This is a genomic window from Occultella aeris (genome assembly GCF_902703175.1).
In the GTDB taxonomy this organism is placed as follows: domain Bacteria; phylum Actinomycetota; class Actinomycetes; order Actinomycetales; family Beutenbergiaceae; genus Occultella; species Occultella aeris.
The window spans coordinates 1-55,768 of sequence record NZ_CACRYJ010000058.1 but is presented as its reverse complement, the minus strand read 5'-3'; the positions used below and the strand labels follow the sequence as shown (position 1 = coordinate 55,768).

Annotated in this window: 55 protein-coding genes (1 of these 55 cut by a window edge); 31 read left to right on the top strand and 24 right to left on the bottom strand. The window is 71.0% G+C overall.

From position 1 onward, the window contains the following. Positions 1-730: the 5' portion of a hypothetical protein gene (locus tag HALOF300_RS19435; protein ID WP_156742563.1), read on the bottom strand. The gene continues 512 nt to the left of window position 1, outside the view; the window shows 730 of its 1,242 coding nt (coding positions 1-730); its start codon is at positions 728-730; its stop codon lies beyond the left edge, outside the window. Then, a complete protein-coding gene (locus tag HALOF300_RS19430) occupies positions 730-1,059 on the bottom strand; it encodes a PadR family transcriptional regulator (protein WP_156742562.1) in 330 nt (109 codons plus the stop codon). The genes HALOF300_RS19435 and HALOF300_RS19430 overlap by 1 nt, the downstream gene beginning before the upstream one ends. A gap of 534 nt (positions 1,060-1,593) precedes the next feature. Between HALOF300_RS19430 and HALOF300_RS19425 the strand changes: the two genes are divergently transcribed. Both HALOF300_RS19425 and HALOF300_RS19420 read left to right on the top strand, forming a co-directional pair. Beyond that, complete coding sequence (locus HALOF300_RS19425) at positions 1,594-1,773, top strand: biotin/lipoyl-containing protein (protein ID WP_231955624.1); 180 nt, start codon at positions 1,594-1,596, stop codon at positions 1,771-1,773. 166 nt (positions 1,774-1,939) lie between these two features. Then, on the top strand, positions 1,940-2,497 hold the full coding sequence (locus HALOF300_RS19420; protein ID WP_197522688.1) for a GNAT family N-acetyltransferase: 558 nt from the start codon (positions 1,940-1,942) through the stop codon (positions 2,495-2,497). 6 nt (positions 2,498-2,503) lie between these two features. Here the strand turns inward: HALOF300_RS19420 and HALOF300_RS19415 are convergent, their stop codons facing one another. From HALOF300_RS19415 to HALOF300_RS19395, 5 genes are all read right to left on the bottom strand, one after another. Next, positions 2,504-4,540: a GMC family oxidoreductase gene (locus tag HALOF300_RS19415; RefSeq protein ID WP_156742561.1), complete on the bottom strand. Its 2,037-nt coding sequence runs from the start codon at positions 4,538-4,540 to the stop codon at positions 2,504-2,506. After that, on the bottom strand, positions 4,527-5,402 hold the full coding sequence (locus tag HALOF300_RS19410) for a carbohydrate ABC transporter permease (protein WP_156742560.1): 876 nt from the start codon (positions 5,400-5,402) through the stop codon (positions 4,527-4,529). Before HALOF300_RS19410 ends, HALOF300_RS19415 begins: the two co-directional genes overlap by 14 nt. Continuing rightward, positions 5,399-6,361, bottom strand: coding sequence for a carbohydrate ABC transporter permease (locus HALOF300_RS19405; protein WP_156742559.1), 963 nt, complete (start codon positions 6,359-6,361; stop codon positions 5,399-5,401). Before HALOF300_RS19405 ends, HALOF300_RS19410 begins: the two co-directional genes overlap by 4 nt. A gap of 76 nt (positions 6,362-6,437) precedes the next feature. After that, the gene (locus HALOF300_RS19400) at positions 6,438-7,751 is read right to left on the bottom strand and encodes an ABC transporter substrate-binding protein (protein ID WP_231955622.1); all 1,314 of its coding nucleotides are present in this window, start codon (positions 7,749-7,751) and stop codon (positions 6,438-6,440) included. A 91-nt stretch (positions 7,752-7,842) separates the two neighbouring features. Next, positions 7,843-8,904: a LacI family DNA-binding transcriptional regulator gene (locus HALOF300_RS19395; protein ID WP_197522687.1), complete on the bottom strand. Its 1,062-nt coding sequence runs from the start codon at positions 8,902-8,904 to the stop codon at positions 7,843-7,845. Positions 8,905-9,068: 164 nt separating this feature from the next. On the opposite strand from HALOF300_RS19395, the gene HALOF300_RS19390 reads away from it, so the two are divergent. The 5 genes from HALOF300_RS19390 (at position 9,069) to HALOF300_RS19370 (ending at position 13,021) form a co-directional block, all read left to right on the top strand. After that, complete coding sequence (locus HALOF300_RS19390) at positions 9,069-9,767, top strand: ThuA domain-containing protein (protein WP_156742557.1); 699 nt, start codon at positions 9,069-9,071, stop codon at positions 9,765-9,767. Then, positions 9,752-10,849 carry a Gfo/Idh/MocA family protein gene (locus HALOF300_RS19385; protein WP_156742556.1) on the top strand — a complete coding sequence of 366 codons (1,098 nt, stop codon included), beginning with the start codon at positions 9,752-9,754 and terminating at the stop codon, positions 10,847-10,849. Before HALOF300_RS19390 ends, HALOF300_RS19385 begins: the two co-directional genes overlap by 16 nt. A gap of 287 nt (positions 10,850-11,136) precedes the next feature. Beyond that, complete coding sequence (gene recA / locus HALOF300_RS19380; RefSeq protein ID WP_156742555.1) at positions 11,137-12,189, top strand: recombinase RecA; 1,053 nt, start codon at positions 11,137-11,139, stop codon at positions 12,187-12,189. A gap of 97 nt (positions 12,190-12,286) precedes the next feature. After that, a complete protein-coding gene (locus HALOF300_RS19375) occupies positions 12,287-12,826 on the top strand; it encodes a regulatory protein RecX (protein ID WP_231955621.1) in 540 nt (179 codons plus the stop codon). Positions 12,827-12,853: 27 nt separating this feature from the next. Next, the gene (locus HALOF300_RS19370; RefSeq protein WP_156742553.1) at positions 12,854-13,021 is read left to right on the top strand and encodes a hypothetical protein; all 168 of its coding nucleotides are present in this window, start codon (positions 12,854-12,856) and stop codon (positions 13,019-13,021) included. Positions 13,022-13,109: 88 nt separating this feature from the next. On the opposite strand, the gene HALOF300_RS19365 is transcribed toward HALOF300_RS19370, so the two are convergent. The 4 genes from HALOF300_RS19365 to HALOF300_RS19350 form a co-directional block, all read right to left on the bottom strand. After that, positions 13,110-14,000: an amino acid ABC transporter permease gene (locus HALOF300_RS19365; protein ID WP_156742552.1), complete on the bottom strand. Its 891-nt coding sequence runs from the start codon at positions 13,998-14,000 to the stop codon at positions 13,110-13,112. Further along, positions 13,997-14,671 (bottom strand): amino acid ABC transporter permease, encoded by a 675-nt coding sequence (locus HALOF300_RS19360; protein WP_156742551.1) that lies wholly within the window; start codon positions 14,669-14,671, stop codon positions 13,997-13,999. The genes HALOF300_RS19365 and HALOF300_RS19360 overlap by 4 nt, the downstream gene beginning before the upstream one ends. An 88-nt stretch (positions 14,672-14,759) precedes the next feature. Further along, positions 14,760-15,641, bottom strand: coding sequence for a glutamate ABC transporter substrate-binding protein (locus tag HALOF300_RS19355; protein WP_156742550.1), 882 nt, complete (start codon positions 15,639-15,641; stop codon positions 14,760-14,762). A 53-nt stretch (positions 15,642-15,694) separates the two neighbouring features. Beyond that, positions 15,695-16,447, bottom strand: coding sequence for an amino acid ABC transporter ATP-binding protein (locus tag HALOF300_RS19350; protein WP_154796635.1), 753 nt, complete (start codon positions 16,445-16,447; stop codon positions 15,695-15,697). Between the two features lie 245 nt (positions 16,448-16,692). On the opposite strand from HALOF300_RS19350, the gene miaB reads away from it, so the two are divergent. Continuing rightward, a complete protein-coding gene (gene miaB, locus HALOF300_RS19345) occupies positions 16,693-18,192 on the top strand; it encodes a tRNA (N6-isopentenyl adenosine(37)-C2)-methylthiotransferase MiaB (RefSeq protein WP_231955643.1) in 1,500 nt (499 codons plus the stop codon). A 34-nt stretch (positions 18,193-18,226) separates the two neighbouring features. On the opposite strand, the gene HALOF300_RS19340 is transcribed toward miaB, so the two are convergent. Together HALOF300_RS19340 and HALOF300_RS19335 are read right to left on the bottom strand one after the other, a co-directional pair. Next, on the bottom strand, positions 18,227-18,673 hold the full coding sequence (locus HALOF300_RS19340; protein WP_156742548.1) for a YbjN domain-containing protein: 447 nt from the start codon (positions 18,671-18,673) through the stop codon (positions 18,227-18,229). After that, complete coding sequence (locus HALOF300_RS19335) at positions 18,670-19,182, bottom strand: type III secretion system chaperone family protein (protein WP_197522686.1); 513 nt, start codon at positions 19,180-19,182, stop codon at positions 18,670-18,672. The genes HALOF300_RS19340 and HALOF300_RS19335 overlap by 4 nt, the downstream gene beginning before the upstream one ends. A gap of 82 nt (positions 19,183-19,264) precedes the next feature. Here HALOF300_RS19335 and miaA point away from each other — a divergent pair, with 82 nt between their 5' ends. The 3 genes from miaA to HALOF300_RS19320 all read left to right on the top strand — a co-directional run bounded on the left by miaA (position 19,265) and on the right by HALOF300_RS19320 (position 21,792). Then, positions 19,265-20,170 (top strand): tRNA (adenosine(37)-N6)-dimethylallyltransferase MiaA, encoded by a 906-nt coding sequence (miaA, locus tag HALOF300_RS19330; RefSeq protein ID WP_408636969.1) that lies wholly within the window; start codon positions 19,265-19,267, stop codon positions 20,168-20,170. Beyond that, entirely contained in the window at positions 20,167-21,111 is a 945-nt protein-coding gene (locus HALOF300_RS19325) for a diaminopimelate epimerase (RefSeq protein WP_156742545.1), read from the top strand. Before miaA ends, HALOF300_RS19325 begins: the two co-directional genes overlap by 4 nt. Before the next feature lie 138 nt (positions 21,112-21,249). Then, positions 21,250-21,792, top strand: a complete 543-nt coding sequence (locus HALOF300_RS19320; RefSeq protein ID WP_156742544.1) for a dihydrofolate reductase family protein — start codon at positions 21,250-21,252, stop codon at positions 21,790-21,792. 9 nt (positions 21,793-21,801) lie between these two features. Here the strand turns inward: HALOF300_RS19320 and HALOF300_RS19315 are convergent, their stop codons facing one another. Further along, the gene (locus tag HALOF300_RS19315) at positions 21,802-22,401 is read right to left on the bottom strand and encodes a class I SAM-dependent methyltransferase (protein WP_231955620.1); all 600 of its coding nucleotides are present in this window, start codon (positions 22,399-22,401) and stop codon (positions 21,802-21,804) included. Positions 22,402-22,525: 124 nt separating this feature from the next. Between HALOF300_RS19315 and hflX the strand changes: the two genes are divergently transcribed. Both hflX and HALOF300_RS19305 read left to right on the top strand, forming a co-directional pair. Next, entirely contained in the window at positions 22,526-24,040 is a 1,515-nt protein-coding gene (gene hflX, locus HALOF300_RS19310) for a GTPase HflX (RefSeq protein WP_156742542.1), read from the top strand. A gap of 328 nt (positions 24,041-24,368) precedes the next feature. Further along, positions 24,369-26,303 (top strand): ATP-dependent DNA helicase, encoded by a 1,935-nt coding sequence (locus tag HALOF300_RS19305; RefSeq protein ID WP_231955641.1) that lies wholly within the window; start codon positions 24,369-24,371, stop codon positions 26,301-26,303. Between the two features lie 13 nt (positions 26,304-26,316). On the opposite strand, the gene HALOF300_RS19300 is transcribed toward HALOF300_RS19305, so the two are convergent. Next, positions 26,317-26,721, bottom strand: coding sequence for a hypothetical protein (locus HALOF300_RS19300; RefSeq protein WP_156742541.1), 405 nt, complete (start codon positions 26,719-26,721; stop codon positions 26,317-26,319). A gap of 652 nt (positions 26,722-27,373) precedes the next feature. Between HALOF300_RS19300 and HALOF300_RS19295 the strand changes: the two genes are divergently transcribed. Further along, the gene (locus HALOF300_RS19295) at positions 27,374-28,348 is read left to right on the top strand and encodes an L-lactate dehydrogenase (protein ID WP_156742540.1); all 975 of its coding nucleotides are present in this window, start codon (positions 27,374-27,376) and stop codon (positions 28,346-28,348) included. A 32-nt stretch (positions 28,349-28,380) separates the two neighbouring features. Here HALOF300_RS19295 and lexA read toward each other — a convergent pair whose 3' ends face one another. Continuing rightward, complete coding sequence (lexA, locus tag HALOF300_RS19290; RefSeq protein ID WP_235939649.1) at positions 28,381-29,004, bottom strand: transcriptional repressor LexA; 624 nt, start codon at positions 29,002-29,004, stop codon at positions 28,381-28,383. Positions 29,005-29,303: 299 nt separating this feature from the next. Here lexA and HALOF300_RS19285 point away from each other — a divergent pair, with 299 nt between their 5' ends. Continuing rightward, positions 29,304-30,002 (top strand): LysM peptidoglycan-binding domain-containing protein, encoded by a 699-nt coding sequence (locus HALOF300_RS19285; protein WP_156742538.1) that lies wholly within the window; start codon positions 29,304-29,306, stop codon positions 30,000-30,002. A 166-nt stretch (positions 30,003-30,168) separates the two neighbouring features. Continuing rightward, positions 30,169-30,642: a transcriptional regulator NrdR gene (gene nrdR, locus HALOF300_RS19280; RefSeq protein ID WP_156742537.1), complete on the top strand. Its 474-nt coding sequence runs from the start codon at positions 30,169-30,171 to the stop codon at positions 30,640-30,642. Between the two features lie 134 nt (positions 30,643-30,776). On the opposite strand, the gene HALOF300_RS19275 is transcribed toward nrdR, so the two are convergent. Then, on the bottom strand, positions 30,777-31,826 hold the full coding sequence (locus HALOF300_RS19275; protein ID WP_156742536.1) for an aldo/keto reductase: 1,050 nt from the start codon (positions 31,824-31,826) through the stop codon (positions 30,777-30,779). A 48-nt stretch (positions 31,827-31,874) separates the two neighbouring features. On the opposite strand from HALOF300_RS19275, the gene HALOF300_RS19270 reads away from it, so the two are divergent. Further along, positions 31,875-32,384, top strand: coding sequence for an AAA family ATPase (locus tag HALOF300_RS19270; RefSeq protein WP_156742535.1), 510 nt, complete (start codon positions 31,875-31,877; stop codon positions 32,382-32,384). A gap of 6 nt (positions 32,385-32,390) precedes the next feature. On the opposite strand, the gene HALOF300_RS19265 is transcribed toward HALOF300_RS19270, so the two are convergent. Then, positions 32,391-32,960 carry a GNAT family N-acetyltransferase gene (locus HALOF300_RS19265; protein ID WP_156742534.1) on the bottom strand — a complete coding sequence of 190 codons (570 nt, stop codon included), beginning with the start codon at positions 32,958-32,960 and terminating at the stop codon, positions 32,391-32,393. A gap of 126 nt (positions 32,961-33,086) precedes the next feature. On the opposite strand from HALOF300_RS19265, the gene HALOF300_RS19260 reads away from it, so the two are divergent. Next, the gene (locus tag HALOF300_RS19260; RefSeq protein ID WP_156742533.1) at positions 33,087-33,281 is read left to right on the top strand and encodes a DUF5302 domain-containing protein; all 195 of its coding nucleotides are present in this window, start codon (positions 33,087-33,089) and stop codon (positions 33,279-33,281) included. A gap of 75 nt (positions 33,282-33,356) precedes the next feature. Here the strand turns inward: HALOF300_RS19260 and serA are convergent, their stop codons facing one another. Further along, positions 33,357-34,574, bottom strand: a complete 1,218-nt coding sequence (gene serA, locus HALOF300_RS19255) for a phosphoglycerate dehydrogenase (RefSeq protein ID WP_156742532.1) — start codon at positions 34,572-34,574, stop codon at positions 33,357-33,359. Between the two features lie 46 nt (positions 34,575-34,620). Further along, positions 34,621-36,834, bottom strand: coding sequence for a HelD family protein (locus tag HALOF300_RS19250; RefSeq protein WP_231955618.1), 2,214 nt, complete (start codon positions 36,832-36,834; stop codon positions 34,621-34,623). Between the two features lie 182 nt (positions 36,835-37,016). On the opposite strand from HALOF300_RS19250, the gene HALOF300_RS19245 reads away from it, so the two are divergent. After that, positions 37,017-37,943, top strand: coding sequence for a PAC2 family protein (locus tag HALOF300_RS19245; protein ID WP_156742531.1), 927 nt, complete (start codon positions 37,017-37,019; stop codon positions 37,941-37,943). 251 nt (positions 37,944-38,194) lie between these two features. Continuing rightward, positions 38,195-38,398, top strand: a complete 204-nt coding sequence (locus tag HALOF300_RS19240) for a cold-shock protein (protein ID WP_133108871.1) — start codon at positions 38,195-38,197, stop codon at positions 38,396-38,398. A gap of 76 nt (positions 38,399-38,474) precedes the next feature. Here HALOF300_RS19240 and HALOF300_RS19235 read toward each other — a convergent pair whose 3' ends face one another. Beyond that, positions 38,475-39,416: a spermidine synthase gene (locus HALOF300_RS19235; RefSeq protein WP_197522685.1), complete on the bottom strand. Its 942-nt coding sequence runs from the start codon at positions 39,414-39,416 to the stop codon at positions 38,475-38,477. Positions 39,417-39,535: 119 nt separating this feature from the next. Here HALOF300_RS19235 and HALOF300_RS19230 point away from each other — a divergent pair, with 119 nt between their 5' ends. Genes HALOF300_RS19230 through HALOF300_RS19220 form a run of 3 tightly spaced genes read left to right on the top strand, consistent with a single transcriptional unit; the run spans position 39,536 to position 41,651 of the window. After that, positions 39,536-39,961 (top strand): SAV_6107 family HEPN domain-containing protein, encoded by a 426-nt coding sequence (locus HALOF300_RS19230; protein WP_156742530.1) that lies wholly within the window; start codon positions 39,536-39,538, stop codon positions 39,959-39,961. Positions 39,962-39,968: 7 nt separating this feature from the next. Continuing rightward, the gene (dinB, locus tag HALOF300_RS19225) at positions 39,969-41,216 is read left to right on the top strand and encodes a DNA polymerase IV (protein WP_156742529.1); all 1,248 of its coding nucleotides are present in this window, start codon (positions 39,969-39,971) and stop codon (positions 41,214-41,216) included. A 51-nt stretch (positions 41,217-41,267) separates the two neighbouring features. Next, the gene (locus tag HALOF300_RS19220; RefSeq protein WP_156742528.1) at positions 41,268-41,651 is read left to right on the top strand and encodes a DUF3040 domain-containing protein; all 384 of its coding nucleotides are present in this window, start codon (positions 41,268-41,270) and stop codon (positions 41,649-41,651) included. Between the two features lie 159 nt (positions 41,652-41,810). Here HALOF300_RS19220 and HALOF300_RS19215 read toward each other — a convergent pair whose 3' ends face one another. From HALOF300_RS19215 to HALOF300_RS19205, 3 genes are read right to left on the bottom strand one after another with little or no spacing between them, the layout of a single operon-like run. Beyond that, the gene (locus HALOF300_RS19215; protein ID WP_156742527.1) at positions 41,811-43,967 is read right to left on the bottom strand and encodes a transglutaminase TgpA family protein; all 2,157 of its coding nucleotides are present in this window, start codon (positions 43,965-43,967) and stop codon (positions 41,811-41,813) included. Further along, positions 43,967-45,133, bottom strand: a complete 1,167-nt coding sequence (locus HALOF300_RS19210) for a DUF58 domain-containing protein (RefSeq protein WP_156742526.1) — start codon at positions 45,131-45,133, stop codon at positions 43,967-43,969. Before HALOF300_RS19210 ends, HALOF300_RS19215 begins: the two co-directional genes overlap by 1 nt. Positions 45,134-45,143: 10 nt before the next feature. Further along, positions 45,144-46,106: an AAA family ATPase gene (locus HALOF300_RS19205; protein ID WP_156742525.1), complete on the bottom strand. Its 963-nt coding sequence runs from the start codon at positions 46,104-46,106 to the stop codon at positions 45,144-45,146. Between the two features lie 205 nt (positions 46,107-46,311). Between HALOF300_RS19205 and mraZ the strand changes: the two genes are divergently transcribed. From mraZ to murD, 8 genes are all read left to right on the top strand, one after another. Further along, a complete protein-coding gene (gene mraZ, locus HALOF300_RS19200) occupies positions 46,312-46,740 on the top strand; it encodes a division/cell wall cluster transcriptional repressor MraZ (protein WP_154793657.1) in 429 nt (142 codons plus the stop codon). Between the two features lie 176 nt (positions 46,741-46,916). After that, entirely contained in the window at positions 46,917-47,906 is a 990-nt protein-coding gene (gene rsmH, locus HALOF300_RS19195; protein WP_156742524.1) for a 16S rRNA (cytosine(1402)-N(4))-methyltransferase RsmH, read from the top strand. Positions 47,907-48,031: 125 nt separating this feature from the next. Then, positions 48,032-48,310 (top strand): hypothetical protein, encoded by a 279-nt coding sequence (locus tag HALOF300_RS19190; protein WP_231955617.1) that lies wholly within the window; start codon positions 48,032-48,034, stop codon positions 48,308-48,310. Between the two features lie 5 nt (positions 48,311-48,315). Continuing rightward, positions 48,316-50,100, top strand: coding sequence for a peptidoglycan D,D-transpeptidase FtsI family protein (locus HALOF300_RS19185; protein ID WP_156742523.1), 1,785 nt, complete (start codon positions 48,316-48,318; stop codon positions 50,098-50,100). Positions 50,101-50,119: 19 nt separating this feature from the next. Beyond that, the gene (locus HALOF300_RS19180) at positions 50,120-51,694 is read left to right on the top strand and encodes a UDP-N-acetylmuramoyl-L-alanyl-D-glutamate--2,6-diaminopimelate ligase (protein WP_156742522.1); all 1,575 of its coding nucleotides are present in this window, start codon (positions 50,120-50,122) and stop codon (positions 51,692-51,694) included. Continuing rightward, positions 51,691-53,136, top strand: coding sequence for a UDP-N-acetylmuramoyl-tripeptide--D-alanyl-D-alanine ligase (locus tag HALOF300_RS19175; RefSeq protein ID WP_156742521.1), 1,446 nt, complete (start codon positions 51,691-51,693; stop codon positions 53,134-53,136). The genes HALOF300_RS19180 and HALOF300_RS19175 overlap by 4 nt, the downstream gene beginning before the upstream one ends. Further along, positions 53,133-54,215 carry a phospho-N-acetylmuramoyl-pentapeptide-transferase gene (gene mraY, locus HALOF300_RS19170; protein ID WP_156742520.1) on the top strand — a complete coding sequence of 361 codons (1,083 nt, stop codon included), beginning with the start codon at positions 53,133-53,135 and terminating at the stop codon, positions 54,213-54,215. Before HALOF300_RS19175 ends, mraY begins: the two co-directional genes overlap by 4 nt. Continuing rightward, the gene (murD, locus tag HALOF300_RS19165; RefSeq protein WP_156742519.1) at positions 54,212-55,675 is read left to right on the top strand and encodes a UDP-N-acetylmuramoyl-L-alanine--D-glutamate ligase; all 1,464 of its coding nucleotides are present in this window, start codon (positions 54,212-54,214) and stop codon (positions 55,673-55,675) included. The genes mraY and murD overlap by 4 nt, the downstream gene beginning before the upstream one ends. Positions 55,676-55,768: the final 93 nt, after the last annotated feature.

The window sequence follows — 55,768 nt, the reverse complement described above, 5'->3', positions numbered from 1 at the left end:
CCTCGACCCGCACACCGTCGTTCGTGGCCTCCGCGACGCCACTGCTGAAGCCGCTCTGCCAGCCTGACTCGTAGCCGCCGTCGCCGCCCTGGGCGATGTACGAGGCGGAGAGCACGAAGACCGGCAGGGCGGCGATGGCGCAGATGGTGCTGCCTGTCAGTACGAGCGCATGGACCCGGCGACCCTGCCCGAAGCTGCCCCGGCCCCACTGCACGCTCGCCACCACGAGCGCGATCAGGAACAGCCAGGCCCCGAGCGCATGGGGCACCGGTCCCGCGCCCGTCATGGCCCGAAGGATCACGAAGACCACCCAGGCGCGCAGCAGCCACCAGACCGGTCGCAGTGCCGCGACGAACTCGGCGACGGCCCGTACCCAGCGGTTCTCCTCGACCAGGCGCCGCCAGTCGGTCGCCAGCTCCGTGCCCGCGTCGGCGAACACCCGGCCCAGTGTGCGGCGTGGGCGTGGCCCGGCGGGCGGCAACTCGATCCCGGCGGCCTCCCGCAGCTCCTCGGCATAGGTGCCCGGATCCCCGAACCGGGCGGTCAGGGCCGTGGCATCGAGCCCGGCCAGCGCCGTTGGGTCCGCGATCTCGTCGAGGAGGGCGTCGGTGAGGTCCGCCTCGAGTCCGCCGGTGAGCTCGTCCAGGGTCTCCGCGTCGAGCGCGGCCAGGTGGTCCCGGACGGCGGCGGCGTAGGCGGCCACCGCGTCCGATTGCGTCAGGGTGGACATCAGTGTGCCTCCGCCAGGTCGAGAAGATCGGTCATGGTGTGTGCGAACTCGTGCCACTGCTTGGTCTGCAGGTCCAGGGAGGCCCGGCCCTGCGGGGTGATGCCGTAGTACTTGCGGTGCGGTCCCTCGTCCGAAGGCACCACATAGCTGGTGAGGGCACCGGCGGCGTACAGGCGCCGCAGGGTGCCGTACACCGAGGCGTCCCCAACGTCGGTCAGTCCGGCGCCGCGCAGCCGCCGCACCACGTCGTAGCCGTAGCCGTCCTCGGCCCGGACCACGGCGAGCACGGCCAGGTCGAGCACGCCCTTGAGCATCTGAGTCGTGTCCATCGCCACTCCTTGATCGGGCGGGCGACCATCGGCCACCCATGCACTGCACGCTACTGCGCGATGCGCGGTACTGCGCGGTGCACCGTCGGCGTGTCGTCGCCCTCGACGGGCGTCGCCGAGAGTGCGATCGTGCGGCCGATCCAGTCGTTGGGCCGCAGAACCGCGCGTTCGCTGGAGGGTGGTCCGGACGAACGTGTCATCGTGCGGCCGAACCAGTCGTTGGGCCGGACAACCACACCTTCGCTGGCGGGCGGTCGAGCGTGTCATCGTGCGGCCGAACCAGTCCTCGGGCCGCAGAACCGCACGTTCGCTGGAGGGTGGTCTGGACGAACGTGTCATCGTGCGGCCGATCCAGTCCTTGGGCCGCAGAACCGTTCGGCGGGTGGCCGTCCCGGACGTACCCATCCCGCACGCCCGATCTCTCGAGTACGCCGTCCTGCCCCGCCACGACCGGATCGAGGCGGCCATCCGGAGCGTGCTCCCATGAGACGTCGTCCTTCCCGTCCTGGACCAGACCAAACCCGAGACCGAGGGGTGCTGGCCACCTGGTTCGTCGCCGACGGCGACACCGTGGCCTCCGGTCAACTGCTCGGCGGGGTCCAGGTGGACAAGGTCGACGCCGAGGTGACCGCCCCCGTCGCGGGCACCGTCCGCCTGCTCGTGTCCGAGGACGAGGCCGTCGTCCAGGGCGCGCCCATCGCGCGTATCGAGTAGGAACAGGCCACGGGGCGTCGGGAATCCGTCCGAAGGACCCGGCGCCCCGTGCTCCATCGCCGGAGCCCGACGGCGGAGGTGCTTCGGGTGCGCCCCTGACCGTGGCCGGCGTCCCGCGGGAAAAACGTCTTGTCCCCGCGCTCCGTGGGCACCTAACGTGCCGCGGGTGGAACCGAACGCAGCGACCGAGATCCGCCGCGAGCGACTGGACGAGCGGGACGCCGTCGGGCAGGTCATCCGGGCCGCCTTCGGAGGCGAGGGCGAGCGGGTCGCCGCCCTCGAGAGCGCATTGCGTTCGAGGAGGTGTGGGCGTGACGGTCTCGCGCTCGTCGCGGAGGCCGCCGGCGTCGTCGTCGGGCAGGTGCTGATCACCCGGTCCTGGCTGGACGCACCACGAGAGCTCGTGGAGGTCGGCGTGCTGAGCCCGCTCTCGGTGGCGCCGACCCATCAGCGGCGAGGGGTCGGGACGGCTCTGGTGCGGGCGGCGCTGGCGGCGGCAGCCGACCTCGCTCTGCCGGCGGTATTCCTCGAGGGCGATCCCGGGTACTACCCGCGGCTCGGGTTCGTTCCCGCTGCCACCCGGGGCTTCACCGCGCCCTCGGTGCGGATCCCGGCACCCGCGTTCCAGGTGGTGACCCTGCCGGCACACCGGGACTGGATGACCGGGGCGCTCGTGTACGCGGACGTGTTCTGGGAGCACGACTGCGTCGGCCTGCGCGGCTGACGAAGCTCAGCCCGGCCAGTGCGCCACGAGGTGCTCGGCCACCCGGAACGCGTTCGCCATGATCGTCAGCGTCGGGTTCACGGAGCCGTTCGTGGGGTGCAGCGAGGAGTCGCAGACGACCACCCGACGCGCCCCGTGCAGGCGACCGTAGGGATCGGTCGCGGAGGTATGCGGCGAGGTGCCCATCCGCGCGGTGCCGCACGAGTGCTCGCCCGCCGCCGACGCCGTCGCGGTCCCGACCAGCCGGCGCACGTCCGTCGCACCGGCCGCGCTCAGCCACGTCGCACCCTCGCGGGCCATGCCGTCGTCGATCTCCAGCGAGGCCGGGTGGACGTCCTTGCGCAGGATCGCGCCCGGGCGTCCCCACCGGTCGCGGACCCGGGGGCTCAGGCCGACCCGGGACGTGGCGACCGGGATCTCCTGGCCCATCCCGAACACCCCGAACACGTGCGCCCGGCCGGTCCGCATCCACTCCTTGTGAGCGGCACCCCAGTCGGGCACGCCGGGCGCGGGCGAACCGGCGGAGGTCAGCGGCAGCAGGCTCATCAGGTCCACGAGGACGCCGCCACCCCATGGGACGGTGCCGGCGTGCACGTGGTCGAGGGTGGCGATGCTGTGGCCGGGGCCGACGTACGGCTTGACCGGCTCGTCGACGGTGCCGAGGATGCTCACGAACCGGTGGTCGTGCAGGTGCCGCCCGAGCTGGTCATTGCCCAGGCCGGAGGCGAGCAGCAGCCGGGGCGTCTCCACCGCGCCCGCGGAGACGACCACCACGTCCGCGGCAACGTCCAGCGCGACCGGCGTCGGTCCTGACGCGCCGACCATGAGGGTGACCCCGGCGGCGCCGTGGCCGTCGCGGACCTCGACGACCTCGGCGTCCTGGAGCAGGTCGCACCGTCCGGTGGCCAGCGCGAGCGGGATGACCGTGTTGTGCGCCCCGTTCTTCGCGTCGACGGGACAGGCGTGGCCCACGCACTGTGCGCACCGTACGCAGGCCGGGCGGCCGGCGTGCGGGACGCTGTTCAGGGCGAGAGGGATCGGGCCCCAGCCCCAGCCGAGATCCTCCGCTGCGCGCGCAAGGAGTTCGCGGGCGGGCTCGGTGCCCATGGCCGGCATCGGGTAGCCGCCCGAGCGCGGCGTCCGCGCGGTGAGTGAACCCTCGGCGCCGCTGACGCCCAGCTCGGCCTCGGCCCGCGCGTAGTAGGGCTCCAGCTCGGCGTGGTCCACCGGCCAGTCCGCCAGGCTCGCGCCCTCGGGATTCCCGTAGACCTGCCGCATCCGGAAGTCCTCCGGCAGGAACCGCCACGCCATGCCCTGCCAGACCCGGGTGCCACCGCCGAGGACATCGGCGTTCAACCCGTACAAGCCGGCGTCGGTGGCCGCGTCGACCTCGATCGGGCCGTCGGCGGTATCCAGTTCCCGCGGGTACCCGGGACCGGGCCCGACCGTCGGGGAGTACACGGCGTTCCGCTTGCCGCGCAGGTGATCGCCGCGCAGCTCGGCGTTGTTGCGGGCCGGTGCCCGCTCGACGAGCAGGACGTGCCGGCCCGCCGCGGTGAGCACCCGGGCGGCGGTACCACCGCCCGGACCGCTGCCGACCACGATGGCGTCGTACCGCCGTCGGACCTCGTCGATGCGAACCGAGGCGGGAGCCTCGGGCTCGACCGGCACCACTCCCGGCGGCACCGCCCGGAAGCCGACCATGGCCAGCCCGGCGGGGGAGCGGCCCGCCGTCGCCGCGTAGTACCCCTCCCAGCACAGCCGCCGGAGCAGGGCGAAAGCCGGCGTCAGGTCCGGGTCGGCCTGTGTCGCCGCCAGCCCTTCGTCCTGCTCCGCGGGCGGCAGCGCCGCGAATCCCGCGGCGCCGCGGGACCGGGCCCAGCGGTCCAGGCCGGCGACGAGATCGGCCAGGACCGCTCGGGCGGGCTCCTCGACGAACGGCGAGGCGAGGTGCTCACGGACGCCCCCGGCCCAGCCGCCCGGCCAGTCGTCGGCAGGGATGACCCGGTCGACGGCCGCCCGGAGGGCGTCACTTCCCAGCAAGGGACCCCCCGATACCGCCGACGCTGAAGTACTTGTTCAGCACCCCGAACACGATGATCGGCGGCAGCATCATGACCACCGCGACGGCCATGACGAGGCCCCAGTTCGTCGAGTTCTGCTGGAAGAAGGTCTGCACGCCGATCGGCAGCGTGTAGTTGTAGTCCGAGCGCAGGAACACGGTGGCGATCAGGTAGTCGTTCCAGCTCAGCAGGAACGCGAAGATCGCCGTGGACAGCACCCCGGGCAGGGAGTTGCGCAGCACGATCCGGACGAACCCGCCGAACACGCTGACCCCGTCCATCCAGCCGGCCTCCTCCAGGCTGATCGGGATCGAGTCGTAATAGGCCGCCATCATCCAGATCGCCACGGACATCGTGGAGCCGACGTAGACGATGGTCACCCCCGTCAGGCTGTCCACCAGATTCAGTCGTGCGAACAGGATGAACAGCGGGATGACCGCGGTCACGATCGGCAGCGACTGGATCACGAACAGCAGCAACGAGTACCCCGAGACCAGCTTGCTCCGTCCCCGGGAGAGCACGTACCCGGCCGGGGCGGCGACCGACACCGCGATCACCACGGTGATCAGGGTGACCACCAGGCTGTTCTGCAACCAGAGCAGCACGTTCGTCCCGGCGAACACGTTCGCGAAGTTCTCGAACGTGAACGGGGCGGTGACCGCGCTGCCCAGGGCTGGTTGCAGGGACAGGTACACCACGGCGACGATCGGCACGATCGTGATGGCGGTGACCACGAGCAGCACCGTGAAGCGCCACCAGCGCCCGCGGAGTTCGGCCTCCGTGGCCGTGGGGCGGCGCGATGCCGCCTTCGGCGAGGTCCGGGGGAGAGTTGCAGCGCTCATTCGATGTCCACCTTCTTCACGCTTCGATACAGGACGACCGAGATCACCACGAGCACGACCGTCATCAGGAAGGCGATCGCGACGCCGGGCCCGGTCTCGAAGTCGAGGAACACCGTGCGATAGGCCTGCACCACCAACGTCTGAGTGGCGTTCACTGGGCCACCGCCGGTCAGCAGGAAGACCGTGGGGAAGTCGTTGACACAGAAGATCGTCATCAGGATCCAGCTGATGAACGTCGACTTCGCGGTCAGCGGCAGGGTCATGGTGCGCAGCAGCTGGGCGCCGCTGGCACCGTCCACCCGGGCCGCCTCGTACACGTTGTTGTCCACCGCGGCCAGCGCGGCGCCCATCATCATCATCATGAACGGGAAGCTGATCCAGACCTTGAAGACGCACACGGTGATCTGGGCCAGCAGCGGGTTCGCGAGGAAGAGCACGCGGCCGAAGCCGAGCGCGTCGGCCAGGATCGGCAACGGGCTCTGCGGGGTGGCCACGAGCCAGTTCCAGGACGTGGCCGAGACCACCACCGGGACCACCCACGGGAGCAGCAGGAGCACCTTGAACAGGCCGCCGGCCGGGATCCGGCGGCGGAGCAGGAGCGCGAGCCCCATCCCCATCGCCCAGCTGCCGAACACCCCGACGAGCGTGAACACGAGGGTGAACCGGGCCGCCTGCCAGAAGACGGGGTCGGACAGGACGGTCTGGTAGTTGGCCAGACCGACGAAGTCTCCGGAGGAGATCAGGTCCCCGTCCCGCACGGACTGGACGCCGGCGTAGAGGACCGGGTAGGCGTTCAGCAGCAGGACCAGAAGGATCGAGGGTAGGACGAGCGCGATCATGGTCACGTTGCGCGGGCTCAGGACGCGCTTGGGGCGCGCGTCCGGCGGGCGGCCGGCGCCGGCGACGCCGACTCCCGAGCGCGCGCGGCGCAGCGACTGCGCCACGGAATCGGTTGACATGCAACTCCTTCGTTGACAGGTGCGGTGGGCGGCGGGGCCGCGCCGGCGGTGCGGCGCCGGCGCGGCCCGGTTCGGCTCAGCCCTCGAGGGCCTGCTGCAGCGTGGTCAGAGCGTCCACGGCGGTGGCCGCCCCGGACAGGATCTGCTGCGTGAACGTCCCCATCGCAGGGGTCCCGTCGACGTCGGTGACGCCGAGGAACAGCGCGTCCGAACCAGGTGCACCCCAAGTCCTGGAGATCGGCTGCCACTCCTCGATGATCTTGACCGCGTTCACGTCGGACTGGAACTCCGGGGTGTCCGCGATCGACCTCAGCGGGGGCAGCCCGATCCCGGTGTGCTCGGTCCAGAGCGGCGCCATGTTCTGGTAGTAGTACGTCAGGAAGGCCTCCGAGCCCTCCTGGCTCGGGGTGTTCGTGTACATCATGATGTTGTTCGGGAAGTACAGGGCACCGAAGTCGCCGTGCGGGCCGACGAGCGGGCTGTTGACCGCGAGTTCCGCGGCGACGTCGCCACCGACGTTCGCGGCGAGCCCGGCACCGTCCCAGCCCATGGCGAACCTGCGGTCCTTCCACTGGGTCTGAACGTTGTCGCTGGTGTAGGTGACCGAACCCGGGTCCACGTAGCCCTTGGCGACCATCTCGAGGACGAACTCCATCGCCTCGATGTTGGCGTCGGTGACGCAGTCCGGCTCCTGGTCCGCGTTGAACAGGCCGCCGCCGTTGTTGATCATGAAACTGGTCATGATGTGGCTGCCGGTGAAGCTGCCCGAACCCGCACCCACGCCGAAGCTGTAGGCGCCGATCCCCTTCAGTGCCTCGCTCACCTCGAGGTAGCTCGGCCAGTCGGTGGGGGGCTCGACGCCCGCCTGTTCCAAGAGCGCGGTGTTGTACCACTGCACCCGCATGTCGAGGTTGTACGGGACGGCCGCGTAGCCGCCCTCGACCTTCATCGCGTCGATGAGGCCGGGGAGGAAGTCGTCGTAGAGGCCGTTGGCCTTCCAGCTCTCGAGGAGGTCGTCGGCGTAGGCGATCTTGCCCTGCGACTCGAACAGGAACGCCTGGGTGCCACCACCCGAGCTGACGGCGGGGCCGGTGTTGGAGGCGACGGCCGAGGAGAAGGTCTGGGTGAAGTTCGCCCACTGGATCTCCTGGTAGACGGCGGAGGGCAGGTCGTCGGCAGGCTCGTAGGCCTCGGTGATCTCCTTGTCGCTGGGGTTGAACTCGGTGCCGCCCCAGGGCATGTTCCAGAACTTCAGGGTGTCGCCACCGCCCCCGCCACCGCCCTCGCCCCCACCGGAGCACGCGGCGAGGGCCGAAACGGCGGCCGTACCGCCGGCGACACCGAGGAATCCACGGCGGCTCAGTGCCGCCTTCGAAGCACGCATTGACATGTCGGGTCCTTTCTCGCGGCGGCGTCATCGCCTGCCGCTTGTTCATCCTTGAACGTGCGGACCACCCTCGGCGTGGAGGGTGACTGATTGTCTAGCCGTCCTCCTTCCCGGTCCGGTGCGGCTGGTCGATGGTGGGCCAGGATGCCGTGCTGCCCCGGGCCACCAGGCGGGTGGCGAGCTCCTCGCGGGGCGTGTGACCGTCACCGACGAAGGTGTCGGCGCCGCCGCGCACCCGCAGCAGCATCCGCAGCGCGGCCGCGCCCATCTCGGCGACCGGCTGGCGGATCGTGGTCAGTTGGGGTGAGGTCCACCGAGCCTCCGGGGCGTCGTCGTAACCGATCACGGACATCGCACCGGGAACGCGCACGCCGAGTCGCCGGGCGGCCTCCAGGGCTCCAAGCGCCATGTTGTCCGAGCACGCGAACACGGCACTCGGGCGGTCGGGGCGGTCCAGGAGCCTCATGGCGGCGCCCAGCGCGCCCGCGTAGGACCAGTCCGCATGCACCACGTCGGCGTCCCGGACCTCGAGGCCGTGCTCGCGCAGCGCCGAGCCGAAGCCGTCCACGCGCGCCCGGCCGTACAGGTGGTCCGGGGCACCGGCGATCACCCCCAGATGCCGGTGTCCCAGCTCGAGCAGGTGCTGGGCGGCGGCCCGGCCGCCGGCCCAGTTGCCGGCGCCCACGCTCGGGACGGCCGCCGGTGGCTCCGAACGGGGGTCGAGGATCACGACCGGGATCCGGGCGACGTCGAGGGCGGCGTACTGCTCCGGGGTCGGCTCGACCAGGGCCAGCACCGCCCCGCTCGAGCGTCGTGCCACCAGGCGTGCGGCCCAGTCCCGATCGGCCGCCGGCCGCGCGACGGTCACGACGACGTCCAGCCCGACGAGGTTCGCGGCGAATTCGACGCCGGACAGGGCCCGGTTCGCCCAGGTGCCCTCGACGCCGCTGATGACCAGGTCTATGAGACCGCTCTCATCGTCCGCGCGGGCGGCCCCGTGCGCGCGCCGGCTCCGGTAGCCGGTCTCGGCGACGGCGGCCAGGACCCGGGCGCGGGTGGCGGCCGAGACGTCGGTGCGGCCGTTGAGGACCTTCGACGCCGTCGGCACGGTCACGCCGGCGCGCTCGGCGACCTGGGCGAGGGTGACGGTGGGCACGATCCGGAGGCTAACAGTTGCGCAACGTATTGCCTAGGGGTCGGCCCTTGATGGTGAGAAATAGACGTGACATGCTTCCCTGAGTCGAAGTGGATCCCAGAAATTGCGCAAATTTCCGCCGCTCGGCGCTGACCGGCACACCACACGTAAGGACACGGAATCCCATGGCAGACAGATCGGCCCTCATCGTCCGCGGCGGCTGGGACGGCCACCAGCCCGTCGAGACCACGGATTCGGTCATCCCGTTCCTCGAGGCGGAGGGATTCACGGTCCGGGTCGAGGAGTCCACCGCCGTCTATGCGGATGCGTCCTACCTCGGTGGCGTCGACCTCATCGTGCAGACGAACACCATGAACACGATCGAGCCGGAGGAGCTCGCCGGCCTGATCGGCGCGGTCCGGGCCGGCACCGGGCTGGCCGGGTGGCACGGCGGGATCGCGGACTCCTACCGCAACAGCGCCGACTATCTCCACCTCGTCGGCGGGCAGTTCGCCCACCACCCGCCGAGGGCGCCCAAGGAGCAGTTGCCGGGGGAGCAGTCGGACAACTACCTGCCGCACACGATCTCGATCGTGCCGGACCGCGCCGACCACCCGATCGTCGCCGGTCTCAGCGACTTCGACCTGGTCACCGAGCAGTACTGGGTCCTGTCCGACGAGTACAACGACGTGCTTGCGACCACCACCCTGGCAGCGCGGGACTTCGACCCGTGGCACCGGTCGGTCACCACTCCCGCTGTCTGGACCCGGGAGTGGGGCGCGGGCCGGGTGTTCGTGTGCACCGCGGGCCACCGCCTCGAGATCCTCGACGACCCGAACGTGCGCACCATCGTGGAGCGGGGGTTGCTGTGGGCGAGCCGCTGAACGTCGGGATCATCGGGGTCGGCAACATCTCCGGCCAGTACTTCGAGGCGATCCCGCGGCTGCCGGGACTGCGGCTGGCGGCGGTCGCGGACCTCGACGCCGAGCGCGCCCGGGCGGTCGCCGCCGAGCGCGGCGTGCGGGCGGCGTCCGTGGACGAACTGCTGGCCGACGGCGCAGTGGACGCGGTCCTGAACCTCACCGTCCCGGCGGCGCACGCCGAGGTCGCGCTGCGCGCGCTCACGGCCGGCAAGCACGTGTACGGCGAGAAGCCGCTGGCCCTGTCGGTGGCGCAGGCGCGACCGGTGCTCGAGGCGGCTGCCGAGCGCGGCCTGCGGGTCGGCTGCGCGCCGGACACGGTGCTCGGCACCGGCATCCAGACCGCGCGGCAGGTCCTGGACACCGGCGGTATCGGCGACCCGGTCGGAGCGCACGTGCACTGGAGTGCGCCCGGACACGAGCGATGGCACCCGGCCCCGCACTTCTACTACCAGCCGGGCGCCGGGCCGCTGTTCGACATGGGCCCGTACTACCTGACCAGCCTGGTCACCCTCCTCGGGCCTGTGGTCAGGGTCTCGGGCACGGCGACGGCGTCCACACGGGAGCGGTCCGTGGCCACCGGCCCGCTGGCAGGTTCCACGATCGACGTCGACGTAGCCACGCACGTCTCGGCGCTCCTGGAGCACGCGAACGGCGTCACCTCGACGGTGACCGTCAGCTTCGAGGTGTGGGCCACCCGGACCCCGCTGTTCGAGGTCTACGGCACCGCAGGGACGATCGCGGTCCCGGACCCGAACCGGTTCTCCGAGCCGGTCGAGGTGTACACGCCGGATGCCCCGGAGTGGACGCAGGTCCCGGTGGCCGCCGGCTACGCCGACGCCGGCCGCGGCTACGGGCTGGCGGACCTGGCCCGGGCCGTCGAGACCGGCCGCCCGCACCGCGCCGGCGGCGACCTCGCGCTGCACGTGCTGGACATCATGGAGTCCGTGCTGCTGGCCGCGGACTCCCAGCGGGTGGTGGCACTCGGGACTACCGTGGCCCGGCCGGAACCGGTGCCGGCCGGGGCGTCTCCGGACACCTGGTAGTCACCGGTAGCAGCGGAGCCGAGCGTGGAACGCGACACGCTCGGCGTGTCGCGGGCCGCAGACTTCGGATCGAACGGCTGTTCGTCTAGGGTTGTGGACAGGTGAGGGACGGAACTGCGTCATCCACAGCCAGTGGGTGCCCGGAGCCGGATGTCGGTGGTCGGACATAGCCTTCGTCGCAGGTTGCCGCCCGGCGAGGGCGGGTCCCTGAACAGGCCAGCCCTGGTCCGAAACATGCGGTGGAGCTCAGCGAGCATCTGCCCGAGACGAAAAGTGAAGGTGACACCATGGCTGCACCAGTTGCAGACCGTAGCAAGGCCCTCGAGGCCGCCCTCGGCCAGATCGATCGCGCGTTCGGCAAGGGATCGGTGATGCGCCTCGGCGACGACAACCGCCCGCCGGTCGCCGTGATCCCCACCGGCTCCATCGCGCTCGACGTCGCGCTCGGGATCGGTGGCCTGCCCCGGGGCCGGGTCGTCGAGATCTACGGCCCGGAGTCCTCGGGTAAGACCACGGTCGCGCTGCACGCGGTCGCGAACGCCCAGAAGGCCGGCGGGATCGCCGCGTTCATCGACGCCGAGCACGCCCTCGACCCCGAGTACGCGAAGAAGCTCGGTGTGGACACCGACGCCCTGCTGGTCTCCCAGCCGGACACCGGCGAGCAGGCGCTCGAGATCATGGACATGCTGATCCGTTCCGGTGCCCTGGACATCGTGGTCATCGACTCCGTCGCCGCGCTCGTGCCGAAGGCCGAGATCGAGGGCGAGATGGGGGACAGTCACGTCGGCCTCCAGGCCAGGCTCATGTCCCAGGCGCTGCGCAAGATCACCGGCGCCCTGAACTCCTCCGGCACCACGGCGATCTTCATCAACCAGCTGCGCGAGAAGATCGGGGTGTTCTTCGGATCCCCCGAGACGACCACGGGTGGCAAGGCGCTGAAGTTCTACGCCTCGGTCCGCATCGACGTGCGTCGGATCGAGACCCTCAAGGAGGGCACCGACGCGGTCGCCAACCGCACCCGCGCGAAGGTCGTCAAGAACAAGATGGCCCCGCCGTTCAAGCAGGCCGAGTTCGACATCGTCTACGGGGTCGGCATCTCCCGCGAGGGCAGCTTGATCGACCTCGGCGTGGAGCATGGCATCGTCCGTAAGTCCGGCGCCTGGTACACCTACGAAGGTGACCAGCTCGGGCAGGGCAAGGAGAACTCCCGCCGGTTCCTCAAGGACAACCCCGAGCTGGCGGAGGAGATCGAGAAGAAGATCATGGCGAAGCTCGGCATCGGCAAGCCGCTCGAGGTGGTGCCGGACGCCGGCGGCCCCGCCAACGCCGTCGACTTCTAGGCCCTCGGCGCCGATGGCTTTCCAGCAGCGCCGATCCGGGCCGGGCCCGGCCGGGGTCGGTGAGCCGCGGCAGGCACGGCGTCGTTCCGGTGGCCGGGTGGGTGAACCCCCGGCCACCGGTGCCGCCGCCGTCGACCCCGAGCCGGATCCGGAGTCCGTGGCGCGCAACATCGCGCTGCGGCTCCTGACCCACTCGCCACGCTCCCGCGCCCAGCTGGCGCAGGCAATGGCGAAGAAGGACGTGCCGGACGACGTCGCCGCGTCGGTGCTCGACCGGTTCGAGGAGGTCGGGCTGGTCAACGACGTCGAGTACGCCGAGATGCTCGTGCGCACCCGCCGGGCCGAACGCGGTCTGGCCCGCCGCGCACTGGCCACCGAGCTGTACCGCAAGGGCGTCGACTCCGAGATCGCCGAGGAGGCACTGGCCACCGTCGATCCCGAGGACGAGGAAGCCACCGCCCGGGACCTGGTCCGGCGCAAGGCTCGGTCCAGCGTGGGCTTGGAGCACCAGAAGCGCCGTCGGCGGCTCGTCGGACTGCTGGCGCGGAAGGGTTACTCGCCCTCGGTGGCGCTCCGGGTCGTGGACGGCGTGCTCGCGGAAGAGGGCGTCGTCGACACCGACGACCGGGTCGGCTGAGTCTCAGCGCAGAGGAGTTCGAGGCACGTGTCCGAGACTGCGGTCGATCAGGAGTGGGCGCTGCCGCTCCTGACGTTCCTGACGGTGGTCGAGGGACCGCTGGAGGCGGATGGTCGTCGGCAGCGCCGCCACCCGGCTGCACGGTGTCCCGGCTGGGACACCCGCCAGCATGTCGAACCTACTGTCGCGGGCTGATGACCGATCGCGGGCTCGACCCCGACCTGACCTGAACCGCCGGCGGGCGTGAACCCGTCAACAGCGCATTCGGACCCCGGCCACTTGCTTACTGGGTGCCACCACCCACGGCAGGGACCGTGACGGCGTTCGGGGGTGCCGGGTTGGCTCGCGCCTTTCCAGAGGTGCGTCCGCCGACCTTTCGGGCGACCAGTTCGGCGACCTTCGAGAGCAGGTAGTTGAGGACGATGAAGATCAGCGCCGCGACGAACAGACTCTGCAGGATCGCGAACGGCGCCCCGCTGCCCAGCAGTCGGGCGCTGCGCAGCAACTCGGGGTAGACGATGATGTAGCCGAGGGCCGTGTCCTTGAGGATCACGACGAACTGGCTCACCAGCGAGGGCAGCATCGCGATGAGTGCCTGCGGCAACTCGATCGAGCGGATCGACTGCCCGCGCGTCATTCCGATCGCCAGTCCGGCCTCGCGCTGCCCCTTCGGCAGGCCGTGCACTCCGGATCTTACGAGTTCGGCGATGACCGCGCCGTTGTACAGGGTCAGGGCGATGACCACGCTCAACAAGAGCTGGGCGGTGCCGCTGACAGCCGTGAAGCGACCGAGGATCTGGTAGCCGGCAACCATCATGACCAGCACCGGCACCGCGCGGAAGAACTCGACGACGACGCCGCTGAACCAGCGCAGCGCGCGGTTCGCGGCCAGCCGTCCCACCCCGAACAGCAGTCCGAACACGACGGACGTCACGATGGCGTACGCCGCGGCGACCAGGGTGTTCTGCAGCCCGGGCAGGAAGTTGTAGCGCCAGGAGTCCGGGTCCACAACCACGGCCCAGAGCTCCGGACGCAACTGGCCCGCCGCGTTCAACTGGATCAGGACGAACACGGCGATGCCGATCACGACCACGGCGCCGACCCAGTTGCCCACGCGGACGTTGCGCCGTGCGCGCGGGCCGGGCGCGTCGAACAGGACGGTCTGCCGGCTCATCGGGACACCGCCAGTCGCTGGGAGAGATAGGTCACGGCAAGCCCGATCGGGACGACGATGATGACGAAGCCGACCGCCACGGTGAGGAAGATCGGGATGACGTAGTTCCCCTCGTTCTCCATCATCTCCTTCATCAGGATCGAGATCTCGGGGACCGAGATCGCCGCGGCGACCGTGCTGTTCTTGATGAGCGCGATGAGCGTATTGCCCAGCGGAGCGATCGCTCCGCGGAAGGCCTGGGGCAGGATGATCAGCCGTGCCGCGGGCAGGAACGGCAGCCCGATCGCTCGCGCGGCCTCGGCCTGGCCGGCCGGCACCGTGTTCACCCCGGAGCGCAGCGCCTCGCACATGAACGAGGCGTGGTAGACCGAGAGCGCCGCTACGGCGAGCCAGAAGAAGTTGGTCGCGAAATCGGTCGAGAACTCGACGCCCAGCACCGGCCACAGGACCAGCGCCGCGAACACCACGATGATCGTCAGCGGCGTGTTGCGGATCAGGTTGACGTAGGTGGTGCCGGCGAACTGCAGCGACGGGATCGGTGAGATCCGCATGAGCGCCAGGATCGTGCCGATCACCAGCGAGGCCAGGCCCGCGAAGAAGGTGAGCTGGATGTTCAGCCAGTACGCGCCAACCAGGTCATAGTTCGAGAGGACAGCGAGGAACTCGCTCAACGGACACCACCTTCATCGCTGCTTCGGCTTTCTGACGTCGGACGCGGTGGTGCGGGGACGGGCCTGGGCCCGTCCCCGCACACCCGGCTCAGGAGGCGGCGCACTCCCGCAGCTCCGGCGGGTTCAGGTCCGCATTCGGGGTGAACCCGGTGCCCTCGGTGTTCGCCTCGATGGCGGCCTCCCAGCTGCCGTCGTCGAACATGGCCTGGATGGCCTCGTTGATCGGCTCGCACTGGTCGGATCCCGGCGGCAGGCCGACACCGTAGTTCTCCTCGGAGAACGGGTTCCCGACCACCACCATGGCGCCGCTGCCCTCGGCGGCCGCGAGGCCGGCGAGGATGATGTCGTCGGTGGTGATGGCGTCCACCTGTCCGCCGAGCAGATACTGGATGCACTCGGAGTAGCCGGGCTGTTCGATCAGCTGGACCTGGTCGGCGAAGTCATCCTGGATGCGCTGCGCAGACGTCGACCCGGCCACGGAGCAGAGGTTCTTGCCGTTCAGGTCGTCGGGCCCGGTGATGTCAGTCTCGTCGGCCCGCACGAGCAGGTCCTGACCGGCCACGAAGTACGGGCCGGCGAAGTCGACGACCTCGTCACGGGTGTCCGTGATCGAGTAGGTCGCGAAGATCATGTCGACCTGACCGCCCTCGAGCATCGTCTCCCGGTTCGCGGAAGGCGTCTCGACCCATTCGATCTGGTCCGCCGTGTACCCGAGGGCCTCCGCCACGTACGTCGCGACGTCCACGTCGAAGCCGGTGTACTCGGCGCCGTCCTGGAAGCCGAGGCCGGGCTGGTCGAACTTGATGCCGATGCGGATCGTGCCCTCCTGGCCGCCGCCACCGTCGTCGGTGGTCTCCTCGGCACCCGTGGTCTCGTCGTCGCCGGTGTCGCCCGGTTCGGCGGTACACGCGGCCAGGGTCAGCGCGCCCACGGCTGCGATCGCGGCGAATGCCACTCGCGTTCTCTTCATCGTTGTCTCCTTTTGGTTGGCAACTGGTGTTGGGGTCGATCGGGTCGGCTGGATCAGTGGGTGAGGATCTTGCCGAGGAAGTCCTTGGCGCGGTTGCTGGTCGGGTGGTCGAAGAACGTGTCCGGGTCCGCCGATTCCACGATCTGCCCATCGGACATGAACACCACGCGGTCGGCGGCCTTGCGGGCGAAGCCCATCTCGTGCGTCACGACCACCATGGTCATGCCGTCCTTCGCGAGGGCCACCATCACGTCCAGCACTTCGTTGACCATCTCCGGGTCGAGCGCGGACGTCGGCTCGTCGAACAGGATCACCTTCGGCTGCATGGCCAGGGCCCGGGCGATCGCGACGCGCTGCTGCTGGCCACCGGAGAGCTGCGCGGGCAGCTTGTCCGCCTGGTTCGCCACCCCCACCCGCTCGAGCAGGCTCATGGCCAGTTCCTTGGCCTTGGCGGTCTTCATCTTCTTGACCTTGATCGGTCCGAGGGTGACGTTCTCGAGGATCGTCTTGTGGGCGAACAGGTTGAAGGACTGGAACACCATGCCGACGTCGGCACGCAGCCGGGCGAGCGCCTTGCCCTCCTCGGGCAGCGCCTGACCGTCGAGCGTGATGGAGCCGTCGTCGATCGACTCGAGGCGGTTGATGGCGCGACACAGGGTGGACTTGCCCGAGCCGGACGGCCCGATCACCACCACCACCTCGCCACGGTGCACGGTGAGGTTGATGTCCTGGAGCACATGGAGCTCGCCGAAGTGCTTGTTGACGCTGTCGAGCACCACCAGTGGCTCGCCCGAATGGGCGGGCATACCGCGGTGGTCGTCTGCTGTGACACCGGTCACGGAACTGTCAGCCATGGGATGCAACCTAGTCGCTCAATGTTTCCGGGGCGACGCAGGCGGGGTAACAGTGCGGACACGATCGGTTCTTTCCGGCGTGCTGGGCGCGCGCGCCCGGCAGCGCCCGGGCCCGCGGCAGCGCCGTAGAATCAACGATCGTGACCGCTGAACTGACCCACCCGCGCACCTATCTGGTGCGGACCCTCGGCTGCCAGATGAATGTGCACGATTCGGAGCGCATGTCCGGCCTGCTCGAGGACGCCGGGTACGTCAGCGCCGAGACGGCCGGCACCGGATCGCTCATGGCGCAGGCCGACGGCGCCGACGTGGTGGTCATCAACACGTGCGCTGTGCGAGAGAACGCTGCCGACCGCCTCTACGGCAACCTCGGCCAGCTCGCCTCGCTCAAGCGGGAGCGCCCGGGCCTGCAGATCGCCGTGGGCGGGTGTCTGGCCCAGCAGGACCGGGCCGGCATCGTGGCCCGCGCGCCGTGGGTGGACGTCGTGTTCGGGACCCACAACATCGACGTGCTGCCGGCGCTGCTGGAGCGCGCCCGGCACAACGGCGAGGCACAGGTCGAGATCGAGGAGGCCCTCAAGGTCTTCCCGTCGACGTTGCCGACCCGCCGGGAGAGCGCCTACGCAGCGTGGGTGTCGATCTCGGTCGGCTGCAACAACACCTGCACGTTCTGCATCGTGCCGCACCTGCGCGGCAAGGAGCGCGACCGACGGCCCGGTGACGTGCTCGCCGAGGTCGGGGCCGTCGTCGCCGAGGGCGCCCTCGAGGTCACCCTGCTCGGCCAGAACGTCAACTCCTACGGTGTCGGTTTCGGTGACCGTGGCGCCTTCGCGAAGCTGCTGCGCGCCTGCGGCCGGATCGAGGGTCTGGAGCGCGTCCGGTTCACCTCACCGCACCCGGCCGCGTTCACCGACGACGTCATCGACGCCATGGCGCAGACCCCGAACGTGATGCCGTCGCTGCACATGCCGCTGCAGTCCGGCTCGGACACGATCCTGCGCGCCATGCGTCGTTCGTACCGCAGCGAGAAGTTCCTCGGCATCCTCGACCGCGTCCGGGAGCGGATGCCCGAGGCGGCCATCACCACGGACATCATCGTCGGGTTCCCGGGCGAGACCGAGGCGGACTTCCAGGCGACCCTGGACGTGGTCGAGGCCTCCCGGTTCGCCAGCGCCTTCACGTTCCAGTACTCCCAACGTCCCGGCACCCCCGCCGCGGACCTGCCCGACCAGGTGCCCGCCGACGTGGTCACCGAGCGGTATGGCCGGCTCCAGGCACTCCAGGAGCGGATCTCCACCGAGGAGAACGCCACCCAGGTCGGCCATACCGTCCAGGTGCTGCTCGCCGAGTCCGAGGGACGCAAGGACACGGCGACCCGCCGCCTGAGCGGCCGTGCGGCGGACAACCGGCTGGTCCACGTCGGCCTGCCCGACGGCGTCGCGAGCCTTCCCGAGACCGAGCGCCCTCGTCCCGGGGATCTGATCACGGCCACGGTCACCGGCTCAGCGCCGCACCACCTGATCGCGGACTCGGGCCTCACCGGCGGCACGTTCGAGCTCCGGCGGACCCGCTCCGGGGACGCCTGGGCGGCGCGCGAGCGCGCCACGGCCGCCGCGGCGAGTGCAGCCGAAGGTGGGCCACCCGCACCGGCCGGCCGCGCCGTCGGGCTCGGCATGCCCACGGTGCGGCGCGGCTGACTCACCCGACGAAGGCCAGGTACGGCGTTCGGCTTCAGGAGCCGAACGCGGAGGTCAATGCGCGCAGGCACTGTCCCGAGGTGGCCAGACCCAGCGTGACGGCCTCGGCGAACTGTTCGTCGGTTGCGCCACCGCTGAAGTCCGCGACGAACAGGGTCCGGACCGCGAGCCGGTCCTGCGCGTCCGAGGACCAGAACACCGTCGGCCAGATGTGCTCCCGGTGCCAGTCGTTGGCGAAGCCGACCAGGTCCGCTTCCCGCGCGGCCGGGATCGGGTCCGCGTAGGAGCCCCGAACCTGGAGCACGCTCACGTCGCCGACCCGGATCGCGATGTCGAACGGGTAGGCGCCCCAGACGCCGCGCAGGCCGTTGGCGCCGGCGGGGGTGACGGCGAACCCCTGGGCCTGGGCGTGGGCACGCAGTCGCTCGATGCTGATCGGGTACGGCCAGTCGGAGGCGGGCAGATCCGCCGGGGAGCTCATGCCAGCCCGCCCGGTGCCTGCAGGGCCGGGTCCGGGTAGCGGTCGTCCAGCTCCGCGAAGACGGCGAGCGCGGTGGTGATGGCCGCCCGGATCGCCCGGCCGAGCTGGTGCTCGGAAAGACCCTCGCGCAGCGGCGTGGCGGACTCCGCGCAGAACCGCATCGTGCCGTCGTCGTGGACGAGCAGGAAGCACTTCGGCCACAGGGTGCGCGCGTGGCGGGCGTTGATGAAGTCCATCAGCTCCGGTCGGCGTTCGATCGTGATCCGCCGGTTCCACTGGGCCCGGATCTGCAGCACCTCGTTCGCGCCCGCCAGCGCGACCGTGAACACGTGCCCGTTCCAGAGGCCGCCGAGGTGTGAGTCGTCGGAGACGAAGAACTTCTGGTCGTGCTCGCGCAGCCACGCCTTCAGCCGGTCGCGGTCGACGGTCACAACCTCGTCTGAGAGCGCGGGTTCGGAGCCCGCGGCATCATCGGCGGGATCCGGTGGTGCGTGGTCGGAGGCTGCCATCACGTCTGAGTCTAGGTCGCCCGACAGCGGTGGCCACCGGTCCGTTCGAGACCATCCAGGGCTGGGAGGGTAGGTTGCCTCCGTGCTGAATGGAGGCGTGCCCGTGGTGGCCGTGGTGGGTCCGACCGCCAGCGGCAAGTCCGACCTCGCCCTCGATCTGGCCGAAGGGCTCGGTGCCGAGATCATCAACGCGGACGCCATGCAGCTCTACCGCGGCATGGACATCGGTACCGCGAAACTGCGCCCAGACGAACGCCGCGGCATCGCCCATCACCAGCTCGACGTGCTGGACGTGGACGCCGACGCAACGGTGGCCGCCTATCAGAGGCACGCCCGCGCCGACCTGGCCGGCATCGCCGCCCGGGGACACGCCGTCGTCGTGGTCGGTGGCTCGGGCCTGTACGTGCGTGCCCTGTTGGACGACCTGTCCTTCCCCGGCACCGACGAGGCGGTCCGCGCCGCGCTCGAGGCGCGCGCCGAGACCGAGGGGCCTGGGCTCCTGCACGCCGAGCTCGAGGCGGCGGACCCGGTCGCGGCCGCCCGGATCGATCGGCGCAACGCCCGCCGGATCATCCGGGCGCTCGAGGTCATCTCGATCACCGGCGAGCCGTACTCGGCGAACCTGCCGAGCCACTCCTCACACATCCCCGCCGTGCACGTTGCGGTGGATCTGCCGCGGCCGGTCCTGCACGAACGCATCGACGCGAGGGCGCGGAAGATGTTCGACGGCGGACTGCTCGCCGAGACCGGCGCGCTCCTCGAGCGTGGGCTGGAGCGAGGCCGAACCGCCCGCCGGGCGGTCGGCTACGCGCAGGCCCTCGCGGTGCTGCGCGGTGAGACGGACGTGGCGACTGCCGTCGCCGACACCGCCCAGGCCACCCGCCAGCTGGCCCGCCGCCAGATGACCTGGTTCCGGCGCGATCCCCGGATCGCGTGGCTGGCGCCCGGCCCCGATCTGGCCGAGCGGGCCCGTAGGCTGCTGCCATGACTACACCTGTTGCGGCGCCCGTGCACACCTTCGTCAAGGGCCACGGCACCGGCAACGACTTCCTGCTGTATGCCGACCCCGACGGCGCGGCCCCGCTCAGCACGAGCGAGGTGGCCGCGCTCGCCGACCGGCACACCGGTATCGGCGCGGACGGTGTGATCCGCGCCGTGCGCAGCGCCGCGATCACCGAGGGCGCCGACCGCGCTGCCGGCCGGGAACCGGCGGCGCTGTGGTTCATGGACTACGTGAACGCCGACGGTTCGGTGGCCGAGATGTGCGGGAACGGGATCCGGGTGTTCGTCGCGTTCCTGCGCCACGCCGGGCTGCTCGCCCTCGACGACGGGGACACGGTCCAGGTCGCCACCCGGGCAGGCGTGCTCGGCGTGCGTCGTGAGGGCAGGGACTACGCCGCGGACCTGGGCCGGTGGAGCGCGCCCGGCGGAGGCGCCGCGCTCGCGCAGGGCTTCGATGCCAGCGTCGGGGTGGCCGGGCTCGCCGAGCCCCGGCCGGGCCTACGCCTGGACCTGCCGAACCCGCATACCGTGATCGCCCTGGAGGACACCGAACAACTCGAGGTCCTGGACCTCACGCAGGCGCCGATCGTTGACCCCGCGCCCGCCCGCGGCACGAACGTGGAGTTCGTGGTGCCGCTCGGCGACCGCGAGGTGGACATCGTCGACAGCACGGGTGCCGTGGTGGGCTCGAAGACGGTCGGTGTGGTTCGGATGCGGGTGTACGAGCGGGGCGTGGGGGAGACGCTCTCCTGCGGCACCGGTGCCTGCGCAGCCGCGCTCGCGGTGCGCAACTGGTTCGGCGAGGGCGCCCCCCAGGAGTGGATCGTGCAGGTCCCCGGCGGAGAGCTGCGGGTACGGATGCTCCCCGACGACCACGTCGAGCTCGCCGGACCGGCCGAGCTGGTCGGCACCGTCACCACCCTCTGATCGGCGGCGGGCGGTTCCACGCCGAGGGGTCGGCTCGCCCACTCACGGCCGTTGGGCATCATCGATGAGTTCCGATGCTTGCGACGGTCCATCCGACCGGGACCGAACCGGCCGGTCCGAGACGAACGGAGTGAGACCATGGCCAACCTGATCTACTCGGCGACGATGTCGCTCGACGGATTCATCGCGGGCCCCGGAGGCGACATGTCCTGGTTGGCTCCGTACACCGCCCCCGATCCCGCCGCCGACGAACTCGCGGCCCGGACCGGGGCGCTTCTGGTCGGCAACACCACCTATGGCGGGGACGACCCGAACTGCGGCACCGACGCCGAAGGAGCGTTCGGAGGCACCTGGCACGGCCCGCAGTTCGTGCTCACTCACAACCCGCCCGCCTCCTGGCCGCCGGACGTGACGTTCACCGACGACCTCGGCAGGGCGGTCGCGACGGCCCGGGCTGCGGCGGGCGCGAAGGACGTCAACGTGCTCGGCGCCGACGTCGCGCGGCAGTGCCTGGAACTCGGGCTGCTCGATGAGGTGGTCGTCTTCGTGGTTCCGGTGCTGCTCGGCGACGGCGTCCGGCTCTTCGACCACCCCGGCGGCCACCTGATCCGCCTCGAGCACATCGCCAGGGACGTCAGCGAGGAGTCGACCCACCTGCGGCTGCGGGTGGTCCGGGACTGAGTGTCCCGGTCACTGCACGGTCAGGACCCGGAACCCGTTCACGCTCGTCAGCCGGGACACGTCCCGGTCCAGCTCCGCCGCGATCCACCGCTGCAGAGAGTCCGAGCCGAGGTTGCGCTGCACCACCAACTGCGCGCGGGCCCCCGGGGCCAGCCGCGGTAGCCAGGTCTGCAGGATCTCGTGCAGCGCCGCCTTGCCGATCCGGATGGGCGGGTTGGACCAGAGTTCGTCGATGCGCAGCTCCGGCTCGGTCACGAGCAGTTCCTCGGGCAGGTACGTCTGGACGTTCGCCAGGCCGAGCCGCGCCGCGTTGTCCGCCGTGAGCGCGAGTGCCCGCTCGTTGACGTCCACGGCGAGCACGCGCGCACCCGGGGAGGCGAGGGCCATCGCGATCGCGATCGGGCCCCACCCGCAGCCCAGGTCGAGGAGGGTGCCGGTGGCCGGCGGATCATCAATGGTGTCCAGCAGCACCGTGGTGCCCGGGTCCAGGCGATCGCCCGAGAAGACGCCGGCTGCGGTCTCCAGCCGCACCTGTCGTCCCCGGAGTGCGACGTCGATCTCCCGCCGCCTGTCCGGGGCGCTCGGGGTGGTCGAGAAGTAGTGGGACACGGCGACGAGCCTAATGGCGCGCTGGCGCACCAGGCGTTCGGGCCTACGGCCGACAGCGAAATCCCTTGGGAACATGGTGTCCGCGTGCCACCATTGAGTCATCGGACCCCCAACAAAGGACACCATGACCGAACGCACCGCCCCGACGACTCCCCGTAGCGACGCACCCCACGGCGACGACGCCCAGGACCGCGCGCAGGACGTCGTCGCACGAATCCTGGCCCGGGCGGGCACGGCGATCCAACCGACCGACGACGGACCGAGCGCCTACGACGGCGAGCAGTTCGACGTCGAGGACCGTTCCGCCCTGCGCCGGGTCGCCGGCCTGTCCACCGAACTCGAAGACGTCACCGAGGTCGAGTACCGGCAGTTGCGCCTCGAACGCGTGGTGCTGGTCGGGCTGTGGAGTTCCGGCACCGCGGAGGCCGCGGAGGTCTCGCTGCGCGAGCTCTCCGCGCTCGCCGAGACGGCCGGCTCGGAGGTCCTGGACGGGCTCCTGCAGCGGCGCACCGCGCCGGACCCGGGTACCTACCTGGGCTCCGGCAAGGCCCGCGAGCTCGCCGACCTCGTCGCCTCGACCGGCGCCGACACCGTCATCGTCGACTCCGAGCTCGCCCCGTCCCAACGCCGTGCGCTGGAGGACGTCGTCAAGGTCAAGGTCATCGACCGCACGGCGCTGATCCTGGACATCTTCGCCCAGCACGCACAGTCCAGAGAGGGCAAGGCACAGGTCGAGCTCGCCCAGCTCGAGTACCTGCTCCCACGGCTGCGTGGTTGGGGTGAGTCGATGTCCCGGCAGGCGGGTGGCCGGGTGGCCGGCGGTGCCGGGATAGGCTCCCGTGGTCCCGGTGAGACGAAGATCGAGCTCGACCGGCGGCGGATCCGCACCCGCGTGGCGAAGCTGCGCCGCCAGATCAAGGCGATGGCGCCCTCCCGCGCCACCCGTCGGCACTCCCGGCGCGCCGGAGCCGTGCCATCGGTCGCGATCGCCGGCTACACGAACGCCGGCAAGTCCTCTCTGCTGAACCGGCTCACCGGCGCCGGGGTCCTCGTCCAGAACGCACTGTTCGCGACGCTGGACCCGACCGTCCGCCGGACCGAGACGCCGGACGGGCGTACCTACACGCTCGCGGACACGGTCGGCTTCGTGCGGAACCTGCCCACCGAACTCATCGAGGCGTTCCGCTCGACGCTCGAGGAGGTCGCCCAGGCGGACCTCATCGTGCACGTCGTGGACGCCTCCCACCCCGACCCCGAGGGTCAGCTCGACGCGGTGCGGTCCGTCCTCCGCGACATCGAGGGCACGTCCGACATCCCCGAGATCGTCGCGCTGAACAAGGCCGACCTCGCAGAGCCCGAGACCATCGCGCGGCTGCGCACCCGGGTGCCGGACGCCGTCGCCGTGTCCGCCCGCACGAGTGCCGGCATCGAGGAACTACGGGACCGGATCGCCGGGCTGCTGCCGCACCCGGCCGTCCACGTCGACGTCGTGGTGCCCTACCAGCGGGGCGACCTGGTGCACCGCGCGCACGTCAGCGGTGAGGTCCTCACCGAGGAACACACCGAGGCCGGGACCCGGCTCGTGGCGCGGGTCGACTCCGAGCTCGCCGCGGCGCTCGCGGACGCCGTCGCCAGCTGACCCGGCGACGCACCGGGACCGGTGCGGGCGCCGTCGTGGCACCGCCGTCCACAAGCCGGAGCGCCGCACCGCCGGCTCGACGGCGTGGCGCGATACCGTCGAGGACGTGCCTGCCGACCCCACTTCGACCGATCCCGACGACGCCCTGACCATGACGAAGGACAGGTCGGCCGACGCTGCCCAGGACGGGGCGAGCACGGGTCGTGCGGGCGCCTCCGCGGAAGCGCCCGAGGCAGTCGGGAGCACCCCGGCACCGGCCGGACGTATCGGCGCAGGGCGACCGACGCCGTCGGACATCGATGCCGTGCTCGACGCGGTGGTCGCCTCGATGGGCGGCGCCCGGCGCGAGGGCCAGCACGAGATGGCTCGTGCCGTCACCGACGCACTCACCGAGTCCAAGCACCTGCTCGTCCAGGCGGGCACGGGTACCGGGAAGTCGCTCGCCTACCTCGTGCCGACGCTGGTGAACGCGGTCGCCACCGGGGAGCGGGCGATCGTCTCGACGGCGACGCTCGCGTTGCAGCGGCAGGTGATCGGCCACGACCTGCCGCTGGTGGCCGACATCCTCAAGGACAAGCTGCCCCGGGAGCCCACCGTCGCCCTGCTGAAGGGCTGGCACAACTACCTGTGCCTGCACAAGATCGCCGGCGGCTACCCGGCCGAGGACGACTCGGCGCTCTTCTCGGAGGCGCTCGTGGCGCCGTCGGTGGCCGAGGAACACCCCAGGGAGCAGGACGACTCGCTCGGCGCCCAGGTGGTGCGCGTGCGCGAGTGGGCGGAGCAGACCACCAGCGGCGACCGCGACGAGCTGATCCCCGGGATCAGCGACAAGGCGTGGCGGCAGGTGTCGATCACGTCGATGGAGTGCCTCGGCCAGCGCTGCCCGTTGCTGGCCGACTGCTTCCCGGAGAAGGCGAAGGCCGCCTCCCGGGAGGCGGACGTCGTGGTGACGAACCACGCGATGCTCGGGATCGCCGCATCCGGGTCGCCCAAGGTGCTGCCCGAGCACGAGGTGCTGGTCGTCGACGAGGCGCACGAACTGGCCGACCGCGTCACCGCGCAGTCCACTGTCGAGCTGTCCGCATCCTCGGTGGACCGGGCGGCGCGACTCGCCCGTCGGCATGCCGGGCTCGCGCTGCCCGGGCTGGACGATGCCGTGAACACGCTGCGCACCGAACTCATGGGCGTCCCCGAGGGACGACTGCAGGCCGGCCTGCCGGAAGCGCTGATCGGCACCGTCCGGCTGATCGCCGACGGCGCCCGGGAGGCGATGACGGCGATGCGCACCGAGTCCGGTTCGAGCGTCAGCCCGGAGCAGGCCGGCGCGAAGAACATGGCCAAGAGCGCGATGCTGATCCTGTTCGAGGTGTGTGACCGGCTCCTGTCCGACCGGGTCGCCAACCTCCGGGACGTCGTGTGGTGCGAGCGCGGCCGGCGGCCGGGGGAGGGCTCCCGCCTCATGGTCGCGCCGCTGAACGTGTCCGGCTCGATCAACTCCGAGCTGTTCACCGACCGGGCGGTGGTGCTCACGTCGGCCACCCTCACCCTCGGCGGCACGTTCGACTCCACGGCTCGCGCCGTGGGGCTGTCCGACGCCGGCTACCGTGGCGTGGATGTCGCGTCACCGTTCGACTACGGCAAGCAGGGCATCCTGTACGTCGCCAAGCACCTGCCCGCGCCCGGGCGGGACGGTACCGACGAGCGGATCCTGACCGAGATCGCCGAACTGGTCGAGGCCGCCGGGGGCCGGACCCTCGGACTGTTCTCCTCCCGGCGCGGCGCGCAGCTCGCAGCCGAGGCGATGCGTGAACGCCTCGACACCCCGGTGCTGCTCCAGGGTGAGGACTCGTTGCCGTCACTGGTCAAGCAGTTCGCGGCCGACCCGGCGACCTCCCTGTTCGGCACGCTCTCGCTGTGGCAGGGCGTGGACGTGCCGGGGCCCTCCTGCCAGCTCGTGATCATCGACCGAATTCCGTTCCCGCGCCCGGACGACCCGATCAAGGCCGCCCGGACCGAGGTGGTCGCCGCGAACGGCGGCAACGGATTCATGGCGGTCTCGGCCACGCATGCCGCCCTCCTGCTCGCTCAGGGCGCCGGCCGGCTGATCCGGCGCACCACCGATAGGGGCGTCGTGGCCGTGCTCGACCCGCGGCTGCGCACCGCCCGGTACGGGAGCTTCCTGGCCGGGTCGCTGCCGCCGCTGTGGCCGACCACGGATCCCGGCCTGGTCCGGGCGGCGCTGCGCCGGCTCGCGGCTTCGTAGTACGCCGAAGGGATCAGGGGGCGGTCGAGACGTACTCGGCCGTGTCCTCATCGACGAGGAGGACGATGAGGTCCACCTCGCCGCTGCGCTCCCCGGAGCGTTCGACGAGGTCGAGGTCCTCCAGCGGCGCGCCGACGATCTCGACGTTCGGGTCTGCGCACTGCTCGGGATCGGAGTCGTCGACCGCGTCGCACAGGAACGGAACATCACCCTCGGTGACGAGCGCGACGGAGAGGCGTACTTGTTCGCCGTACTCGGGCCCCTCCAGCGCCTCGCGCAGTGTCATGGGTTGCAGATCGGAGACGGCGACTGTCGGGTCGCTGGTGGGCTCCGGCGTCGGGTTCCGGTCGGTTGTGCACCCCGTCAGCACCACTGCCACGCTCACGCTCGCGAGGAGTGTGCTCGTGACCGTTCTCATGGGCGGTCAGTTCTGATCATCGGCACGCCCTTCGTCGACGGCATCATCAACGTAGGCCACCAGCCGGACGACCGGATCGAGAGAGCCACTGCGCTGCATTGCAGCGAGTCGCTCGTGCAGAACGTAGACCGTGACAGTGTTGGTGTTGTCATCGATCTGGGCATTGATGACATCATCGGCCGGGACCCTAGTCCGCCGCCGGTCGCCCGGTGGGCGAGCTCCATGAGGACCCGTTGCGCCTCATCCCACGCTGAGGGTCGTGCCGAAGTCGTCTCGCGTTCGACGGGCTGTGTCGCGAATGTAGAAGCGGCCGCTCCCGCCACACGACCGGTCGTACCAGCACCAGCGATGAAGATGGGGACCATGAGTGCTACCGCGCAGACCACACGTGACGCACGGTTGCCGGCCATCCAGCTCTCCCTGCTCTCGGTCGCCATGCTCCCGAGCGGTTCAGGTCACGACTTCGCACCTCTGGTGTGGAAACTACACCGCGAGAGAACGCTGAGGAACAGATCTGCGGGACTCGTGACCACCGAGCGGGTGGACCTGGCGCGGGTGGCGCCGCGCAGGTTCGCGAGAGCCTGATCGAGCAGCCCGGCGTGGGCCGGATAGGGTTACCGCGAAGGCGACCCACCACGAGAGGAATCCCGTCGTGACCCAGGCACCAGACCGAGCCGCCACACCTCCCGGGGTCTCCACCCTCGCCATCGTCGGCGCCGGCTCGGTCGGCGCCACCCTGGCGTATGCGGCGTTGATCCGGGGCGTCGCCCGCCGGGTGGTCCTGTACGACGTGAACCGGGCCAAGGTGGAGGCCGAGGCCCTCGACCTCTCCCACGGCATGGCCTTCATGCCCATGGGCGCGGTGGAGGGATCGGATGACATCGGGATCTGCGCCGGCGCGGACATGGTGGTGGTGACCGCGGGCGCAAAGCAGCAGCCTGGGCAGACCCGTATCGAGCTCGCGGACCGGACCATCAACCTGATGCGCACGCTGGTGCCGCAGTTGGTGGAGGTCGCACCCGACGCCATCTACATGATGGTGACGAACCCGGTGGACGTGGTCACCTACGCCTCGCTGAAGATCTCCGGGTTGCCGCCGCGGCAGATGTTCGGTTCCGGCACGGTGCTGGACACCTCGCGACTCAGGTACCTGCTCAGTGAACACAGCCGGATCGCGGTCCGGAACGTGCACGCCTACATCGTCGGCGAGCACGGCGACTCCGAGTTCCCGCTCTGGAGCGCCGCCAACATCGGCGGGGTGCCGCTGCGTGAGTTCGTGGCCGCCACCGGCGTGCTCAGCCCAGGGGACCTGGCCGAGATCGCCAACGAGGTGAAGAACTCCGCGTACCGGATCATCGATGGCAAGGGCGCCACGAACCACGCCATCGGCCTCGCCGGCGTGCGGATCATCCAGTCAGTGCTGCGCTCCGAGCGTGCGATCCTGCCTGTCTCGAGTCTGCTCGAGGACTACCTCGGCATCTCCGACGTGTGCCTGTCCGTCCCGTCGATCGTGGACCGCGACGGCGTCGGCGAGCGTCTCGAGTTCAACTTCAATGAGTCCGAGCTTGCCAGCCTGCGCGCCAGCGCGGACGAGATCCGCGGCGTCGCCCGGCAGTTCGGCTTCTGACCCCGGGCGACGCCAGAAGCCGAACCCCGATCTCAGATCGATCGGAGCACACTCACCACGCGGCCGAGGATCTGCGCCTCATTCCCGTCGATCGGTGAGAATGCCGGGTTGGCCGGCATCAGCCAGACCTGCGAGGCGGAGCGCTTGAGCGTCTTCACGGTCGCCTCGCCGTCGATCATCGCGGCGACGATCTCGCCGTTCTCGGCGACGTTCTGCTGCCGCACGACCACCCAGTCGCCATCGCAGATCGCCGCGTCGATCATCGACTCGCCGACCACCTTGAGCAGGAACAGATCACCTTCGCCGACCAGCTGGCGGGGGAGCGGGAACACGTCCTCCACGGCCTGTTCGGCCAGGATCGGGCCACCGGCTGCGATCCGGCCGACGACCGGCACGTACGCGGCACCGGGGTCGATTCCCTCCCGGTCCGGCGCCTCGAAGATGTCGATGTCGCCGCGGACGGACTGGGCGTCGTCCGGCGCGATGACCTCGATCGCGCGGGTGGAGATCGGGTCCCGGCGCAGGTACCCCTTCTGCTCGAGCAGGTTGAGCTGGTACTTCACCGAGGACGGGCTCGCCAGCCCGACGGCCGCACCGATCTCCCGCATGGTGGGCGGGTATCCCTTGGCTTCGATGCTCGACCGGATGGAGTCCATGATCTGCCGCTGACGCACGCTGAGGCCGTCGGCGCCCGGCGTGTCCTTCGGGTCGGGGGACTTGGAGCGGCTGGATCGGGTCACGGTCTCCTCCTGGTGGTCGGTTACGCCTGTGTTTCCGCCATTGTCAGAGGGCGGTGATGTGCTGTCGAGGTGTTCAGGACAACAGTAGGCGTCAACGGCAGATCCGCAAAACATGTGTTCGACTGGCGTGTCGACATCGGAATGGTCGCGTGCTACCTTCAGTACAGCCGTTCGACGAACAATCGTTCTACCCGCGACGACCGAGGAGACTCCCGATGAGTGCACTGGCCTTCCCCCACGCCGAACTCCGTGCGGGTGCCAACGCCGGGACGCGGCGTGGCCGAGTCGCACGTCGGCGCCACCTGTCGGCGGTGCCGGGCGGCCGCACCGGACCCGTCCGGCCGGTGACCCGGGTCGTGAGTGCCCATCCGAGCGTCGGGTCGTCCGCGGTCGCGCTGGTGGCCTCGCCCGAGGCATTGGTCGGCCCGCTCGCCCCGGCGCCGACCCGTCGCCTCGTGCCGGCCCTGCCTGACCTCACCGCCGCGCCTGCGCTGGCGCCGGTGTCCGTGCCGCTCGCCCGGCCCGAGCACGACGGCGCCCCGGTGCGGCCGGTCCGTCGGCCGGTGCGCCGTTCGGACGCGCTGCCCGCCGAAACGGTCGAGCCGGCCGGCGCCGCCGTCGATGCGCCGCTGCGGCTGACGGTTCGCGGCCGCCGGGCGCTCGTGGTGCTCGGACTCGTCGTCGCCGCGGCGCTCGGGTCGGTCCTCGGCCTCGCATTCCCATCCGAGCCGGCCGCGCCGACTGAGGTGGCGACGGTGGTCGTCTCGCCCGGGGAGAGCCTGTGGGCGATCGCTGCAGAGCACGCCGCGCCCGGCGTGGACGTGCGCGTGGTGATCGACCAGATCATGGAGCTGAACTCGCTCGCCACCTCCACGGTGGTGGCAGGTCAGGCGCTCACGGTTCCCGTCGGCTGACCACTGGGTGCCCCGGCAGCAGGGCCCAGCCGGACGGGTGCCCGAAGTCGCTTGCATCTGGGCACGCGAGCGCCTAACGTTTCCCTACATCTAGTAGTTACACCGTTGTGATCCGCGCACATGTAGTGCACGGGAGCTGCGGCCACGATGTGGGAAGGATCCGTCGGTGCACTGCCCGTTCTGTCGGCACTCCGATTCCCGCGTCGTGGACTCCCGGACCGCCGAGGACGGGTCCGCGATCCGGCGGCGGCGCCAGTGCCCGAACTGCGGTCGGCGATTCACGACGATCGAGACCACCAGTCTGAACGTGATGAAGCGTTCCGGTGCCGTCGAGCCGTTCAGCCGGGACAAGATCATCTCCGGGGTCCGCAAGGCTTGCCAGGGGCGGCCGGTCTCCGATGACGACCTCGCCCTGCTCGCACAGCAGGTCGAGGAGACGATCCGCAGCAACGGTGTCGCGGAGATCGACGCGCATGAGGTCGGCCTGACCATCCTCGGCCCCCTGCGCGAGTTGGACGAGGTCGCCTACCTCCGGTTCGCGAGCGTGTACCAGGCGTTCTCCTCGCTGGAGGACTTCGAGGCCGCGATCGCCGCCCTGCGGGTGGACCGCCCGGACCAGAGCGAGGAGTCGCTCCCATAGACGGCCGCCGGTGGCGCTGGAGGGGAAGCCAGCACCACCGGCGGCAGCATCGACCCAATCCCTGCGGGCGTCAACGGGCCGGGCCGCGGGCGGACGCGGACACCGCGCCGCATCGGGGGCCGGATCGGTGCGCCTCACAGGTCGCTCGAGCGCGCGCCCCACAGGTTCACGCCGCCATCGCGGGCGTACCGATCGATCTCGGCCAGCTCGGCGGGGGTGAGGGTCTGCGCGTCGAGCGTGGCGAGGGTGTCGTCCAGCTGGGCCACGCTGGAGGCGCCCACGAGGGCGGTCGTGACGCGCGGGTCGCGGAGCACCCACGACACCGCCAGTTGGGCCAGCGTCTGTCCGCGCCGCTCTGCGATGGCATTCAGCGAACGGATCCGGTCGAGATTGGCGGTCGTGAGGTACTCCGCCTTCAACGAGGCCCCCTTCGCGCCGCGCGAGTCGGCAGGCACGCCGTCGAGATAGCGGTCGGTGAGCATGCCCTGCGCCAGCGGCGAGAACACCACCAGACCCAGCCCGGCCTCCCCGGCGACGTCCAGGAGTGACTCGCCGGCGGGGCCCGGGTGCTCGATCCAGCGGTTGATCATCGAGTACGACGGCTGGTGCACGCTCAGGCGCAGCCCGAGCTGGTCCGCGACGGCCAGCGCCTCGCGGGTGCGCTGCGCCGAGTAGGAGGAGATGCCCGCGTACCTGGCGCGGCCGGAGTCCACCGCCGTCCTGAGCGCGCCGAGGGTCTCGGTCAGGGGCGTACTCGGGTCGTACCGGTGGCTGTAGAAGATGTCGACGTGATCCAGGCCGAGCCGCCGCAGTGAGGCGTCCAGCGAGGACAGCAGGTACTTGCGTGAGCCGCCCTCGCCGTAGGGACCTGGCCCGGCTCGGTAGCCGGCCTTCGTGGTGATCACCAGCTCGTCCCGCAGGGCCCGAAGGTCCTTGGCCAGCAGGGTACCGAGGTTCTCCTCGGCGGCGCCGATCGGCGGACCGTAGTTGTTCGCCAGGTCCAGGTGGGTGATGCCGCGGTCGAACGCGTGATGGATGATCTCGCGCTGGCGGTCGATCGGGGTTGCGTCGCCGAAGTTCTGCCACAGGCCGAGAGAGACGGTCGGCAGGTCCAAGCCGGAGTTCCCCGCCCGGCGCACAGGCATCCGGTCGTAACGGTCCTCGGCCGGGAACGCGGAGGTCATGACCCCCGAGCGTAGTGCGCCGTCCGTGGCGGCACGTAGCGTGGGCGCATGCTGATCGTGATGTCCGGGCCGCCGGGCGCCGGCAAGTCCCACCTGGCGGGCCGGATCGCCCGCGCGCTGACGGTTCCGGTGCTCTCCGTCGACCCCGTCGAGGCCGCCATGTGGCGCGCCGGGGTCGGTGGTCCCGGTGGGTCGCTGCCTACGGGCCTGGCCGCCTACGTCGTGGTCGAAGCCCTCGCCGAGGAGGTCCTCGCCCTGGGCCAGAGTGTGTTGGTCGACGCCGTCAACGCGGTGGAGCCGGCGCGTGAGCAGTGGCGGAGACTGGCGGCTCGGTCCGGCGCCCCGTTGCGGGTCGTGGACGTGATCTGCTCGGACCCGGACCTGCACCGGTCCCGGCTCGAGGGGCGGCGGCGGGACCTGGCCGGCTTCCCGGAGCCCACCTGGGCGAAGGTGTCGCGGGCGACCACGGCCCCGCCGTGGACCGACCCGCACCTGCGTGTCGACACGGCCGATCCGGCGGATCCCTTGCCCGTCGTGCTGGCGCACCTTCGGCGGTGAGCAGGCTCAGTCGGGCGGCGTGAGGTCCCGCAGGTACTGCCTGCACACGTGCACCCGCCGGTACCGCCGGCGGATCTCATCCTCGTCGTCGATGCGGGCGTGCGCGAACGCGAACAGCGGGGCACTCAGCGGCTCCGGCGCCGTGAAGCCCTCCAGTTCTGCCTCCGTCACGCCGCTGTCGGCGTACACGTGCAGATAGCGGTGATTCTCCCGGAAACCGCGGGACAGATACCAGCCGTTCGCGGCCTCGTTCCCGCGGGTCCACGCGTCCAGGGTGCGCGCGCCGGCCAGGCGCGGCAGCGCCGCCTCCAGGAGCCGGCTCGCGATGCCGGACCGGGCGTGATCGGGGTGGACGGCCACCGACTCGATGGTCGCCTCGACCCCGTCGACGGCGACGTCGAGCAGACCGACGACAGTTCCGCCGTCGTCCGCTACCAGCTGGACCGACGGTAGGTCGTACGTCGGGCGCTGTGTGTACACGTCGTCGTAGTACTCGGTCTCGAAGAAGCTCAGCAGCCGGCAACGCAGCCAGCTCGCGGCGTCGTCCGACCGGTAGCCGCGGATCGTGAGAGGCATGCCACCCACCCTGGCTACCTCGCAGGCCGGGCGCAATCGAATATGGGTGGCGCCGGCCAGCCGGCCACGGCAGGGTAGGGGGCACGCCGGAGAACCAGGCGGACGAACGAACGAAGAGGTGTGACGATGCCCGATCCCACAGATGCCGGACCCGACGAGGCCGCTCTGGCCGACTCGAAGGCCAAGATGCGCGAGGCCCTCGAGCGCAAGCGCGACAAGGAGCACATGACCGCCGAGGGGCGCCGCAACACCGGGAGCGTGCACGGCTCCGAGGTCACCGGCGCCGAGGGCAAGCGGGTGTTCCGGCGCAAGTCCGGCTGAGCCACGTGACGCGGCGGGCCGGGCGAATGGGGAGCACCCCGTCGCCCGGCCCGCCGTTCGCGTCTGTGGGGGAGGTCAGTCCTCGGAGTCGGGGTGCAGCGCCCGCACGCGGATCGTCGGCTCCATGTCCAGCAGTTCGGCGAGCTCGGACGGCGGCAGGTCGGTGCTGAGGTCGGTGACCACGTAACCCACGTCGCCCGAGGTGCTGAGCACCTGGCTCTCGATGTTCGCACCACCCGCGGCCAGGGTCCGGTTCACCGCGGCGAGGACGCCCGGCACGTTGCGGTGCAGGTGCGCGATCCGGTGCGAGCCGTCGCGGGGACGGTCCAGGATCAGCGCGGGGACGTTGACGCTCAGCGCCGTGGCGCCGGTCTCGAGGTAGTCGCGTAGCTTGCCGGCGACGAACATGCCGATGTCCTTCTGTGCCTCCTCGGTGGAGCCGCCCACGTGCGGGGTGAGGATCACGTTCGGCAGGTCGCGCAGCTCGGACTCGAACGCGTCGCCCTGGGCCTTGGGCTCCTCGGCGAAGACGTCCACCGCGGCACCGACGATCCTGCCCGAGACGATCTGGTCACGCAGGTGGGCGTAGTCGACGAGGAAGCCGCGGGAGAGGTTCAGGAAGATCGAGCCCTCCTTCATCCGGGCGAACTGCGCCGGCCCGAACATGCCCGCGTTGCCGGGCCGCCCGTCCACGTGCAGCGTGACCACGTCCGCCACGTCCAGCAACTCGTCGAGGCTGCGCATCCGCTGGGCGTTGCCGAGCGCGAGCTTCTCGGCGGTGTCGTAGAACACCACGCGCATCCCGAGGGCCTCGGCGAGCACCGACAGCTGGGTGCCGATGTTTCCGTACCCGACGATGCCGAGCGTGCGGCCCCGCACCTCGTGCGCGCCCGTCGCCGACTTGTCCCAGGTGCCGGCGTGCAGCGCCTTGTCCTTCTCGGTGAGCCGCCGGGTCAGCGCGATGATCTCGGCGAGGGCCAGCTCCACGACCGAGCGGGTGTTCGAGAAGGGCGCGTTGAACGCTGCGACGCCACGGCCGGCGGCGGCTCGCAGGTCGATCTGGTTCGTCCCGATGCAGAACGCGCCGACGGCGAGCAGATCGGGTGCGCTCTCCAGCACCCGGGCCGTCACGTTCGTCTTGGACCGGATGCCGAGGACGTCGACGCCCTGCAGCGCCTCGATCAGCTCGTCCTCGTCGAGGGCACCCTTGGCGGTGACCACCTCGACGCCGGCGTGCGCCAGCAGTTCCCTGCCGAGCGGATGGATGTTTTCCAGAAGGAGCGCCTTGACCACGGCCCTATCGTCCACCTGCGCGGCCCAGTAACAAAAACGCGACCACTCAGTGGACGTCGGCGAGGCCCTCCGGCAGCGGCCCGTGATGCACCACGTGCAAGCGCCGGGTCGGCCTCGTCATCGCCACGTACAGGTCGCCGGCCCGGTCCGACTCCGGCATCAGCTCGGCCGGTTCGCCGAGCACGACGACGTCGAACTCCAGGCCCTTGCTGCCCGCCGGGTCGAGCAGGACCACCTCGTCGGTGAGGTCGACCACGGGGGACACCTCGAGCGCCGCGAACAGCTCCGCATGCCGGTGCCGCGCGGCGACCACGGCGAGCCGGCCGCCGTCGAGCATCCTCCGCTCGGCCTCGACTGCCGCCCGCAGGCCCGTCGTCAGGTCGTCGACCCGCGTGATCGCCAGCGCGTCGTCGACGTCCCGGGCCGAGGTGACCGGCGTCGGCGGGTGCTCCGGGTCGGCGGCCGTGGCCACCCGCCTGGCAGCGTCCATGATGTCGGACGGCGTCCGGTAGTTCACGGTGAGCGTCGCCAACCGCCACCGGCCGCGTAGCGGCCCGTCGAGGGTCGCTCCCCAGTCGGAGGTGCCGGCCCGGGTGGAGGTCTGCGAGACGTCGCCGACGATGGTCATCGACCGGGTCGGGTTGCGGCGCAGCAGCGCCCGCCATGCCATCGCGGAGAGCTCCTGGGCCTCGTCGACCACGACGTGCCCGTAGGTCCAACTGCGGTCGGCGTAGGCGCGTTCGGCCGTGGTCTGCCGGGGACCGGAGGTCGCGAACCGGTCGGCGAGGACCTCGGCGGAGACCATGCCGCCACCCGCGCCGCTGGCCTCCAGGACCTCTCGGGCGTACTCGACCTCCTGCGCACGCTGGGTCTCGGCCTCTCGGGCGCGGGCGCGATCGGCCTCCTCGTCCGCGCCGATGAGTTCGGCGGCCTCATCGATGAGCGGGACGTCGGCGGGGGTCCACTCGCCGTCGGCCCGCTCGAGCAGGGCGCGCTCGGCAGCGGTCAGCATCGGTGCCGCCTCAGCGAGCCGGTGCGGCTTGGCGTACAGGTCGGCCAGCAGACCGGTCGCGGACAACGGCATCCAGCACAGGTTCAGCGCCACCCGCACGTCCCGCGCGGACCGGAGCTCCTCGAGCACCTCCATGTGGTCGTCCTCGCCGAGACCGGGCACCATCTCGGAGTACTGACGGGACAGGGCGGTGAGCATCTGGCGTACGAACGTCACCCGGGCGAGGTTGTGCGGCGCTCGTCCGCGTCGGGCCCGAGCCTGCGCCTCGCGCACCTCGGCCGGACGCAGCGTGAGCCGGACCGAACCCACCTTCAGCTCCCGTTCCGGCAGCACCCGCTGCCGGGCTCGCACGGCCGAACCGATGATCCGCGCCCACACGGCCCGGCCCTTGATCTCGGCGACGCGGTCCGACTCGATGCCACGCGCGCTCACACCCGGCACCAGGTCCGCCATCGTCGAGGCGACCACACCGGTCTCGCCGAGGGAGGGCAGCACCTGCTCGATGTAGCGCAGGAACACCCGGCTCGGTCCGATCATCAGGACTCCGGACCGCTCGAGGCGTTGCCGGTGCGCGTAGAGCAGGTAGGCGGCACGGTGCAGGGCCACCGCCGTCTTCCCGGTGCCGGGGCCGCCCTGGACCACCAGCACGCCGTCCAGGTCGGAGCGGATCACCGCGTCCTGCTCGGCCTGGATGGTGGCCACGATGTCGCCCATCCGGCCGGTGCGCTGGGCGTTCAGGGCGGCCAGCAGGGCTCCCTCGCCGGAGAGGTTCACCTCGGCCGCATCGGTGAGCGCATCCAGGTCGAGCACGTCGTCCTCGACCGCGATCACCGTGCGCGCGCGGGTCTGCAGGTGTCGGCGCAGGATCAGGTCACCGGGGTTCGCCGCGGTCGCCTGGTAGAAGGCGCGGGCGGCCGGTGCCCGCCAGTCGGTGAGCATGGGGGCGTGGTCGTCGTCCGAGAGGCCGATCCGGCCGACGTACCGGCGCCCGCCGTCGCGCAGGTCCATCCGTCCGAACACGAGCCGGTCCTCGACTGCGTCGAGCTGGGCCAGGCGGTCCTCGTACAGCGTCGCGAACGCGTCGCGCTCGGAGCGGTTCTGGGGCGAGCCCGACGGGCCCTCGCGTCGCACCTGCGCGAGCCGCTGGGTGGTGTGCTCGCGCAACTCGTCCAAGCGGGCATAGACGGCGTCCAGGTAGGTCTGCTCGGCGAACGGCACGATGTTCTTGGTGGGTTCGGTCGCGGTCACGATGTGATCGGATCTCCCTGCATGCTCGGCGGCAGTTCTCGGTACTGGCGTGGATCGGACGGCCGTCCATTATCCCCCTGATCGGCGCAGTCCGCGTCGCGATGTCCACTCTCCGGTCGGGAGGGGATGATGGGGAATGACACCGGCGGTCCTCGTGTTGGATCGGTGGAGAGGTGAGTGACATGACGAAGGACCCACGAGAGTTGTACAGCCGCACCGACGGCCCGGTGGACCTGCGCGACGGCGAGGTCCCGGTCCTGGTGCACGCCCTGCAGGGCGCCATGGACGCCGGCCACGCGGGTCGGCTGATGGCCCGTCACCTGACCCGTAAGCTCCCGAGTGAGCGACTGATCGACTTCGATGTGGACGCGCTCCTGGACTACCGTTCCCGCCGGCCGTCGATGGTGTTCGACGACGGCGCCTGGACGTCCTACGAGGACCCTGAGCTCGTCGTCGACCTGATCCGCGACGACGAGGGCGCCCCGGTGCTGCTGCTGCACGGGCTCGAGCCGGACCTGCAGTGGGAACGGTTCGTCGCGGCGGTGCGCACCATCATCGAGGACTTCGGCGTGACCACCACGATCGGCGTGCACGGCGTACCGATGGGCGTGCCGCACACACGCCCGATGACGGTCACGGCGCACGCGACCCGGGCGGATCTGATCGGGGAGCACCCGAACTACTTCTCCAACGTCCAGGTGCCCGGCACCGTCTCGGCACTGCTCGAGTTCCGGCTCGGTCAGGAGGGGCGCGACGCCCTCGGCTACGCGGTCAACGTGCCGCACTACCTGGCCCAGATGGAGTACCCGCAGGCGGCCGCGGAACTGGTCCGGCAGATCTCGCGCACAACGGGGCTGAGCCTGCCCGTGGGTGACCTCGAGGCGGCCGGGGCGAAGGTTCGGGCTGACATCGACCGGCAGGTGTCCGGTTCGGAGGAGGTCGGCGCCGTCGTGCACGCGCTCGAGACCCAGTTCGACTCGTTCCTCAGCGCGAACGGTGAACCGGGCCGCGGATCGCTGACCGCGCCGGCGGAGGAACTGCCCAGTGCCGACGAGCTCGGCGCGCAGTTCGAGGCCTACCTCGCCGGCAAGGACGGCGACTCCGACTGACGCCCGGTCCACCGATTCCTGCGAATCAGTGGAATTCTTGACGCCGGCCATGCCAGACTTGACCCTGTTGCAGGCGTTTCACTTACGTACGACCCGGGGCAAGCACAACCGGTGCAGGTCTCACGGACGAACGAGTGGGGCCGTTGAGGTGCCACGAGTCCGTCCACACTGACGTGGGGCGAAGCATTGCGGCATCACCGGGGTGGGCACCGGGCTCGCCCCTGAATTGTCCCCGGAAGGACACGCACAACATGGCACAGGGAACCGTCAAGTGGTTCAACGCTGAGAAGGGCTACGGCTTCATCGCCCAGGACGGCGGCGGCGACGACGTCTTCGTCCACTACTCGGCCATTCAGTCAGACGGCTACCGCAGCCTCGAAGAGGCCCAGCGCGTCGAGTTCGAGATCACCCAGGGCCCGAAGGGCCCGCAGGCGGAGAGCGTTCGCGCCGTCTGATCTCACTCGGTGAGGGGGCCCGCACCCACGGGTGCGGGCCCTCTCGCATGCTCGGAGCCGCCGGAGTCCGCGGTGCTCAGGACGAGTGGTCGACGGCGGCGCTCGCCGGGGTGGGCCCGTCGCCCTCGGCCGTGGCCGCCGCGGCGACCGGGTCCGCATCGAGCGTCGGCGGCGGGTCCGTGAACGGGCGTGAGGTGCCCACGAACACCTCGAACGCCGGCCCGTGGACCAGGCTCGCGGGCGCAGGTAGGGTCCGCACGCGCCGGTCCAGGTGGGCCAGTGGCAGCGGCTCGGCGGAGCCGACCAGCACAACGTTGCCGTACCGGCGGCCCTTCAGGACGCCCGGCTCCGCGATCACGGCGGTGTACTCGAACACCTCGGCCACGGTTGCCGCCTCCCGGCGGGCCAGCGGCAGCGGTGGATGGTCGGCGGTGTTCGCGAGGTAGAGCCCACCGGGCCCGAGGGCCCGGGCCACCTCGCGGGTGAACTCCACGGTGCGCAGATGGGCCGGTACCGCCCGGTCTGCGAACGCGTCCCGGATGACCGCGTCATAGCCGTTCTCACGGGCCGCCGTCGTGGTGCGCCGGGCATCGTCGACGCGGATCCGGAGCCGGGGCGCGCGGGGCAGGTCGAACCAGTCGCGCACGTACTGGGCGAGGAGGGCATCCACCTCGACGGCGAGCTGGCGCGAGTCCGGCCACGTGGCGTCGACGGCCCGGGCCAGGGCGCAGCCGGCCGCACCGAGGTGCAGGGCCCGGACTCCGCCGCCCTCGGGCAGAGACTCCTCCAGGGCGGCGAGCATCTGCTGCATGTACTCGAACATCAGCCGACGCGGATCGGCGAGGTCGAGGTGGGAGCTCTCGACCCCGTCGAGGAGGACCAGCACACCGTCCGGATCGGCGTTGTCGGTGGTCAGTTCTACAGTCGACAGCGAGGTTGGAACGGGGCCGGTCGGCCACGGTGACCGCTGCGATCGTTGCGGAACGGCGCGGGAGCGCGGTGAGCGGCGGCGGGCCATGGACAGACCGTACCTCTTGACAGGTTCGAACACGTGTTCGATACTGGTTGCAGGTCGAACACCGGCCCCTGAGGAGCCCGGCGGTCGATCGAAGACGGAACAGGACGGAGGCAGGCGAGATGGCGGCATACACGAGTCCCGATCAGCTCCTGCGTCGCGCCCAGGCTGAGCTCGACGAGGTCGGGGTCGGTACCGGCGCGCGCACGGTGTTCCTGCATGCCCACATGGCCGGGCTCCGGGCGGCGGCCGCGGTCGTCGCCGTCGGGTCGGGAGCGGTGTCGGCGCCGGCCAGGCGCCGGCGGGCCGTGCGCAGCGTCTGGGAGCAACTCGCCGAGGCGGGCGAGCAGTGGCAGCCTTGGGCCGTGTACTTCGCAAGCGGCGCGCCGATCCGCGCGGCCATCGACTCCGACCGGGATGTCGCGCTGAGCGTGGAGCGTGCCCAGGAGACGTTCGAGGCGGCGACCGAGTTCCTCGGGCTCGCCGGCGAGCATGTGCTGCGGGCGTCCGCGGCGCGGGACCAGCGCGTGTCCGCGTTGGCGTCATGAGTTCGGCATGAGCCGGGGTCCGCGCAGCGTCGGCGCGAACCGCGACTGGGGCAGGGACGACTCGCGGACCCCGATCCTGCACGTGGACATGGACGCCTTCTTCGCCGCGGTCGAGCTGATCGATCGCCCGGAACTGCGCGGCCGGCCGGTCATCGTTGGTGGACAGCACCGCGGTGTGGTGCTCTCGGCGACCTACGAGGCGCGCGCCGCCGGGGTCCACTCGGCGATGCCGATGGCGCAGGCACGCGCGTTGTGCCCGCAGGCGATCGTGATCCAGCCCGAGCACGGGCGCTACCGCGAGGTGTCCCAGTCGGTGATGCGGATCCTGGGCGAGGTCACGCCCGTGATCGAACCGCTGAGCATCGACGAGGCGTTCCTCGACGTCTCCGGTGCGCGGCGAAGGATAGGGCCGCCGCGACTGATCGCCGAGCAGATCCGCGAGCGGATCCGCACGGAGCTCAAGGTGGTCGCCTCGGTCGGTGTCGCCTCGACGAAGTTCGTCGCGAAGCTCGCGTCCAGCCACGCCAAGCCGGACGGCCTGTTGCTCATCCCGGACGAGGCGAGTGTGCCGTTCCTGCACTCGCTGCCGGTCGGCGCGCTCTGGGGGGTCGGGGAGCGCACCCAGGCGAACCTGGCCCGGCTCGCGATCCACACGGTCGCCGACCTCGCCAACACCCCGGTGGGGACGCTGAACCGGCTGCTCGGCAACTCCGCCGGCGGGCGGCTGTTCGACCTGTCCTGGGGGCGTGATCCACGGCCGGTGGAGCCCGTCCGCCAGGAGAAGTCCATCGGTCACGAGCAGACCTTCGCGATCAACCTCACCGGGCGGGCGGAGATGGCGGCGGTCCTGCTCGATCAGGCGCACCGGTGCGCGGCCCGCCTGCGCGCGGGCGATCTGGTCACCGCCGGGGTCTCCATCAAGGTGCGGTTCGCGGACTTCACCACCCTGACCCGGTCGCGTGCCCTGGAGGCTCCGACGGACGTCGCGCACGAGCTTTACCAAGCGGCGCGGGCGCTGCTCGCAGGTGTGGACGTGCCGGCCGGGGGAGTGCGACTCCTGGGCGTCCGGTGTGACGCGCTCAGCGATTCCGCGACCACGGTGGTGCAGGCTCGACTCGACGATCCGGGGGAGGAACGACGCGATGCGGAGCGTGCGATGGACGCCGTCCGGGCCCGATATGGAGTGAATGCGCTCACAGCGGGATCACTGCTGTCCGTTCCGGCTACCGCGAACCGCTCGGGGGACTTAAACTAAGGATCCAACAGCCCCGCACGGGGGCGGTCCGGAACCCTTTTGGGAGGTGACATGCCTCTCTCTGAGTACGAGCAACGCGTGCTGGAGCAGATGGAGCAGCAGCTGCGCTCCGACGACCCCAAGCTCGCGGATGCGATCTCCGGCACGCCGACGCGCCGACCCTTGCACGTGGTGCTCGGCACACTCGTGGCGCTGGCCGGACTGGGCATGCTCGTTGGTGGCGTGGCGAGCCAGTTCATTCCGCTCGGCATCGCTGGTTTCCTCGCCATGTTCGGTGGCGTCATGTGGGCGATCTCGCGGCCCCGTGTGGGGAGCGCGGCACCGACAGGTGAAGCTGGCAAGGCAACGAACGTGCGTCGGATGAAGCCACGGAAGTCTTCGTTCATGACGCGGCTGGAGGAGCGTTGGGACCGTCGCCGCAGCGACGGTCAATAGCGCACCGGACGTCTATCACCGAACCGGACCTGTAGTACCGAGGCGCAGCACCGCGGGTGCCGTCCGAACGCAGTCGTTCGGACTCACCTGGCGGCAGGCATGTGCAGTGGCGTGCCGTTGGCGCGCTCCATCGGAAGCGCACTCAGCGACGGAGCGCGCTCAGTGGCGCGTAGCAGCGCCCTGCCGGCCTGCGGCCTTGGCGGCGGCAACGACCTGCTCCGCCCAGAGGTCGACGTTCACCGGATCGGCCGCGGGAGCATCGGAGCGACCGTACCGCTCGGTAGCCACCGCGTCCGCAAGATGACCAAGTGCGGCCGCTGCGTCGGGCTCGAGACGTTCGGTCGCCGCCCGCGCCAGCGCCTTCGGCGTCAGCGCCGGTGACGTGTCGAACCCGGCCCGCCCCAGCGCATGGACCGCCCGTTCCCAGTGGTGTTCGAGCGTGCTTCCCGAAGCGCGCCGGCGGCGCCAGGCGCCCACGGCGGCGAGGAGCACGATCAAGGCGGAGATCACGGCGAGCACCACGGCGACGTTGGAGCGCTGGGCGCTCGAGGAGTCCGGTGCGGTGGTCGACGGCGTCGTGGCAGCCGGGCCCGTGGTGGGAGCCTGTGAGGTCGCGGCCGTGGTGGGCGCCTGCGTCGCGGTCGGCTCCTGACTCGGCTCGTCACCCGTGACCGGGGTGGGTGCCCACGCTGGCGCATCCCCGGACTGCAGGCTCGGGGTCGGCTCGAACCGTACCCAGCCGACGTCGGGGAACAGCACCTGGGGCCAGGCATGGGCGCGGTGCGCGGAGATCACGTTGACACCGTCCGGCCTGGTCTCACCGGGCAGGAACCCGATCGCGACCCGGGTCGGGATGTCCAGCGTGCGCAGCATGATCGCCATCGCCGTCGCGAACTGCACGCAGTACCCGTGCCGGTCGTTGAGGAAGTCCCAGACCGCGTCGGTGGTGCGAGCGCCCTCGATGGTCTGGGTGTAGACGAACAGGGAGTCGTCGCGAAGGAAGTTCTGGATCGCGAGTACCTGCTCGTACGGCGTCGTCGCGCCGGCCGCGTCCACGACCTCACGGGTCAGGTCGGCGATCTCCTGGCCGTACCCGGTGTCCGGGACCTCCAGCAACTCCTGGTCGACGTCCAGGGACCGCGGATCGAGCGTGTTCAGCGCCGTGGCGCTGAGATCCCGTGGCCTGAACGCCACGTCATAGGTGAACGGGGACGGCGGCGAGCCCTGAGCGATGATCTCGTCGGCTGTCGGGTCGTAGGCCCAGACGCCCTCGACCGAGACCGTGCGTGGCTCCCCGGGTACCAGCAACCGGTCCTGCCCGAGGTCGTGGATGGTGATCGTGGCCTGCTGACCGGCACCGCCGCCCGGATCCTCCTGCGGCCACAACGTCTGACCCTCGACCGGAACCGTGTCGCCAGGCTCGCCACGCTCCCAGGTGCTGCCGTTGAACTCGGTGAGCGTGTAGGCCTGAAGCGGCCCGAGCTGGGCGGGCGTGACGCCCTGGTAGGTCACCAGGAGCACGTCCTCGTCCCGCTGCAGGTTCTCCCGCAGGTCCAGACCGAGGTCCAGCCGGGTGGAGTTGGACGAGCTCAGGTCGTAGAGCGTGTGCAGGCGCACCGGGCTCGGCAACCGGAGCAGGCTGGGTGCCCCGACGAGGGCAACCACCAGGGTCACCCCCACCACCGTCGCGCTCGCCACCAGCGCCCGGCGTCGCAGTGCGTCGGCCGCACGCCGTCTCGACCGGGCCGCCGGCTCGTGGGCCCGCGCCTGGACGGCGAGCAGCATCAGGAAGCTCAGGCCCGCGACGACGAAGACCCAGCTGTGCACCCGGGCACCGATCACCACGGGGACCGTCCAGAGCCCCAGGAGTGGCAGCGCGGCCCACGCGGGCGCGCCGGCCCCGACCCCCAGAAGTTCCGCGAACAGGTACACGACCACCATCCCGGTGACCACGAGCAGCCCGACCCCCACGTTGCCGGAGATCGGCGGCGTGGACTCCCGGGCGGCCAACAGGCCGGAGTCGACGAGGGCGCGCAGTTCGTGGACGGACGCCCTCGTGGGGAGGATCCCGAGCAGCGCCGAGCCCGGGGCGAACATGGCCGCCACCGTGAACGCAGCCACCACCAGGCCGATCAGGGTCGGCAGCAGGTCCGAACGCAGGAACCGGCGCGCGAGCAGGACCGCGCCCGCGACGATGATGAGGGCGAGGATCCCCTTGCGCAGCCACACGTCCTGATCGACGAGCCGCGCCAGCGCGAAGGTAGATGACAACGTGGCGACCAGGACCGCCCCGGTGGCCGTCAGTCGGCGGCCCATCAGCGGGCCCCGAACGCGAGCAGGTCGGACCAGGCGTCGGCGACCGAGGTGTCCGGACCCACCTGGGACACGCTCCAGCCCTCGGACTCCAGCGGCCCCAGGTCCGTGCGGGCGACCGCGGACACCACCAGAGCGAAGCACCGGCGGCGCCCGGCCAACGGCGCGATCCGGTCGATCAACGCCTCCTCGGGCTCCCGGAGCACCACCATGAGGATCGGCGCCCCGCTGCCGCGTGCTCGGCGCATGAGCTCGGCGTGCACGTCGTCCCGGATGTCGGCGGGGATGGCCTCTGCCCTGGCGAGCAGGTCAAGCGCCTCGGTCTGCGAGGGGCCGACCAGCGGTTCGTCGCTCGCGCCACCGCGGGTGGTGTGGTGCGTGGCGATCCGGACCCGGTACCGGTGCCGGATCAGCGAGACCGCCAGGGACGCGGCGGCGCTGACCGCCCACTCGGTCCCGTTCTCGGGGGAGTGGTCCTCCGGTGCACCGAGATCCAGGAGGACGTCCACGCCGTGCGTCGTCGACGGCTCGTCCTGACGGACCATCAGCGCGCCCTGACGGGCGGAGCTGCGCCAGTGCACCCGGTGCAGATCGTCACCACGCTGATACTCGCGCAGCGTCAGGTCCTCGAGATTGCGCTGCGGGCTGCCCTGGGGCCGGGACACGGCGGCGTCCAGTGTCACCGCGCGGATCTCCCGGGTCAGGTCGGCGTATCGGGGCCAGACGATCACCTCGTCCGTCGGACCGCTGGTGACCCGCCAGCGCACGAGGTTCAGGGGGTCGGAGCGATGCACCGTCGCCGGGCCCAGGGAGAACACTCCGCGACTGGGCGGGGTGATCGTGTAGCCGCCTCCGCTTGTCCCGCTCCGGTGCAGGGCGCTCGGCACGCGCTCGCGCAGGGTCGTCCACGGCCCGAGCCGGACATCGGTGGTATGCAGCCGGACCGTCGCGCTGGAGCCAGCTGTCGGGCGCTGCGGGATGACAGTGCGCACCACCGCCGCCGGCTTCGAGGTAGCCCGGGTGACCAGCGACCAGAGCAGGCTCACCAGCGGCACCGCGACCACCAGGCCCGCGATCCGGGCCAGCGTGAGCGACTGCATGGATGCGGCCAGCACGGCCAGGATCGCCCCGCTGATCAGCAGGCCGATCGCCCGGGCGCTCAGTCGCACGGCAGGATCCTCACGCAGGCACGGGCACGGTTCGCAGGATCTCGTCCAGGATCTCCGGCGCCTCCGCGCGCCCGCGTCGCGCCGACCGGGTCAGGGCGAGCCGGTGGGCCAGCACCGGCAGGGTGTTGTGCTGGACGTCGTCCGGCAGGACGAAGTCCCGCCCGGCCATCACGGCGCGGGCCTTGGACAGCGCCACCAGTTGCAGTCCCGCACGGGGCGAGGCGCCCAGTTCGACGTGCGCGTGGTCCCGTGTGGCCCGGACCAGACTCAGCACGTATCGCAGCACGGCGTCGGAGACGAAGATCTCCTTCACCTCGGCGATGATCCGCAGCGTCTCGGCCTGCGACAGCACCGGGGTGACCGCCTCGAGCGGATCACGGAACCCGCCCGAGGCGAGCAGCTCGAGCTCGTCCTGAGCCGGCGGGTAGCCGATCGATGACTGGGCCATGAACCGGTCCCGCTGCGCCTCCGGCAGCGGATAGGTGCCTTCCATCTCGACGGGGTTCTGGGTCGCGATCACCATGAACGGCTCGGGTAGCGGGTGGGACAGGCCGTCGACCGTCACCTGCCGCTCCTGCATCGACTCCAGCAGTGCCGACTGGGTCTTCGGCGAGGCTCGGTTGATCTCGTCCCCGATTACCACGGTCGCGAACAACGGGCCGGGGTGGAACTCGAACTCCGCGGACTCCTGTTTGTAGATCGTGACTCCGGTGAGGTCGCTCGGCAGCAGGTCGGGAGTGAACTGGATCCGCCCGACCGTGCCCTCCACGGAGGCCGCCAGGGCCTTGGCGAGGGTGGTCTTGCCGACCCCGGGCACGTCCTCGAGCAGCAGGTGGCCCTGGGCGAGGAAGACGGCGATCGCCGTCGCGACTGCTTCGTCGCGGCCATGGACCACCGATCGGAGGCTGCGCTGCAGCGCATCGATCGATCGCCCCGTCTCGGTCAGGTCGACGGTGTGCTGCTGCTGCGCCATGAGCCGAGCCTATTGGGTCGCGACCGCCCGCGTTCAGTGAAGCGACGGCAGGATCGGCACGACCGAAACCCTCCACTTCACACCACCGGCCCTGACCTGCGCGTTTGCACGGGATCTTCACGACTCGGTGCGAGTTCTGCCTTGTGGGTGGAGCAAAGTGGAGTAGCGTGGGGGCAACCGGAGTGAAGTGGGAAGGGGGTGGGTGATGTTTCTCGGTACGTACGAGCCTCGGCTGGACGAGAAGGGCCGCCTGATCCTGCCCGCCAAGTTCCGCGACGAGATGGCACCGGGTGTCTTCATCACCCGCGGCCAGGACCGCTGCCTGTACGCCTTCCCGCGCGACGAGTTCGAGCGCGTGCACACCGAACTCCGTCAGGCCTCCAGTGCGGACAAGCGCACCCGCGACTACATGCGGGTGTTCCTGTCCGGCGCGTCCGAAGAGATCCCGGACCGGCAGGGACGCGTCACGATCCCTGCGAACCTGCGGAAATACGCCGGTCTCGACCGGGAGCTGGCCGTGATCGGTACCGGCACCCGGATCGAGATCTGGGACGCCGCGGCCTGGGCCACCTACCTCGAGGCCTCCGAGCAGGCCTTCGCCGACATCAGCGAGGAGGTGATCCCGGGTCTCTGACGCACCACCGCCCCGCGAGGTCTCTCACCGCGACTCTGACGCACTTCCCCGGCGCCAGAGCAGGCGGGGGGAGTCCTGGTCGGGCGGCGGAGGGCCTCCCGACCACCCACTCGCTCCACTTCCCACCACGCACCCACTCCCACCACCGAACGGACCGAGTCCCGCAGGAAGGCCCCATGAGCTCCGAAGACATCGACGGCAGGCACATCCCGGTGCTCGCCGACCGATGCGTCGAACTGCTCGGTCCCGCACTCGCAGAACCCGGCGCCGTCTACGTGGACGGCACACTCGGCCTCGGCGGGCACAGCGAACTGGTGCTGACCCGCTTTCCGCAGGTGCGGGTGATCGGCATCGACAGGGATCCGGCCGCCCTCGCCCTGGCCGGAGCTCGCCTGGCCCGGTTCGCCGGCCGGTTCACACCCGTCCACGCCGTCCACGACTCGATCCGAGAGGTCGTCGCCGCCCACACGGAGTCCGGCCGGGTGCAGGGGATCCTCCTCGATCTCGGCGTCTCCTCGATGCAGCTCGACGAGCCGGAGCGCGGGTTCGCCTATGCGCAGGACGCACCGCTGGACATGCGCATGGACCAGACCGCGGGGCGCACCGCGGCCGACCTGCTCGCCACGGAGCCGGAGCACGAGCTGCGCACGATCCTCTACCGCTACGGCGACGAGAAGTTCGCGCCCCGGATCGCCCGGGCCATCGTCGCCCGGCGCGGGAGCGACCCGGTGACCCGGTCCGGACAGCTGGTCGATCTCGTCCGCGACAACATTCCCCAGGCCGCCCGGCGCACGGGCGGGAACCCCGCGAAGCGAACCTTCCAGGCGTTGCGGATCGCCGTGAACGCCGAACTCGAGGTGCTCGAGCGTGCGATCCCCGCCGCCGTGGACACCCTGGCAGTCGGCGGGCGGATCGTCGTGATGTCCTTCCAGTCCCTCGAGGACCGGATCGTCAAGCGGGCCCTGGCCCGCGGGGCGACCTCCTCCACCCCACCGGGTCTCCCGGTCGAACTGAGTGAGCACGAGCCCTACCTGCGGTTGCTCACCCGCGGTGCCGAGGAGGCCGACGAGGCCGAACAGGCCCGCAATCCCCGCTCGGCCTCGGTCCGGCTCCGGGCCGCCGAGCGGTTGCGCCCCACCCCCACCCACCTGGAGGCCCACTCATGAGCGCCATGCCGGCTCGCGCCCCACGGACGGCGCGACCGCTCTCCGTCCCGACGTGGAGACCGCGGTTGCGGATCGTCCGCGCGCCTGCACCCGCTCGGACCGTGCTGCCGTTCATCCTGTTGTGCATGGCCATCCTCGGCGGCGCACTCCTCGGTGCTCTGGCGCTGAACACGGCGATGGCCTCGACGGCGTACGAGATGCATGACCAGGAGGTCGCGCTCGCCCGGCTCTCGGAGGAGCAGCAGGTGCTCGCCCGCGAGGTGGACACCCTCGGCTCGCCTGCGGCACTGTCCGCTCGGGCGGCCGCGTTGGGCATGGTGCCGGCCGAGGGCATGAACTACATCCTGCTCGAGCAGGGCACCGTCCTCGGCGAGGCGGCCGGGCTGATCGGCGAGGACGGGTGAGCAGGGTGGCGCGAGGACAGAACCCCTTCACAAAGCTCGGAGCACCGGAGAAGCGGCAGACGGTCCTGCTCGCCGCCCTCCTGGCGGTGATGATGGTCTTCGCCGGCCGCCTCATCTACGTCCAGGCGATCATCGGGCCGTCCCTGGCCCAGGCCGCCCTGGCCGAGCGCACCCACACCTACACCCTGACCGGCGCGCGCGGGGACATCGTGGACGCGAACGGGACCGTGCTGGCGACCACGGTCGAGACGTACCGGGTGGTCGTCGACCAGACCCAGATCCCGGACTTCCGCCTCTACGACGAGGACGACGAGGTGATCGGCTACGGCGCGGCCGCGGCCGCCCAGGTGCTGGCGCCCGTGCTCGGATTGGACGTCAACACGCTCGGTGCCCGGTTGGTCGGCGAGGCCGGCTACGTGATCCTTGCGACCGATGTTTCGCCCGAGGTGTGGCAGCAGGTCGCGGCACTCGGCGTGAACGGGGTCGCCTCCGAGGACACCTTCGAGCGGGTCTACCCGAACGGCGCCACGGCCGGCAGCATCCTCGGCTGGGTGAACTCCGAGGGAGTCGGCGCGGCCGGCATCGAGCAGACCCAGAACGAGGACCTGCTCGGCACCGACGGCCGGCTCCAGGTGGAGATCGGTGCGTCCGGTCAGGTGATCCCGACCGGGCAGCAGTCCACGACCCCGGCGATGCCGGGCTGTGACGTGCAGCTGACCATCGACGCGGACATCCAGTGGCACACCCAGCAGGTGATCGACGATGCCGTCGACACCTACGGGGCGAGCTGGGGCGCGGTCGTGATCATCGAGCGCAGCACCGGCCGGATCATCGCGCTCGCCGACTCCGACAGCGTGGACCCGAACAACCCGGGCGCCTCGGCGGTGGAGGACCGCGGTGCCCGTTCGGTGACGAGCCCGTACGAGCCCGGTTCGACCGGCAAGGTGCTCACCATCCTGAGCGCCCTCGAGGAGGGCGTGATCACGCCGACGAGCCCGGTCGAGGACCCGTACCGGCTCACCACCGACAACGGTCAGACCTTCCACGACCACACCGAGCACCCCGATCAGATCCTCACCCCCGCAGGCGTGCTTGCCGAGTCCGCGAACACCGGGACCGTCAACATCGGCAGCCTGATGTCGGACGCCACGCGGTACGAGTACATGCAGCGCCTCGGCTGGACGGAGGCCACCGGGATTGGGTTGCCTGGGGAGTCGCCAGGGCAGTTGGGTGAACCTGAAACCTGGGACGGCCGAACCCGCTTCGCGAACATGTTCGGCCAGGGCGTCTCCGTAAACCTGCTCCAGAACACCGGGGTCTTCGCCACCGTCGCCAACGGCGGTGTCCACATCACCCCCCGCCTGGTGGACGGCTACGACTGCGACGGCGAGTTCATCGAGAACGAGGCGGCCGAGCCCGAGCAGGTGGTCTCGCCGGAGAGCAGCGAGCAGATGATCCGGATGCTGGAGAGCGTGGTCGACGACGAAGGCACCGGTGAGCACGCCGCGATCGAGGGGTACCGGATCGCGGGCAAGACCGGGACGGCCCAGGTCGCCGACGAGACCGGTCAGCTCAACGACGTCGCCGCGTCCTTCGTGGGCATCGCTCCGGCCGACGATCCCGACCTGGCCGTCGGCGTGGTCATCTACAACCCGTCCAGCGGCATCTACGGCGGCACCATCGCCGCGCCGGTGTTCCACGATGTCACCGCGTTCGCCCTGCAGTCGCGCGGCGTCGCCCCCAGCACGGAGCCGGCGGACCCCTACCCGCTGACGCCGGATGCCTCCTGAAACGGTAGATTTTCCTCCCATGAGCACCACTGGCGAAACGGGGCAGCCGCGCACCGTGGCCACCCTCGCAAGCACGTTCGGACTGGCGTTTCGGGACACGTCCGACGCGGGGGCGACCACGCTCGCGGGCGTGAGTCTCGACAACCGCACCGTCTCCGACGGAGACCTGTTCGCCGCCCTGCCCGGTGCCAAGGCGCACGGCGCCGCGTTCGCAGCCAACGCCGTCGAGGCGGGTGCCGTGGCCGTCCTCACCGACGCCGCGGGTGCCGAACTGATCGCCACGCGTGGCAGCGCTGCGCCGCGGGTGCCCGTACTTGTGGCGGACGACCCCCGGCTGATCCTCGGGGACGTCGCCGCCTGGGTGCACCACAACCCGGCCGGATCGGTCCGGACGTTCGCGGTCACCGGCACGAACGGCAAGACCACCACCACGTATCTGCTCGAGGAGATCCTCGCCGCCCTCGGCGGGCAGACCGGGCTGATCGGCACCGTCGAGCTCAAGGTCGGTCCGGACCGGACCCCCGCCCGGCTGACCACGCCGGAAGCACCGCAGCTGCACGGGCTGCTCAGCGAGATGGTCGCCGCGGATGTCGACGCGGTGGTCATGGAGGTGTCCTCGCACGCCCTTGCCCTGCACCGCGTGGACGGGGTGGTCTTCGACGTCGTCGCCTTCACCAACCTCACCGAGGACCACCTCGACTTCCACGGCGGCGTCGAGCACTACTTCGAGGCCAAGGCGTCCCTGTTCACCCCGCAGCACGCGCGCCGCGGCGTGGTGCTCGTCGACGACGCATGGGGCCGACGGTTGGCCGAGCAGGCGAGCATCGACGTCGTCACCGTGGGTACCGGTAGGGCCGGCCAGGACGCCGACTGGATGATCGTAATCAACCACGTGGCCGCCGACCACACCGACTTCACGATCACGCACACCTCGGGACGCAGCCTCTCGACGTCGGTCGGACTGCCGGGCCGCTTCAACGTCGCCAACGCCGCGGTGGCGCTGGTGATGGCGATCGAGTCCGGCAGCACGCCCGCCGAGTTGAACCACGCCCTGCCGCACGGGCTGCGCGCACTCGTCCCCGGCCGGATGGAGCTGGTCGCGAACCGGCCGCGGTGCATCGTCGACTTCGCCCACAACGCCGACGCGCTGCACCTGGCGTTGGCCGCCCTGCGGCCCTCGACGAAGGGCCGGTTGTTCGTGGTGTTCGGCGCGACCGGGGAACGGGACCGGGGCAAGCGGGCCGTGATGGGGCGGGTCGCCGTCGAGAACGCGGACGTCGTCGTGATCACCGACGACGACCCACATGACGAGGATCCGGCCGCGATCCGCGCGGAGGTCATGGCCGGGGCGCTGCGCGCGTTGCCCATGGCGCAGCGCACCGGCCGCGGTGTGGACCTGTTCGAGGTCGCGCCGCGGCGTACCGCGATCCACCGTGCCATCAGATTCGCAGGCCCTGCCGATACCGTGCTGATAGCGGGTCGCGGGCACGAGACCCTGCAGGAGATCGCCGGGGTGGAGTTCCATCTCGACGACCGGGAGGAGGTGCGCACCGCGATGTCCGAGCGGTCCCCCCAGCGCACCGAGGAGCCATGATCGAACTCACAGTGGCGCAGATCGCCGCCAGCACCGGCGGGCGGGTGATCTGGCCCGAGCCGGCCGGTGCGCCCACCGGTATGCAGCCCGAGGCGTCCGCCGTCACCACCGTCGTCATCGACTCCCGGGACGCCGCACCAGGGGCGTTGTTCGTCGCGCTGCCCGGCGAGCATGTCGACGGCCACGCCTACGTCGCCGGAGCTCTCGAGCGCGGCGCCGCCACGGCACTGGTCGCCCGCCCGGTCGCCGGAGTCGCCGCGCCACTGGTGCTCGTACCCGACGTCCAGCGGGCCCTCGGGGACCTGGCCCGCGTGGTCCTCGCCACCCTCCGCGCCGAGCGGGACGTGCTGGTCGTCGCGATCACCGGCTCCGCCGGCAAGACCAGCACCAAGGACCTGCTCTCCCGGCTCCTCGCTCCCCTCGGGCCACTGGTCGCCCCGGTCGGCTCGTTCAACAACGAGATCGGGCTGCCGCTGACCGTCCTGCGCGCCGATCGCGGCACCGTGGCGCTGGTGCTGGAGATGGGCGCCGACGCCCCCGGCAACCTCACCTACCTCACCGGCATCGCACCCCCGGACATCGCCGTGGTCCTCATGGTCGGCTCGGCCCACCTGGCCGGGTTCGGTGACCGGGACGGGATCGCCGCCGCGAAGTCCGAGCTCGTCCAGGGTCTGCGCAGCCACGGCGTCGCGGTTCTGAACGCCGACGACCCGCGCGTGGCCGCGATGGCTCCGCTCACGGCGGGGGAGCGGGTGCTCACGTTCGGGGCCGAGACCCCGGGGGCCGACGTCCGCGCCGCCGACGTCAGCCTCGAGACCGGCGGGCACGCGAGGTTCACGCTCACGACAGCGCAGGGTTCGGCCGACGTGACCCTGGCCCTGGTCGGTACCCACCACGTCACCAACGCGTTGGCTGCCGCGACCGTCGCGCTCGAACTCGGCCGCCCGCTCGCGGAGGTCGCGGAGGTGCTCGCCGACGCCGGCCCGCTCAGCCCGCACCGGATGCAGGTCTCCACCGTCGCCGGTGACGTGAGCCTCATCGACGACGCGTACAACGCCAACCCGGACTCCATGCGCGCCGGCATCGACGCCCTGGTCGCGATGGCGGGTGCCGACCGGCGCAGCGTCGCCGTGCTCGGCGAGATGCTCGAACTCGGAGCCACCGGCCCCGGTGAGCACGAGGCGATCGGTGCCTACGCGCATCAGCGTGGCGTCGACCGGCTCGTCGTCATCGGCGACGGCGCCCTTCCGATCGCGGACGGAGCCCGCGCCGCCGGCGCAACGGCCGCCGTCGTCAGCACGTTCGAAACCGTCGACGAGGCGATCGAGACGCTGGGTGCGCACCTGCGCCACGGCGACGTCGTCCTCGTCAAGTCCTCCAAGGGGTCCGGGCTGGCGCGGCTCGCCGACCGCCTCACCGAACTCGCGGAGGTCCAAACGTGATCGCCATCCTCGCCTCCGGGGCGGTGGCTCTGATCGTCTCCCTGTTCGGAACGCCGCTTTTCATCCGGTTCCTGGTCCACCGCAACTACGGACAGTTCATCCGCCAGGACGGCCCGACGGCGCACTTCACCAAGCGCGGTACGCCCACCATGGGCGGTGTGGTCATCATCATGGCGACGCTGATCGCGTACGCGTTCGCGAACGTCTTCGCGGGGAGCAGACCGAGCGCATCGGGGCTGCTGCTGTTGTTCCTGATGGTCGGCCTCGGTGTGGTCGGCTTCCTCGACGACTTCATCAAGATCAGCCGACAACGATCCCTCGGCCTGAGCCCGAAGTGGAAGATCATCGGTCAGGGCGTGGTCGGCATCGTGTTCTCGGTGCTCGTGCTGCAGTTCCCGAACGACCGCTGGCGCACCCCGGCGAGTACGCACATCTCGTTCTCGCGCGACCTCGGCATCGACCTCGCGTTCGCCGGGGCCACGGTCGGACTGATCCTGTTCGTGATCTGGGCGAACTTCCTGATCACGGCGTGGTCGAACGCGGTCAACATCACCGACGGCCTGGACGGCCTGGCCACGGGCGCCTCGATGTTCGTGTTCGGCGCGTACGTGCTCGTGACGATGTGGCAGATGAACCAGAGTTGCCAGATCCTCTCCAGCGTCGGGCAGAGCTGTTACGAGGTGCGCGACCCCCGCGACCTGGCGATCATCGCCGCCGCGATCGTCGGCGCCTGCTTCGGGTTCCTCTGGTGGAACGCATCCCCGGCGAAGATCTTCATGGGCGACACCGGCTCGCTGGCCCTCGGCGGTGCGCTGGCCGGGATCTCGATCCTGACCCGCACCGAGATCCTCGCCGCGATCATCGGCGGCCTGTTCGTGATCATCATCCTCTCCGACATGATCCAGATCGGGTTCTTCAAGATGACCGGCAGGCGGGTCTTCAAGATGGCGCCCCTGCACCACCACTTCGAGCTGATGGGCTGGGGCGAGGTCACGATCGTGATCCGGTTCTGGATCATCGCCGCCCTGTTCGTGTGCACCGGGCTCGGCATCTTCTACGCCGAGTGGGTCGTCGGTTGAGCGCGGGCGCCGCCATCGACGACCTCCGCGGGACGCGGGTTCTGGTCGCCGGCCTCGGCGCGTCCGGTCGCTCCGCCGTCGCCGTGCTCGCCGAACTGGGTGCCAAGGTCACCGCGATCGATGCCGACCCGCGCGTGGGCGACCGGGTGGACCTCCCGGCCGGCGTCGCCCTGATCGCGGACGCCGACCCGGAGGCCCTCGCCGAGCGCGGGCTCGGGACCGACCCCGCCATCGTCGTCACCTCGCCCGGGCTGAACCCGCGCACCCCGGTGCTGGCCCACGCCGTCACGGCTGAGATACCGGTCTGGAGCGAGGTGGAGCTCGCCTGGCAGATCTGCCGGCCCGACGTCGACTGGCTCACCCTGACCGGCACGAACGGCAAGACCACGACCGTCGGCATGCTCGCCTCGATCCTGGCCGCGGCCGACCGCTTCGCGCCAGCCGTCGGCAACGTCGGCACCCCGATCGCTGAGACCGTGCTGAACTCCCGTGCCGGCGGGGCCAGGCTCGACGCCCTGGCGGTGGAACTCTCGAGCTTCCAGCTGCACTTCACCCACTCGGTGTCACCCGTGGCCGGGGCGTGCCTGAACATCGCCGACGACCACCTCGACTGGCACGGCGGTTACGCCGGCTACGCGGCGGACAAGGCCCGGGTCTACTCGGGCGCGCGGGTGGCGTGCGTGTACAACGTGGCCGACCCGGCGACCCGCGCCATGGTCGAGGCGGCCGACGTGGTCGACGGTGCCCGCGCCGTCGGGTTCACCCTCGGTTCCCCCGGGCTCAGCGAGGTCGGCCTCGTCGAGGACGTCCTCGCGGACCGGGCGTTCGTGCCGAACCGGTCCAGCCACGCAGCGGAACTCGGCACGCTCGCCGACCTCGCGCACCTCGCCACCGGACCGCTACCGCCGCACATCGTCGCGAATGCGCTCGCGGCCGCCGCGCTCGCCAGGGCTGCGGACGTGCCGGCTCCCGCCGTCGCGCAGGGGTTGCGCTCCTTCGCGCCCGGCGGGCACCGGATGGAGCACGTGGCCACGATCGACGGCGTCCGTTACGTCGACGACTCCAAGGCCACCAATGCGCACGCGGCCGCTGCCGCACTGGCGGGCGTCGAGCACGGCCGGGCGGTCTGGATCGCGGGCGGTCTCGCCAAGGGCGCCCGGTTCGACGACCTCGTCGCCTCGCGCCGGGATCGGCTGCGCGCCGTCGTGGTGATCGGTGTGGATCCCGAGCCCATCGTGGACGCACTTTCCCGACACGCCCCCGACCTCCCGCGAACCGTGGTGCCCGCTGGTGACACTGAGGTCATGAGGACAGCAGTGGCCCAGGCGCGCGAGTACGCCCGGACGGGCGACGTGGTCCTGCTCGCGCCCGCCTGTGCCTCGATGGACCAGTTCCGCTCCTACGCCGAGCGCGGCGAGAAGTTCGCCGCCGCCGTGGCCGCACTGGCGGCGGCCCGGTGACCACGACCGAGGCGCCCCGGCGCACCGCGACCCGGCCCGCCCGCAGGCCGACCACCCGGGCCGCGAGCGGGCGGGCGGCGACCGGCTCCGGGC

Excerpts from the sequence above, each read along its gene's own strand:
- HALOF300_RS19235 (WP_197522685.1), bottom strand. The coding sequence starts at position 39,416 with ATGGCCCGCCGCCGCTCACCGCGCTCCCGCGCCGTTCCGCAACGATCG.
- rsmH (WP_156742524.1), top strand. The coding sequence starts at position 46,917 with ATGAGCTCCGAAGACATCGACGGCAGGCACATCCCGGTGCTCGCCGAC.
- HALOF300_RS19230 (WP_156742530.1), top strand. The coding sequence starts at position 39,536 with ATGGCGGCATACACGAGTCCCGATCAGCTCCTGCGTCGCGCCCAGGCT.
- lexA (WP_235939649.1), bottom strand. The coding sequence starts at position 29,004 with ATGGACTCCATCCGGTCGAGCATCGAAGCCAAGGGATACCCGCCCACC.
- recA (WP_156742555.1), top strand. The coding sequence starts at position 11,137 with ATGGCTGCACCAGTTGCAGACCGTAGCAAGGCCCTCGAGGCCGCCCTC.
- HALOF300_RS19350 (WP_154796635.1), bottom strand. The coding sequence starts at position 16,447 with ATGCCCGCCCATTCGGGCGAGCCACTGGTGGTGCTCGACAGCGTCAAC.
- HALOF300_RS19430 (WP_156742562.1), bottom strand. The coding sequence starts at position 1,059 with ATGGACACGACTCAGATGCTCAAGGGCGTGCTCGACCTGGCCGTGCTC.
- HALOF300_RS19320 (WP_156742544.1), top strand. The coding sequence starts at position 21,250 with ATGGCCAACCTGATCTACTCGGCGACGATGTCGCTCGACGGATTCATC.
- HALOF300_RS19355 (WP_156742550.1), bottom strand. The coding sequence starts at position 15,641 with ATGAAGAGAACGCGAGTGGCATTCGCCGCGATCGCAGCCGTGGGCGCG.
- HALOF300_RS19175 (WP_156742521.1), top strand. The coding sequence starts at position 51,691 with ATGATCGAACTCACAGTGGCGCAGATCGCCGCCAGCACCGGCGGGCGG.
- HALOF300_RS19325 (WP_156742545.1), top strand. The coding sequence starts at position 20,167 with ATGACTACACCTGTTGCGGCGCCCGTGCACACCTTCGTCAAGGGCCAC.
- HALOF300_RS19240 (WP_133108871.1), top strand. The coding sequence starts at position 38,195 with ATGGCACAGGGAACCGTCAAGTGGTTCAACGCTGAGAAGGGCTACGGC.
- HALOF300_RS19245 (WP_156742531.1), top strand. The coding sequence starts at position 37,017 with ATGACGAAGGACCCACGAGAGTTGTACAGCCGCACCGACGGCCCGGTG.
- HALOF300_RS19390 (WP_156742557.1), top strand. The coding sequence starts at position 9,069 with ATGGCAGACAGATCGGCCCTCATCGTCCGCGGCGGCTGGGACGGCCAC.
- hflX (WP_156742542.1), top strand. The coding sequence starts at position 22,526 with ATGACCGAACGCACCGCCCCGACGACTCCCCGTAGCGACGCACCCCAC.
- HALOF300_RS19285 (WP_156742538.1), top strand. The coding sequence starts at position 29,304 with ATGAGTGCACTGGCCTTCCCCCACGCCGAACTCCGTGCGGGTGCCAAC.
- HALOF300_RS19410 (WP_156742560.1), bottom strand. The coding sequence starts at position 5,402 with ATGAGCGCTGCAACTCTCCCCCGGACCTCGCCGAAGGCGGCATCGCGC.
- miaB (WP_231955643.1), top strand. The coding sequence starts at position 16,693 with ATGAATGTGCACGATTCGGAGCGCATGTCCGGCCTGCTCGAGGACGCC.
- HALOF300_RS19205 (WP_156742525.1), bottom strand. The coding sequence starts at position 46,106 with ATGGCGCAGCAGCAGCACACCGTCGACCTGACCGAGACGGGGCGATCG.
- HALOF300_RS19405 (WP_156742559.1), bottom strand. The coding sequence starts at position 6,361 with ATGTCAACCGATTCCGTGGCGCAGTCGCTGCGCCGCGCGCGCTCGGGA.
- HALOF300_RS19180 (WP_156742522.1), top strand. The coding sequence starts at position 50,120 with ATGAGCACCACTGGCGAAACGGGGCAGCCGCGCACCGTGGCCACCCTC.
- HALOF300_RS19190 (WP_231955617.1), top strand. The coding sequence starts at position 48,032 with ATGGCCATCCTCGGCGGCGCACTCCTCGGTGCTCTGGCGCTGAACACG.
- HALOF300_RS19215 (WP_156742527.1), bottom strand. The coding sequence starts at position 43,967 with ATGGGCCGCCGACTGACGGCCACCGGGGCGGTCCTGGTCGCCACGTTG.
- HALOF300_RS19365 (WP_156742552.1), bottom strand. The coding sequence starts at position 14,000 with ATGAGCCGGCAGACCGTCCTGTTCGACGCGCCCGGCCCGCGCGCACGG.
- HALOF300_RS19275 (WP_156742536.1), bottom strand. The coding sequence starts at position 31,826 with ATGACCTCCGCGTTCCCGGCCGAGGACCGTTACGACCGGATGCCTGTG.
- HALOF300_RS19265 (WP_156742534.1), bottom strand. The coding sequence starts at position 32,960 with ATGCCTCTCACGATCCGCGGCTACCGGTCGGACGACGCCGCGAGCTGG.
- HALOF300_RS19340 (WP_156742548.1), bottom strand. The coding sequence starts at position 18,673 with ATGAGCTCCCCGGCGGATCTGCCCGCCTCCGACTGGCCGTACCCGATC.
- HALOF300_RS19260 (WP_156742533.1), top strand. The coding sequence starts at position 33,087 with ATGCCCGATCCCACAGATGCCGGACCCGACGAGGCCGCTCTGGCCGAC.
- HALOF300_RS19335 (WP_197522686.1), bottom strand. The coding sequence starts at position 19,182 with ATGGCAGCCTCCGACCACGCACCACCGGATCCCGCCGATGATGCCGCG.
- HALOF300_RS19270 (WP_156742535.1), top strand. The coding sequence starts at position 31,875 with ATGCTGATCGTGATGTCCGGGCCGCCGGGCGCCGGCAAGTCCCACCTG.
- HALOF300_RS19400 (WP_231955622.1), bottom strand. The coding sequence starts at position 7,751 with ATGTCAATGCGTGCTTCGAAGGCGGCACTGAGCCGCCGTGGATTCCTC.
- dinB (WP_156742529.1), top strand. The coding sequence starts at position 39,969 with ATGAGCCGGGGTCCGCGCAGCGTCGGCGCGAACCGCGACTGGGGCAGG.
- mraZ (WP_154793657.1), top strand. The coding sequence starts at position 46,312 with ATGTTTCTCGGTACGTACGAGCCTCGGCTGGACGAGAAGGGCCGCCTG.
- HALOF300_RS19220 (WP_156742528.1), top strand. The coding sequence starts at position 41,268 with ATGCCTCTCTCTGAGTACGAGCAACGCGTGCTGGAGCAGATGGAGCAG.
- HALOF300_RS19305 (WP_231955641.1), top strand. The coding sequence starts at position 24,369 with ATGGGCGGCGCCCGGCGCGAGGGCCAGCACGAGATGGCTCGTGCCGTC.
- HALOF300_RS19300 (WP_156742541.1), bottom strand. The coding sequence starts at position 26,721 with ATGAGAACGGTCACGAGCACACTCCTCGCGAGCGTGAGCGTGGCAGTG.